47 protein-coding genes and 2 tRNA genes (1 of these 49 running past the window's edge) are annotated in these 57,671 nt (G+C 64.6%); 34 read left to right on the top strand and 15 right to left on the bottom strand.

Annotated features, from left to right (window positions below):
- The 8 genes from H156_RS0101485 to H156_RS0101520 form a co-directional block, all read left to right on the top strand.
- On the top strand, window positions 1-498 hold a 498-nt coding region (locus H156_RS0101485), incomplete at its 5' end, for an ATP-dependent Clp protease proteolytic subunit (RefSeq protein WP_026597559.1).
- 95 nt (window positions 499-593) lie between these two features.
- Complete coding sequence (gene clpX / locus H156_RS0101490) at window positions 594-1,880, top strand: ATP-dependent Clp protease ATP-binding subunit ClpX (protein ID WP_026597560.1); 1,287 nt, start codon at window positions 594-596, stop codon at window positions 1,878-1,880.
- Between the two features lie 129 nt (window positions 1,881-2,009).
- The gene (gene lon / locus H156_RS0101495) at window positions 2,010-4,439 is read left to right on the top strand and encodes an endopeptidase La (protein ID WP_017364101.1); all 2,430 of its coding nucleotides are present in this window, start codon (window positions 2,010-2,012) and stop codon (window positions 4,437-4,439) included.
- Between the two features lie 154 nt (window positions 4,440-4,593).
- Window positions 4,594-4,866 carry an HU family DNA-binding protein gene (locus tag H156_RS0101500; protein ID WP_010959880.1) on the top strand — a complete coding sequence of 91 codons (273 nt, stop codon included), beginning with the start codon at window positions 4,594-4,596 and terminating at the stop codon, window positions 4,864-4,866.
- A 14-nt stretch (window positions 4,867-4,880) separates the two neighbouring features.
- Window positions 4,881-4,956, top strand: a tRNA-Val gene (locus H156_RS0101505).
- Between the two features lie 16 nt (window positions 4,957-4,972).
- Window positions 4,973-5,049, top strand: a tRNA-Asp gene (locus H156_RS0101510).
- A gap of 86 nt (window positions 5,050-5,135) precedes the next feature.
- Window positions 5,136-7,001 carry a SurA N-terminal domain-containing protein gene (locus tag H156_RS0101515; RefSeq protein ID WP_017364232.1) on the top strand — a complete coding sequence of 622 codons (1,866 nt, stop codon included), beginning with the start codon at window positions 5,136-5,138 and terminating at the stop codon, window positions 6,999-7,001.
- Between the two features lie 53 nt (window positions 7,002-7,054).
- The gene (locus H156_RS0101520; RefSeq protein ID WP_017364233.1) at window positions 7,055-8,197 is read left to right on the top strand and encodes an ATP-grasp domain-containing protein; all 1,143 of its coding nucleotides are present in this window, start codon (window positions 7,055-7,057) and stop codon (window positions 8,195-8,197) included.
- An 8-nt stretch (window positions 8,198-8,205) separates the two neighbouring features.
- Here H156_RS0101520 and H156_RS0101525 read toward each other — a convergent pair whose 3' ends face one another.
- The gene (locus H156_RS0101525; RefSeq protein ID WP_017364234.1) at window positions 8,206-8,616 is read right to left on the bottom strand and encodes a hypothetical protein; all 411 of its coding nucleotides are present in this window, start codon (window positions 8,614-8,616) and stop codon (window positions 8,206-8,208) included.
- Between the two features lie 270 nt (window positions 8,617-8,886).
- On the opposite strand from H156_RS0101525, the gene H156_RS17420 reads away from it, so the two are divergent.
- Entirely contained in the window at window positions 8,887-9,048 is a 162-nt protein-coding gene (locus H156_RS17420) for a hypothetical protein (protein ID WP_238536783.1), read from the top strand.
- Window positions 9,049-9,051: 3 nt separating this feature from the next.
- Here H156_RS17420 and rsgA read toward each other — a convergent pair whose 3' ends face one another.
- Both rsgA and H156_RS0101540 read right to left on the bottom strand, forming a co-directional pair.
- Entirely contained in the window at window positions 9,052-9,951 is a 900-nt protein-coding gene (gene rsgA, locus H156_RS0101535; RefSeq protein ID WP_017364236.1) for a ribosome small subunit-dependent GTPase A, read from the bottom strand.
- A 17-nt stretch (window positions 9,952-9,968) separates the two neighbouring features.
- Entirely contained in the window at window positions 9,969-11,210 is a 1,242-nt protein-coding gene (locus H156_RS0101540; RefSeq protein WP_026045795.1) for a M48 family metallopeptidase, read from the bottom strand.
- A gap of 102 nt (window positions 11,211-11,312) precedes the next feature.
- On the opposite strand from H156_RS0101540, the gene orn reads away from it, so the two are divergent.
- On the top strand, window positions 11,313-11,858 hold the full coding sequence (gene orn / locus H156_RS0101545; RefSeq protein ID WP_017364246.1) for an oligoribonuclease: 546 nt from the start codon (window positions 11,313-11,315) through the stop codon (window positions 11,856-11,858).
- A gap of 5 nt (window positions 11,859-11,863) precedes the next feature.
- Entirely contained in the window at window positions 11,864-12,805 is a 942-nt protein-coding gene (locus tag H156_RS0101550; protein ID WP_017364238.1) for an SDR family oxidoreductase, read from the top strand.
- Here the strand turns inward: H156_RS0101550 and H156_RS0101555 are convergent.
- The 5 genes from H156_RS0101555 to H156_RS0101575 form a co-directional block, all read right to left on the bottom strand.
- Entirely contained in the window at window positions 12,728-13,849 is a 1,122-nt protein-coding gene (locus H156_RS0101555; RefSeq protein WP_017364239.1) for a glycosyltransferase, read from the bottom strand. The two genes, H156_RS0101550 and H156_RS0101555, sit on opposite strands and share 78 nt — an antisense overlap.
- A 4-nt stretch (window positions 13,850-13,853) precedes the next feature.
- Window positions 13,854-15,674 (bottom strand): asparagine synthase (glutamine-hydrolyzing), encoded by a 1,821-nt coding sequence (gene asnB, locus H156_RS0101560; protein ID WP_010959890.1) that lies wholly within the window; start codon window positions 15,672-15,674, stop codon window positions 13,854-13,856.
- 88 nt (window positions 15,675-15,762) lie between these two features.
- A complete protein-coding gene (locus H156_RS15640; RefSeq protein WP_143708446.1) occupies window positions 15,763-16,125 on the bottom strand; it encodes a hypothetical protein in 363 nt (120 codons plus the stop codon).
- Between the two features lie 179 nt (window positions 16,126-16,304).
- On the bottom strand, window positions 16,305-18,389 hold the full coding sequence (gene fusA, locus H156_RS0101570) for an elongation factor G (protein ID WP_010959892.1): 2,085 nt from the start codon (window positions 18,387-18,389) through the stop codon (window positions 16,305-16,307).
- Between the two features lie 155 nt (window positions 18,390-18,544).
- Window positions 18,545-19,681 (bottom strand): calcium:cation antiporter, encoded by a 1,137-nt coding sequence (locus tag H156_RS0101575; protein WP_017364241.1) that lies wholly within the window; start codon window positions 19,679-19,681, stop codon window positions 18,545-18,547.
- Window positions 19,682-19,798: 117 nt separating this feature from the next.
- On the opposite strand from H156_RS0101575, the gene H156_RS0101580 reads away from it, so the two are divergent.
- Together H156_RS0101580 and H156_RS0101585 are read left to right on the top strand one after the other, a co-directional pair.
- Window positions 19,799-20,809, top strand: a complete 1,011-nt coding sequence (locus H156_RS0101580) for a hypothetical protein (protein WP_238536784.1) — start codon at window positions 19,799-19,801, stop codon at window positions 20,807-20,809.
- A 38-nt stretch (window positions 20,810-20,847) separates the two neighbouring features.
- A complete protein-coding gene (locus H156_RS0101585) occupies window positions 20,848-24,621 on the top strand; it encodes a sensor domain-containing protein (RefSeq protein WP_238536785.1) in 3,774 nt (1,257 codons plus the stop codon).
- Here the strand turns inward: H156_RS0101585 and H156_RS0101590 are convergent.
- Window positions 24,584-25,180, bottom strand: coding sequence for an rRNA large subunit pseudouridine synthase E (locus H156_RS0101590; RefSeq protein WP_017364244.1), 597 nt, complete (start codon window positions 25,178-25,180; stop codon window positions 24,584-24,586). The genes H156_RS0101585 and H156_RS0101590 overlap by 38 nt on opposite strands.
- Before the next feature lie 6 nt (window positions 25,181-25,186).
- Here H156_RS0101590 and H156_RS0101595 point away from each other — a divergent pair, with 6 nt between their 5' ends.
- The 3 genes from H156_RS0101595 (at window position 25,187) to H156_RS0101605 (ending at window position 33,478) form a co-directional block, all read left to right on the top strand.
- The gene (locus H156_RS0101595) at window positions 25,187-26,035 is read left to right on the top strand and encodes a TrmH family RNA methyltransferase (RefSeq protein WP_017364245.1); all 849 of its coding nucleotides are present in this window, start codon (window positions 25,187-25,189) and stop codon (window positions 26,033-26,035) included.
- 94 nt (window positions 26,036-26,129) lie between these two features.
- The gene (locus H156_RS17290) at window positions 26,130-30,692 is read left to right on the top strand and encodes a DUF559 domain-containing protein (protein ID WP_211221985.1); all 4,563 of its coding nucleotides are present in this window, start codon (window positions 26,130-26,132) and stop codon (window positions 30,690-30,692) included.
- On the top strand, window positions 30,692-33,478 hold the full coding sequence (locus tag H156_RS0101605) for a BPTD_3080 family restriction endonuclease (RefSeq protein WP_017364532.1): 2,787 nt from the start codon (window positions 30,692-30,694) through the stop codon (window positions 33,476-33,478). Before H156_RS17290 ends, H156_RS0101605 begins: the two co-directional genes overlap by 1 nt.
- A gap of 52 nt (window positions 33,479-33,530) precedes the next feature.
- On the opposite strand, the gene H156_RS0101610 is transcribed toward H156_RS0101605, so the two are convergent.
- On the bottom strand, window positions 33,531-35,144 hold the full coding sequence (locus H156_RS0101610) for a hypothetical protein (RefSeq protein WP_017364531.1): 1,614 nt from the start codon (window positions 35,142-35,144) through the stop codon (window positions 33,531-33,533).
- Window positions 35,145-35,153: 9 nt separating this feature from the next.
- Between H156_RS0101610 and H156_RS16910 the strand changes: the two genes are divergently transcribed.
- The gene (locus tag H156_RS16910) at window positions 35,154-35,318 is read left to right on the top strand and encodes a hypothetical protein (protein WP_017364530.1); all 165 of its coding nucleotides are present in this window, start codon (window positions 35,154-35,156) and stop codon (window positions 35,316-35,318) included.
- On the opposite strand, the gene H156_RS0101620 is transcribed toward H156_RS16910, so the two are convergent.
- Complete coding sequence (locus H156_RS0101620) at window positions 35,309-35,749, bottom strand: putative lipoprotein (protein WP_026597561.1); 441 nt, start codon at window positions 35,747-35,749, stop codon at window positions 35,309-35,311. The genes H156_RS16910 and H156_RS0101620 overlap by 10 nt on opposite strands.
- Before the next feature lie 159 nt (window positions 35,750-35,908).
- Here H156_RS0101620 and H156_RS0101625 point away from each other — a divergent pair, with 159 nt between their 5' ends.
- Genes H156_RS0101625 through rbbA form a run of 3 tightly spaced genes read left to right on the top strand, consistent with a single transcriptional unit; the run spans window position 35,909 to window position 42,825 of the window.
- Complete coding sequence (locus H156_RS0101625; RefSeq protein ID WP_017364527.1) at window positions 35,909-39,094, top strand: discoidin domain-containing protein; 3,186 nt, start codon at window positions 35,909-35,911, stop codon at window positions 39,092-39,094.
- A gap of 45 nt (window positions 39,095-39,139) precedes the next feature.
- Window positions 39,140-40,105: an HlyD family secretion protein gene (locus H156_RS0101630; protein WP_017364526.1), complete on the top strand. Its 966-nt coding sequence runs from the start codon at window positions 39,140-39,142 to the stop codon at window positions 40,103-40,105.
- Window positions 40,102-42,825, top strand: a complete 2,724-nt coding sequence (gene rbbA / locus H156_RS0101635) for a ribosome-associated ATPase/putative transporter RbbA (protein ID WP_017364525.1) — start codon at window positions 40,102-40,104, stop codon at window positions 42,823-42,825. Before H156_RS0101630 ends, rbbA begins: the two co-directional genes overlap by 4 nt.
- A gap of 45 nt (window positions 42,826-42,870) precedes the next feature.
- On the opposite strand, the gene H156_RS0101640 is transcribed toward rbbA, so the two are convergent.
- Window positions 42,871-43,131, bottom strand: a complete 261-nt coding sequence (locus H156_RS0101640; RefSeq protein WP_017364524.1) for a hypothetical protein — start codon at window positions 43,129-43,131, stop codon at window positions 42,871-42,873.
- 171 nt (window positions 43,132-43,302) lie between these two features.
- On the opposite strand from H156_RS0101640, the gene H156_RS0101645 reads away from it, so the two are divergent.
- The 8 genes from H156_RS0101645 to ald all read left to right on the top strand — a co-directional run bounded on the left by H156_RS0101645 (window position 43,303) and on the right by ald (window position 49,286).
- Window positions 43,303-44,442, top strand: coding sequence for an ABC transporter permease (locus tag H156_RS0101645; RefSeq protein WP_017364523.1), 1,140 nt, complete (start codon window positions 43,303-43,305; stop codon window positions 44,440-44,442).
- A gap of 37 nt (window positions 44,443-44,479) precedes the next feature.
- Complete coding sequence (locus H156_RS0101650; RefSeq protein ID WP_017364522.1) at window positions 44,480-44,896, top strand: YbaY family lipoprotein; 417 nt, start codon at window positions 44,480-44,482, stop codon at window positions 44,894-44,896.
- A 136-nt stretch (window positions 44,897-45,032) separates the two neighbouring features.
- Complete coding sequence (locus H156_RS0101655) at window positions 45,033-45,659, top strand: DUF1826 domain-containing protein (protein ID WP_017364521.1); 627 nt, start codon at window positions 45,033-45,035, stop codon at window positions 45,657-45,659.
- Window positions 45,660-45,718: 59 nt separating this feature from the next.
- Window positions 45,719-46,138, top strand: a complete 420-nt coding sequence (locus tag H156_RS0101660; protein ID WP_017364520.1) for a secondary thiamine-phosphate synthase enzyme YjbQ — start codon at window positions 45,719-45,721, stop codon at window positions 46,136-46,138.
- Window positions 46,139-46,164: 26 nt separating this feature from the next.
- Complete coding sequence (locus tag H156_RS0101665) at window positions 46,165-46,617, top strand: DUF411 domain-containing protein (RefSeq protein WP_010959908.1); 453 nt, start codon at window positions 46,165-46,167, stop codon at window positions 46,615-46,617.
- A 4-nt stretch (window positions 46,618-46,621) separates the two neighbouring features.
- Window positions 46,622-47,632 (top strand): glucokinase, encoded by a 1,011-nt coding sequence (gene glk, locus H156_RS0101670; RefSeq protein WP_017364519.1) that lies wholly within the window; start codon window positions 46,622-46,624, stop codon window positions 47,630-47,632.
- A 125-nt stretch (window positions 47,633-47,757) separates the two neighbouring features.
- Window positions 47,758-48,189, top strand: coding sequence for a host attachment protein (locus tag H156_RS0101675; RefSeq protein WP_010959910.1), 432 nt, complete (start codon window positions 47,758-47,760; stop codon window positions 48,187-48,189).
- Entirely contained in the window at window positions 48,186-49,286 is a 1,101-nt protein-coding gene (ald, locus tag H156_RS0101680) for an alanine dehydrogenase (RefSeq protein WP_017364518.1), read from the top strand. Before H156_RS0101675 ends, ald begins: the two co-directional genes overlap by 4 nt.
- Before the next feature lie 8 nt (window positions 49,287-49,294).
- Here ald and H156_RS0101685 read toward each other — a convergent pair whose 3' ends face one another.
- The 3 genes from H156_RS0101685 to map are packed head-to-tail and all read right to left on the bottom strand — an operon-like array spanning window position 49,295 to window position 53,050.
- Window positions 49,295-49,612, bottom strand: coding sequence for a DUF6763 family protein (locus tag H156_RS0101685; protein ID WP_017364517.1), 318 nt, complete (start codon window positions 49,610-49,612; stop codon window positions 49,295-49,297).
- 41 nt (window positions 49,613-49,653) lie between these two features.
- Window positions 49,654-52,287, bottom strand: coding sequence for a [protein-PII] uridylyltransferase (gene glnD, locus H156_RS0101690; protein ID WP_017364516.1), 2,634 nt, complete (start codon window positions 52,285-52,287; stop codon window positions 49,654-49,656).
- The gene (gene map, locus H156_RS0101695) at window positions 52,265-53,050 is read right to left on the bottom strand and encodes a type I methionyl aminopeptidase (RefSeq protein ID WP_010959914.1); all 786 of its coding nucleotides are present in this window, start codon (window positions 53,048-53,050) and stop codon (window positions 52,265-52,267) included. Before map ends, glnD begins: the two co-directional genes overlap by 23 nt.
- 233 nt (window positions 53,051-53,283) lie before the next feature.
- On the opposite strand from map, the gene rpsB reads away from it, so the two are divergent.
- The 6 genes from rpsB to H156_RS0101725 form a co-directional block, all read left to right on the top strand.
- Window positions 53,284-54,054 carry a 30S ribosomal protein S2 gene (gene rpsB, locus H156_RS0101700; protein ID WP_010959915.1) on the top strand — a complete coding sequence of 257 codons (771 nt, stop codon included), beginning with the start codon at window positions 53,284-53,286 and terminating at the stop codon, window positions 54,052-54,054.
- A gap of 92 nt (window positions 54,055-54,146) precedes the next feature.
- Window positions 54,147-55,028 carry a translation elongation factor Ts gene (gene tsf, locus H156_RS0101705; protein ID WP_017364515.1) on the top strand — a complete coding sequence of 294 codons (882 nt, stop codon included), beginning with the start codon at window positions 54,147-54,149 and terminating at the stop codon, window positions 55,026-55,028.
- Window positions 55,029-55,117: 89 nt separating this feature from the next.
- On the top strand, window positions 55,118-55,837 hold the full coding sequence (gene pyrH, locus H156_RS0101710; protein WP_010959917.1) for a UMP kinase: 720 nt from the start codon (window positions 55,118-55,120) through the stop codon (window positions 55,835-55,837).
- A 7-nt stretch (window positions 55,838-55,844) separates the two neighbouring features.
- On the top strand, window positions 55,845-56,402 hold the full coding sequence (gene frr, locus H156_RS0101715) for a ribosome recycling factor (protein WP_017364514.1): 558 nt from the start codon (window positions 55,845-55,847) through the stop codon (window positions 56,400-56,402).
- A gap of 13 nt (window positions 56,403-56,415) precedes the next feature.
- Entirely contained in the window at window positions 56,416-57,204 is a 789-nt protein-coding gene (uppS, locus tag H156_RS0101720; protein WP_017364513.1) for an undecaprenyl pyrophosphate synthase, read from the top strand.
- 45 nt (window positions 57,205-57,249) lie between these two features.
- Window positions 57,250-57,671: the 5' portion of a phosphatidate cytidylyltransferase gene (locus H156_RS0101725; RefSeq protein ID WP_010959920.1), read on the top strand. 565 nt of this gene lie beyond the right edge of the window; 422 of the gene's 987 nt are visible here — the first part of the coding sequence; the start codon lies at window positions 57,250-57,252; the stop codon falls past the right edge of the window.

Below are 57,671 nucleotides of genomic sequence, written 5' to 3' on the forward strand. Positions count from 1 at the left end.
GGCCAGGTCGAGGACTACATGGCCAATCTGGTGATCGCGCAGTTGCTGTTCCTGGAATCGGAGAATCCCGACAAGGACATACATCTCTACATCAACTCCCCCGGCGGGCTGGTGACGGCGGGACTGGCGATTTACGACACCATGCAGTTCATCAAGCCGGACGTCAGCACCCTCTGTGTCGGCCAGGCCGCCAGCATGGGGGCGCTGCTGCTGGCCGGGGGCGCGGCCGGCAAGCGCTACTGCCTGCCGCATTCGCGGATCATGATTCACCAGCCGCTGGGGGGATTCCAGGGGCAGGCCTCGGACATCGACATTCATGCCCGGGAGATTCTGGCGGTGCGCGACCGCCTCAACAAGATTCTCGCCCATCACACCGGCCAGCCCATCGAGAAGATCCAGATCGACACCGATCGCGACAACTTCATGGGGGGGGATGACGCGGTGAGTTATGGTCTGATCGACAAGGTGTTGACCCACAGGACCGTGACAGCGGCGTGAATGTCGGATAGATTGGGGCCCTGAGAGGGTACCGGCTGCAGGCACGGGTCCGCCCGGTGGGCGGATTCCGCTGCGGGAAACGAAGAGGTAAAGCGATGAGCGAGGATAAACACGGCAAAGACAGCGGCGGCAAGCTCCTGTATTGCTCATTCTGCGGGAAAAGCCAGCACGAGGTCCGCAAGTTGATTGCGGGGCCGGCAGTGTTTGTCTGCGACGAATGTGTCGAGCTGTGCAACGACATCATCCGCGAGGAATTGCAGGAGAGCGCCTCCACGGGCGCCGACAAGCTGCCCAAACCGAAAGAGATCAAGAAAGTTCTGGATGAATACGTGATCGGCCAGGAGAAGGCCAAGCGGATTCTTTCGGTCGCCGTCTACAACCATTACAAGCGGCTGCGCGCCCAGCAGACCCACAGTAAGAAGAACGAGGTCGAACTGGCCAAGAGCAACATCCTGCTGATTGGTCCGACCGGTTCGGGCAAGACCTTGCTGGCGGAGACGCTCGCGCGCCTGCTCGACGTGCCTTTCACCATCGCCGATGCCACCACGCTGACCGAGGCGGGCTATGTGGGTGAGGATGTCGAGAACATCATCCAGAAAATCCTGCAGAAGTGCGATTACGACGTGGAAAAGGCCGAGCAGGGGATCGTCTACATCGACGAGATCGACAAGATTTCCCGCAAGGCCGACAACCCCTCGATCACCCGGGACGTCTCCGGCGAAGGCGTGCAGCAGGCCTTGCTCAAGCTGATCGAAGGGACCGTGGCCTCCGTGCCGCCGCAGGGCGGGCGCAAGCATCCGCAGCAGGAGTTCCTGCAGGTCAATACCGCCAACATCCTGTTCATCTGCGGCGGAGCCTTCGCGGGCCTGGAGAAGATCATCCGTTCGCGCTCCGAGCAGGGCGGAATCGGGTTCGCAGCAGACGTCAAGAGTAAGGACGACAGCCGCAATGTCGGCGAGGTGCTCGCCGACGTCGAGGCCGAGGACCTGATCCGCTACGGTCTGATACCGGAATTCGTCGGGCGCCTGCCGGTGGTGGCGACGCTGGAAGAGCTGGACGAGGCGGCTCTGGTGCGCATCCTGACCGAGCCCAAGAACGCCTTGGTCAAACAGTACCGGCGGCTGTTCGAAATGGAGTCCTGCGAACTGGAGATCCGTGACGACGCGCTGGGCGCCATCGCCCGCAAGGCCATGGCGCGCAAGACCGGCGCACGGGGCCTTAGGACCATACTCGAGCATACGCTGCTGGACACGATGTACGAGCTGCCTTCCTCGGATCGGATCTCCAAGGTGGTGGTCGACGAAAAAGTCATCAACGGGGAAAGCGAGCCTCTGATGATTTACGACAACAGCCTGGAAAAGCAGGCGGCGGCAGCGGATTGATAGGCTGCGTGACACTTGTCCGCTTTCCCTTTCCGGCGTGTGCGCATTTTGTTGTGAGCGATGCTTGTAATTGCGCGCCGCGCCCTCAACTCACCGATGTGACTTAAAGACAATCGAGAGGGTGCTACGATGGAAAATTCAGGCGTCGAACACGAGATAACAAGTGGCGAACGGTGGGTTCCGGTTCTGCCTTTGCGCGACGTGGTGGTCTATCCCCACATGGTCATACCCTTGTTCGTCGGGCGGGAAAAATCGATTTTCGCGCTGGACAGCGCAATGCGCGACAGTAAACAGGTCTTGCTGCTGGCGCAGAAAGACGCGGAAGTCGATGACCCTGGTTTCGACGACCTCTACCGGGTGGGTACGCTCTCCAACATCCTGCAATTGCTGAAGCTGCCGGACGGTACCGTGAAGGTGCTGGTGGAAGGAGCCCAGCGCTGCCGAGTGGAGGACATTCGCCTCGCGGACAGACACTACAGTGCCAGTGTTTCCGAGATTCGGGAGGTTCCCGGTGTCGACGAGCGGGAGCTGGACGTCCTGATGCGCACCGCAACCAATACCTTCGACCAGTATGTCAAGCTGAACAAGCGCATCCCTCCCGAAGTGCTCAACTCGCTCTCGGGGATCGATGATCCGGCGCGACTGGCCGATACCATCGCCGCCCACATGACGGTCAAGATCGAGGACAAGCAGGCGATCCTGGAGAACAGCGCAATCTCGGCCCGGCTGGAAAAGCTGATCACGTTGATGGAAGCCGAGGTCGACATGCTGGAGATGGAACGGCGTGTGCGCGGCCGCGTCAAGCAGCAGATGGAGAAGAACCAGCGCGAGTACTACCTGAATGAGCAGATGAAGGCCATTCAGAAAGAGTTGGGCGAGATGGAGGAAGTGCCCAACGAATTCGAGGAGTTGGCCCGGAGGATCGAAAAGGCCGGTATGCCTCAGGCGGCCCGGACCAAGGCGGAAACCGAACTCAACAAGTTGAAGCTGATGTCCCCGATGTCGGCCGAAGCCACGGTGGTCCGCAACTACATCGACTGGATCGTGAATCTGCCATGGAAGAAGCGCACCAAGGTGAGTCACGATCTGCAGCAAGCCGAGGAAATCCTCGAAGCCGAGCACTATGGGCTCGAGAAGGTCAAGGAGCGTATCCTGGAATATCTGGCGGTGCAGCAGCGCGTCAAGAAGATCAAAGGACCGATTCTCTGCCTGGTGGGGCCGCCCGGTGTAGGCAAGACCTCCTTGGGGCAGTCCATTGCCCGCGCGACCAACCGCAAATACGTCCGTATGGCCTTGGGTGGCGTCCGTGACGAGGCGGAGATCCGCGGTCACCGGCGGACCTACATCGGCTCCATGCCGGGCAAGATCCTGCAGAATCTGTCCAAGGTGAAGACGCGGAATCCGATGTTCATGCTGGACGAAATCGACAAGATGGCCATGGATTTCCGCGGTGATCCGGCGTCCGCTCTGCTCGAGGTGCTGGATCCGGAACAGAACCATACCTTCGCCGACCATTACCTGGAAGTCGACTTCGATCTCTCCGAAGTCATGTTCGTGGCCACGGCGAATACGCTCAACATCCCGCCAGCGCTGCTGGACCGCATGGAAATCATCCGCCTTGCCGGTTACACCGAGGATGAGAAGGTCAACATTGCGATGCGCTACCTGGTGCCCAAGCAGATGAAGAACTGCGGGTTGAAGGATACCGAGCTGCACATCAGCGAAGCGGCCGTCCGCGACATCATCCGCTACTATACCCGGGAGGCCGGGGTCCGCAGTCTGGAGCGGGAAATAGCCAAGATCTGCCGGAAAGTGGTCAAGAATCTGCTGCTCAAGCCCACCCACAAGAAAGTATCGGTCACTCCGCGCAATCTGGACGACTACCTCGGCGTGCCGCGTTTCCGCTTCGGCCGCGCCGAGGAAAGCGATCAGGTCGGCCAGGTCACGGGGTTGGCCTGGACGGAAGTGGGGGGAGAGTTGCTGACGATCGAAGCCGTGGTCATGCCGGGTACCGGTAAACAGACCTACACCGGCAAGCTCGGCGAGGTCATGCAGGAATCGATTCAGACGGCGGTGACCGTGGTCCGGAGCCGCGCCGAAGCGCTGGGTATCGATCCCGCGTTTTACCAGAAGCACGACGTCCACATCCACGTGCCCGAAGGTGCGACGCCCAAGGATGGACCGAGTGCGGGCATCGGTATGTGCACCGCTCTCGTTTCTTCCCTGACGGGCATCCCGGTGCGTTCGGACGTGGCCATGACCGGCGAAATCACCTTGCGTGGCGAGGTGCTGCCCATCGGCGGACTGAAGGAAAAGCTGCTGGCGGCGCACCGCGGCGGTATCACCACGGTCCTGATTCCCAAGGAAAACGAAAAGGATTTGGCCGAAATACCCCGAAACATCAAGCAGGACCTGGATATTCGGACCGTCCGGTGGATCGACGAGGTGTTGGCCGTCGCCTTGCAGCGGTTGCCGGAACCAGCCTCACGGGTACTGCCGCCTACCGAGGAGTGCGCTCCGAAAACGGTGGGTGCGAGCGGGGGTCTGACCGCGCATTGAAGGGCCGGAAGGCAAGGATTCCGGGGCTTGTGCGCCTTGACACGGCTTTTTTTGCGCTGCTAAAGTGCGGCAGCTAGGGGGGACGCCAGTTCCACTGGATTTACGGCCCGGCATTCCGATGCAGCGGTACAGTCAACTCAAATAGGGGAAAGAAATGAATAAAGCGGAACTGATTGAAGCCATCGCCGATGCGGCCAATCTCACGAAGGCCGATGCGGGGCGTGCTCTGGATGCAGTGATCGACGCCATTACCGATGCGTTGAAGAAAGGCGATACGGTCTCGCTGGTCGGGTTCGGCTCGTTCGCGGTCAAGGAGCGTGCAGAGCGTCAGGGGCGAAATCCGCAGACGGGCGACAGCATCACCATCAAGGCTGCGAAAATTCCGTCATTCAAGTGTGGCAAAGCGCTGAAAGATGCTGTAAACTAGTTATTCTTCAGTTGGGGTGCTTAGCTCAGCTGGGAGAGCATCGCCCTTACAAGGCGAGGGTCGTAGGTTCGATCCCTACAGCACCCACCAAGAGAATCGGATCATTGGAGCGGTAGTTCAGTTGGTCAGAATACCGGCCTGTCACGCCGGGGGTCGCGGGTTCGAGCCCCGTCCGCTCCGCCATATCGAAACCCCAGGCATTCGCCTGGGTTTTTTTTTGGGCTCTAGTTTGTCGTATCCATCAACGATAGTCATTCCGGTACCGATATATGCTGCAGGCCATTCGTGATAAAGCGCAGGGGATCTTTGCCTGGGCGATGTTGATTCTCGTGGGTATTCCTTTTGCTTTTTGGGGGATCAACAATTATTTCGATTCGGGCAAGGAAGCACCTGTCGCGGTCGTCGGTGACCGGGATTTCTTCGAACGCGATGTGGTCCAGGCCTATCAGCAGGACTTGGCCAACCTGGTCGGTCTGGGAGATGTCGATGAAAAGCACCTGAAACGGCAAGCGCTCGAACGTTTGGTGCGCGATGAACTGATTTCGCAGGCCGCGGCAGGCGAAGGGCTGGCTGTCCCCGATTCGGTGGTGCGCGCTTTCATCCAGACGTTGCCGTATTTCCAGACCGACGGCAAATTCGACAAGGACAAGTACAACGTCATGCTTTCGGCCCAAGGGATGAGTTCGCCCGTTTTCGTCGAGCAGGTCAAGCGTGCGCTCCTGATGGAGCAGTTTCAGCGGGGCATAACCGATACCGCTTTCGTCACGCGGCAAGAGGTGGAGGCTTTTTTCCGTCTGAAGAACCAGGAGCGTGAAATCGAGTTCGTGACGGTGCCGCTGGCGAAGGCCGATGAAGAGGTGTCCGAGTCATCGATCGACGAGTATTACCGGTCGCACCCGGACGAGTTCCAGTCCCCGGAGACCGTCAGCGTGAATTATCTGTTGCTGAGCCTCGACGATGTGGCGAAAGAGGTGAAGCCCACTGAGGAGGAGCTGAGGAATTTCTACGAGGAACAAAAGGCCGGTTTCACCACGGAAGAACGGCGGAAGGTGAGTCATATCCTCGTTACCGTGGATCCGGCCAAGCCTGAAGACGAGGCCGCCGCACTGGCGAAGATCCGACAGATCCGGGAGCGTCTGCTCAAAGGAGAGGATTTCGCCAAACTGGCGAAGGAAACCTCCGACGATCGGGTTTCCGCCGAGAAGGGCGGTGACCTCGGCGTGGTCACCAAGGGGGGCATGGAACCGAACTTCGAGAAAGCGGCATTGGCGCTGTCCCAGGGCGAGGTGTCCGAACCGGTCCGGACCTCTTTCGGCTATCACTTGATCAAGGTGACGGAGCTGACACCCGCCACCACCAAGCCGTACGAACAGGTGAAGGACGAAGTCGCTGCCGGTTTTCGCAGGAATGCGGCGGAGAACAGGTTCTATGATCTGGGACAGAAACTCACCGAATTCGCCTTCGAGCACCCCGACACGCTGGAACCCGCGGCTCGGGCGCTGGGTTTGAAGGTCGAGGAGACGGGCCCATTCACCCGCGAGAGCGGAGAGGGAATTTCTGCGGACGAGGGGGTGCGCAAGGCGGCTTTCAGCGAGGAGGTGCTGGGCGGGAAGAACAGTGACGTCGTCGAGATCGGGGCGGACAAGGTCGTCGTGCTCAGGCTGAAGGAGCATCGCCCCGCAGAAACCATGTCGCTTGCTGAAGTGCGCGAGCGGATCGTCAGCTTGCTGCGCGACCGGGCGACTAGGCAGAAGACCGAAGCTCTCGCGGAGGCGGCGCTCAAAGAGATGGGGGAGGGCAAGACCTTGGGGGATGTGGCAAAGGCCCACAACTGGAAAGTCACCGGCCCCCTCACGGTTCGCCGCGATGCCTCGGGGGTGGCGGCTGCCGTCGTGAATGCCGCGTTCGGAACCCGGGAGTTGAACCGGCCGATCCGGGTGGCGCTCGAAAACGGCGACCAGGCGATCCTCCGCATCGCGGCGATCAAGGAAGGCGAGGCGGCGCCGGAGGCCGAAAAGGACATGGAAACAGTACGCCAGTCTTTGGCGCGGGTGGCCGGCCAGCGGGAGTTCGCCGCCTTCATGGCGGAAATGCGCAGAAGTGCGGACGTTTATATCAAACCCGACCAGGACTGAGCCGTTCCTCTGTCATCGCCGCAGGATGATTTGACGGGCAGCAGGAGGGTCGGATGGAGTTCGACATTCTGCTGGTCGTCGGCATCGATGCGGTCGGCATTGCCCGGTTCCCCCGAATTCTGCACGATGCCGGCTGCCGGGTGACGCTGCTGGCACCACCGGGGCTAGCAGTGGCGCGCTCGCGTTATGTCAGCCGTCACGTTGCCACGGCCGCCGGACCGGAAGCGCTGCCGAGGCAGCTCCAAACCTTGTTGGCCGAACGGCATTTTCACCATGTCATCGTCGGCGACGAACCGACCCTCACGGTCATCGCCCGGCATCGTGGCGAGGCATGGCTGGACGGCTGGTTTCCGGTCGACCACCGCAGCGATGCCGTCGAGGTGATCCTGTCGAAATCGGCCTTTCAGCGGGCGGCGGGCGCAGCGGGTTTGAGCACTCCGAAATCCGAAGTCCGCACCGGCCTGGCCGGACTCGAGGCGGCGGCGCGCGCCATGGGGTATCCCGTCATGCTCAAGAAGTCGCACGGTTGCAGCGGTTCGGGCGTCCGCAGGGTGGCGGGAGAGGCCGAACTGGGAGCGGCCTTCGAGCTGCTGAACGAAGGCAATGGCACGCTGCTGATCCAACAGTTCCTCGATGGCCGGGTCGGTTCTTCCGACGTGCTGTTCGACCGCGGCGTGCCGGTGTGCTGGCAGTCCTGGTATTCCCGTCAGTGCTGGCCGACGCCGCTGGCATCCTCCTGTGTCCGCGAGGCGATGGCCCACCGTGAGATCGGGCCGATGCTCGCCGGCGTAGGCGCGCTGAGCGGATTCCATGGTTTCGCCGGCGTGGACTGGGTGCACGATACGGAACGGGACCGTATCTATCTGATCGAATTCAATCCGAGACCCACGCCGACCTACCACCTCGACGTGCTTTCCGGGGTCCGCTTCGCGGACAGCTTCCACGCCATACTCGCAGGGACGCGCAGTGCCGGATGCCGGGAGCCGTCCGCAGCGGCATGCGGCATGGTGGTCTACCTGTTTCCGCAGAGCCTTTATCGCGCCATTGCTGAATGTGACCTCGACAGTCTGTGGCGGTGCTGGAGCGATGCGCCATGGAGCGATCCCGTCCTGATGGCCGCTCATCTGCGCCGGGTTTTGACCCATTTCCTGCCCGTGCGTTGGCGGCAGGCGGTGAAGCGCCTCCTGGGCCGATGAGCCCACTTTTAGCGGGTGGCGACAAAGGCGAGAATGAGACCGGCCACCACGTTGCCGACGATGCTCACGACCAGTTCCCGGGTGAAGAAGGCGCCGGGTCTCATCTTGCCGATGCGGGGATTCTTGTGTTTGGCCGTGATCTCGATGCTTCCCGTCGAGAGGTTTGCTACGGTCGACCGCACCAGTTCCACCACCTGGGTTTCGCTGTGAATGGCTGGATGAAACTTGACCAGCAGGGTACCGGTCGTGATGTTGGGCTCGGCGTGGTAAATGCCCTTGGCCGCTGAATCCTTGAGAATCGACTGTTTGAGAATTTCGGCATAGGTCTGCCGGTAGCGGATGAGCGGCACCCGGAAGCGGATCCGGTTGGGAACCTTGTCGTGGACGATGGAAACGAGTTCTGCCGTCGGCTGCGTCATGGAAAGGGTCCGGTATTGAAATCTAAGGGCGGTCGGGATACTCGGGGGTCACCCGCGACGTTCCCGTCCGGATCGGAATGTTATCATCGTTGCCCATCATCCATGATGACGGAACGTCTGCCCGTGTTGTCCCGAATCCGGCTCACGCTTTCCTTGCTGCTGCTGGGTCCTGCCTCGGCTGGGGCCGGGCTCACAGGGCCCGCGAATTATTGGGAATGCATCCTCCACGGTATGGAGGACGTGAAAAATGACCCGGTGGCACGGGAAGTCATGAAAATCTGTCTTTCGGACTTTCCCGACGGCTTTTCGGTAGAGGAGCCGCTGGAAGGAACGCCGACGGAATGCATCCTGAAGCATGGCGAAGACGTGTCCAGCGCCTTGGCCGCCCAGCAGATCCACATCGCCTGCAACGTCCTTTATTCCCGGCCGTGAGCTTCAGCCGCCGCTGAATTCCGCCGTTCCTGCCCGTACCAGCAGTTTGAGGTAGCGCTCGTAACGGGCCGGCGAAAGTCTCCCTGCTTCGACGGCTTCGCGCACGGCGCACCCCTTGTCCCTCACGTGGCGGCAATCGTTGAAGCGGCATTTGCCCAGGTAAGGGTGGAAGTCGCGGTAGGTCTGTGCCAGTTCGGTCGGATCGACCTCTGCCAGTCCGAAAATGGCCACGCCGGGGCTGTCGATCAGTTCGCCGCCCCCGGGCAGGGAGTACAGGGTGGCCGAAGTGGTGGTGTGCCGGCCCAGGCCGCTATGGGCCGAGAGCTCGCCGATCCGCAGGTTGCGGTCCGGGAGCAGGGCATTGGTCAGCGAGGATTTACCCACGCCGGACTGCCCGCTCAGCATGCTGCAGCCTGTATGGAGCATGGACCGCAGGGCGTCCAGTCCCGCCCCGGTCCGGGTGCTGATACGGAACACCTCGTAGCCGGCGGCTTCATAGTCGCGCAAAGCCTTCTGCAGGGCGGACGCACCCACCAGGTCGATCTTGTTGAGGATGAGAGCGGCTGTGATGTGCCGGTATTCACAGACCGCCAGGATCTGGTCCGCGAGCAGCCAGTCCGGCTCGGGCTCCGGCGCCAGGACCACGAAGACCCGGTCCAGATTGGCCGCGACCACGCGAACCCGGCCGCCGTGGGCGGGTCTGACCAGACTGGATCGGCGCGGCAACACCTCCAGCACCCTGCCTTGATCACCCTCACAGGGCTCCCATCTCACATGGTCGCCGACGGCGGCATCGCCCAGCCGGCGCCGGGTGTGGCAGAGGACGATACGGCCGGTCTCGTCCTCGACCGCCAGCCCCTTGCCGAGGTGGCAGACCACCCGGCCTTGCCTGATTGCCTGCATGACGGCGGGGGCCGTCGCTAGATCTTCGCGCTCAGATGATCGATGCGTATCGCGGCGGGCGGATGGCTGTAGTGAAAAGCGGCGTACAGCGGGTCCGGAGTGAGCGTGCTGGCGTTTTCCCGGTACAATTTGACCAGGGCATGGACCAGGTAGCGGGCACGGGTCTGGCTGGCGGCGAAATCGTCGGCCTCGAATTCATAGCGTCGCTGCACATAGGCCACGATCGGTTGCAGGAAGACGGAGAACACCGGCGACACCAACATGAACAACAGGAGAGCGGTGGCATGGGACTGCTCCCTGACGCCGAGGCCCTGATAGAACCAGTCCTCCCCCGTCAGCCAGCCGAGCAGGGCGAAACCGGCCAGCGTCACCAGCGCGGTGCCGGCCAGCATCTTCAGTACGTGGCGGCGTTTGAAGTGACCGAGTTCATGGGCCAGCACGGCTTCGATCTCGTCGTGGTCGAGCGAATCGACCAGGGTGTCGAAGAACACGATGCGCTTGTTGCTGCCAAACCCCGTGAAGTAGGCGTTGCCGTGGCCGGAGCGTCTGGAGCCGTCCATGACGAAGATGCCTTCCGAGCGGAAGCCGCAGCGTTCGAGGAGGGCCTCGATACGCGCCTTGAGCGTCGCGTCCGCGAGCGGGGTAAATTTGTTGAACAAGGGGGCGATGAGGGTCGGGAAGGCCCAGCTCATCAGGATCGAGAAGGCCATCAGGATGGCCCAGGCGATGATCCACCACTGGGCGCCGGCGCTGTCCATCACCCAGAGGATCAAGGCCAGCAGCGGGGCGCCGATGACGAGGGAGAGCCCGGTCTGCAGCGCCAGGTCGATGGCGAACTGGCGCGGAGTGGTGCGGTTGAAGCCGAAGCGTTCCTCGATCCGGAAGGTTTGGTAGAGGTTGAGCGGCAGTTCCAGCAGTTGGGAAGCCAGCAGCGTGGTCAGGACGATGCCCACGCCGGTGGTGATCGGCGGAAGCCCCCAACCGTTCCAGACTGCGGCAATCGCATCGATCCCGCCGCCCAGGGTGAATCCCAGCAGGATCGCGATGCCGACGATGCGCCCGACATCGTCGAGACTCCCCTTGGCCAGGGTATAGTCCGCTGCTTTCTGGTGGTCCTCCAGCGACACTCTGTCCCGGAATGCGTCCGGCACATGGTCGCGGTGCAGGCGCACATGGCGGGCCTGGCGCCGGGCCAGCCAGTATTCAAGCCCGGAGGAGACGGCCAGAGCCGTCAGGAACAGGGTGGTGACGGTATTCATGCGGTATGGTCGGAAATCGGTTTCGTCAATCGGCGCTAGAGGGTAGCCTTTGATAAAATCCGTGACAAGTTTGGAACCCTCCCAGGCACTTGGAAGGACGGCATGGCTCAGGACGCACAAAACCTCATCTGGATCGATCTGGAGATGACCGGGCTGGACCCCCAGAACGACGCCATCATCGAAATCGCCACCATCGTCACCGACGGCCAGCTCAACGTGCTCGCCGAAGGCCCGGTGCTGGCCATCCATCAGCCGGAGTCGGTGCTGGACCGCATGGACGACTGGAACCGCAAGCAGCATGGCGAATCCGGGTTGATCGAGCGGGTGCGGCGCAGCACGATCGACGAAGCCGAGGCCGAGCATCTGACGCTGGGGTTCGTCAGTGAATGGGTGCCGCCGAACGAATCCCCCATCTGTGGCAACAGCATCTGCCAGGACCGCCGTTTCCTCGCCCGCTGCATGCCCCGCCTGGAGGCCTATTTCCACTACCGCAACCTCGACGTGTCGACGCTGAAGATCCTGGTCGAGCGCTGGGCGCCCGCGCTCAAGGAAGGTCTGCAGAAGCAGAGCACCCATCGGGCGCTGGACGACATCCGCGAATCCATCGCGGAACTGCGGTATTACCGCGACACCGTGCTCAAGATCTGAAGACCTTGGCGCGAACGGTCCTCATCGTCGGCTGCGGCGACATCGGCCGCCGCGTGGCCCGGTTGGAATCGGCCGAGGGGCGCGGAGTTTACGGCTTGGCCCGCTCGCCGGAAACGGCGGCGCGGCTGGTGCGACAGGGTATCGCCGCCGTCCACGGCGATCTGGACAAGCCCGATTCCCTGGCTGGTCTGAGCGGAGGTTGGACCACGCTATATTATTTCGCCCCCCCGCCTGCCGCCGGCGACGGCGATCCGCGGCTGGCGGTCTTCTTCGAGGCCTTGCCGGTGAGACGCCTGCCCGGCAAGGTGGTTTACGTGAGCACCAGCGGCGTCTACGGCGACTGCGGGGGAGACTGGGTGGACGAGGGGCGACCTCCCCGCCCGCAAAACGCTCGCTCTCGCCGTCGCCTGGCGGCAGAGGAAACCCTCATGGCCTGGAGCCGCCGATACGGAGTCACGGTGGTGATCCTGCGGGTGCCCGGTATCTACGGCCCGGGGCGGTTGCCGTTGGAGCGCTTGCGCGCAGGGGTGCCGGTGGTGCGGCAGGAGGAGAGTCCCTATTCCAACCGCATTCATGCCGACGATCTGGCCGAAGTCTGTGTCGCCGCGGGCAGGCGGACTGCGGCCGAGGGCGTATACAACGTCAGCGACGGTCATCCCACCACCCTGACCGATTATTTCCATGCCGTCGCCGACCGCTTCGGCCTGCCGCGGCCGCCCGCGATTTCCTTGGCGGAAGCCAGGCGGGTGCTGAGCCCGGAGATGCTGTCGTTCATGGAGGAGTCCAAGCGCCTCGACAACGGCCGGATGTTGCGCGAACTTCGTCCGCGGCTGCACTATCCCGACCTGGAACGGGGCCTTGCAGCCCGCTCAGGGGGCCATCCCCAAGGTTTCCAGGTAGCGCCGTGCGCTGATGGTCTGCGTGTATTCGGCCACCGCCCGACGTAGGCATTCCGCCGGCAGCGGGTGATCGAGCGCATGCGCCATGGCCGCGGCCAGCGCTTCGACATCGCCGACCGGAACCAGCGGGCCGTATTCGCCGCCGTTCAGCAGTTCCGCCGGCCCGCTGGGGCAGTCGGTCGAGACCACCGGCCTGCCCAGCGCCATCGCTTCGGTCAGGGCGTTCGGCGAGCCTTCCCACAGCGAGGACAGTACGAACAGGCTGCAGCGCGCGATCAGACCGTGTGGGTTCGCCAGGAAGCCGGTGAAGCATACGTCCTCGCTCACGCCGAGTCCATCGGCCAGCCGCTCCAGTTTTTCCCGGTCTCCGCCCTCGCCGACGATGACGAGCCGGCAGATGCGGTCCCGGCGGAGCCGGGCGAAGGCGGCGATGAGATCGGGGAACCCCTTCTGCCGGGTCAGCCGGCCCATGCCGACGATGAGAGGGATTGCCGGATCGTTCGGCCATGGATGGTCGCAGGGCAGGGCGGCCTGCCGTTCCAGTGCCGGAGTGATGACGGGATTGCGGATCACCCGGACCCGCTCGGAGGGCAGGGCGGTTATCGAGAGAATGTCGTCTTTCACGCCCTGGGAGACGGCGACGATCGCGTCCAGGTGCGGATAGAATAGCCGCATGCCGGTGAACCAGGCCAGTTCCCTCAACCGGCCCTTGCCTTTGAGTGCGGCCGATACCGTCGTGCCCAGCCGTCCCACCAGCCGGGCCTTCGATCCGGCCAAGCGACGGGCCAGCAGGGCGACCCGGATGGCGCGATCCTTGGCGGCGAGGACGGCGTCCGGTTTTTCCTCGCGGAGGTAGCGGGCCAGACCCGGCAGGGCCGTGAAAGTGTGGCGGACGTTCAGCTTGACGATGCGCACGCCGGCCGGGATCGCATCCAGGTGCTCTCCCTGGGCGCGCGCCAGCACCAGATCCACGGCGACGCCGGCGTCGAGAAACCCGGCGGCCAGATTGGCGATCATCTTCTCCACGCCGCCCTGGCCGGAGAACGAGGCGAAGATGGCCAAGCGTGGCGAGTAGGTCCGGGGTGCGGTCACGGCTTCAGCGCTGCAGGATTTCCAGGGGATCGGTCAGCGCCTCCGGCCGCTCGCCATTCCCGGAAATGAACAGCCGGTGCCAGATTGCAAACTGGATGATGGCCCAGAGCATGGCGCTGCCCTGGCGCTCGTCACGGCAGCGGGCGATCAGCGCCCGGATGCCGGCGGGTTTGAACCAGGGGGTGAGTGCCGGGTGTTCCGGCAGGATCCGGTTCAGCCGTTCGAGAAAAGGCTCGTCCAGCCATTCGCCCAAGGGGACGTGGAAGCCGCGCTTCCTGGCATAGAGCTGCTCCGCCGGCACCAGCCGCTCGCCCCAGCGCTTGAGGAACAGCTTGCCCTGGCGTCCCTCGATCTTAAGGCGGTCGGGCAGGCTCAGGCCGAATTCGACGACGCGGTGGTCCAAGAACGGCACCCGCCCTTCCACTCCCCAGGCCATCAGCATGCGGTCGGCCTTGACCAGCAGGTTGTCGGGCAGTGCGTGGCAGAGGTCGACGTACTGCATCCGCTGCAGATCGCTCCATTCCCGCGGCGTCTCCCGCCAGGATTCCTGCACCGGTCGCCGGGCCGATTGCGCGGCAGCCAGCAGGGCGGGGCCGAACAGCGTCTTCGGCCAGCGTCCGCGGAAGCTGCCGCGGGTGCGGAAACCGCCCGAGCCGGGCGCGAGCAGGCTCTTGAACAGACGTTCGAGCGGCGATGTCCGGTAGCGTCCGTAGCCGGCGAACACTTCGTCCCCGCCCTCGCCGGAGAACACCACCTTCAGTTCTTCGCCGGCTGCCCGGGCCAGCAGGGACGTCGGCAGGCTGGCATTGTCGCGCATCAGATCGTCCGCCGCCCATACGGTCAGCGGCAGGCTGTGGAGGATGTCTTGCGGACCGGGCCGGATCTCGCGGTGGCGGCTGCGGAAACGCCGGGCCAGGCCTTCGGCCAGCGGCAGTTCGTCGGTCAGCGAGGTGCCGGGAAAACCGACCGAGAAGGTGCGGATGGGCTCGCCGGAATACCGGGTCAGCAGGGCAAGCAGCAGGGAGGAGTCGACGCCGCCGGAGAGAAACAGCCCGAAAGGCACGTCCGAGCGCATGTGTTCGACCATCACTCGCTCCATCAGCGCATCGAAGCGCGCTGCCGCTTCGTCGAAATCCAGCTCTTCCGTGCGCACGGCGAGCGGTGACCAGTAGCGGAAGCGGCGGGTCGTTTTTCCGGCTTCGACGACCACGGCTTCGCCCGGCAGTACCCGCTCCACGCCTCGCAGGACCGTCGTGGCGCCGGTGGAAAACTGGTTTTGGAAATACTGGGCCAGCCCTTGCGGATCGATTTCCCGGGGCTGGTCGAGCAGGGGCAGCAGGGCCTTGATTTCGGAAGCGAAGGCGATGCCGTCCGGACGCCGAGCCAGAAACAGCGGTTTTATCCCTAAGCGATCACGGGCCAGGATCAGGCGTCCTTCGAGGGCATCGTACAGTGCGAAGGCGAACATGCCCTGGATACGCTCCAAAAAGCCCTCCCCGAAGGCGAGGTAGGCATGGAGGATGACCTCCGAATCCGACTGGGTCTGGAAACGGAATCCCGCCGCCGTCAGCTCGGAGCGCAGTTCGATGAAATTGTAGATTTCGCCATTGGCTATCAGCGCCAGCCTCCGGTCTTCGGAAAACAGGGGCTGGTGGCCGCCCGCCAGGTCGATGATGGAGAGGCGGGTATGCCCCATGCCGAAGCGGCCGTCGAGGAAGATGCCCCGGTCGTCGGGGCCCCGATGGGTCAGCTTGGCCACGGCCTGGTCGAGCCGGAGCTCGTCAGCAGGGAGATTGCAGTTGAACAGGCCGGCAATGCCGCACATGGTGCCCGGTTCTCGAAGAGTCGGTATGGGAGAGAGTGTCGCCGCCCCGTTGGCCCGGTGGGAGTGGGATTTGCGGCCGATCGTGCCTTCAGTCGGAATTGCCGAACGGCAGTCCCAGCCATTCCGGACCGGTGTCGGATTTCACGCCCATGGCTTTTTCCAGGGCGCCCAGCCGGTTCTTCACGACGTTGGATTCATGGGTCTTGCGCAGCATGTCGAGCACATAGGCCAGACGGGTGCCATCGTTGCAGTCGATCCGGCCGGCGCGCATGTCGCGGTAGACCGCGGCCATTTCCTTGCGAATCGCCTCGAGCGAGGCATCCACCGCCGGTTCCCGGCCGAGCCGGTCATACAGGGCCTCGACGTCCTCGAAGTCGCTCTGGCCGGTCTTTTTCCTTTCCTCGTTCGCCCGCCTCTCCTTCCACCAGTCGGCCATGCTCTTTCTGCTCATGAAATCCCCCTCATTGGTTGTTGGCAAGCCCGTGTCGCCATTAAGTTACAACGGCCGTGAGCCGAAGGATAGGGAGGACCCGGGCCCTCGATCCGCCGGGGAATCCGGAAAGGGACGGACCGCGGAAGGCAGGCCCGGGGGGCGCCTTCCGCGGTGCGACGAGCATGCGTGGAAGGCCGTTATTTCCTGGCCGCACGCTCCTGGGCTTCCTTGATGACTTCGTCCGCGACGTTCTTCGGGCAAGGCATGTAGTGCGAGAACTCCATGGAGAATTGGCCGCGGCCGGAAGTCATGGTGCGCAGATCGCCGATGTAGCCGAACATTTCGGACAGCGGAACCTCGGCCTTGATGCGCACGCCGGTCACGCCGGCTTCCTGCGACTTGATCATGCCGCGGCGGCGGTTCAGGTCGCCGATCACGTCACCGACGTGGGCATCCGGGGTGAACACGTCCACCTTCATGATGGGTTCCAGCAGCTGCGGCGCCGCCTTCGGCACGGATTGGCGGAACGCCGCCTGGGCCGCGATTTCGAAGGCGATCGCCGAAGAGTCCACGGCGTGGAAGCCGCCATCGGTCAGGTTGACCTTGAAATCGACGCATGGGTAGCCCGCCAAGACACCCTTGCCGAGCATGCTCCTGAAGCCTTTTTCGACCGCCGGCCAGAATTCACGCGGCACGTTGCCACCGGTCACGGTCGATTCGAACACGAACCCCGACCCCGGCTCGCCGGGTTCGATGACGTAGTTGATCTTGGCGTACTGGCCGGAACCGCCGGTCTGCTTCTTGTGGACGTACTCGTCCTCGACGCGCCTGGTGATGGTTTCCCGGTAGGCCACCTGCGGCTTGCCGACGTTCACTTCCACCCCGTGGGTACGCTTCAGGATGTCCACTTTGATGTCGAGGTGGAGCTCGCCCATCCCTTTGAGGATGGTTTCGCCGGATTCCTGGTCGGTCTCGACGTGGAAAGACGGGTCCTCCTGCACCATCTTGCCGAGGGCGATGCCCATTTTCTCGTTGGCAGCCTTGTCCTTGGGCGTAACCGCGATGGAGATGACGGGGTCGGGGAATACCATCGGCTCCAGGGTGGCCGGCTTGTCCGGGTCACACAGGGTGTGGCCGGTCTGGACGTTCTTCATGCCCAGCACCGCCACGATGTCGCCGGCCTGGGCCGAGTCCAGCTCGTTGCGCTGATTGGCGTGCATTTCGACGATGCGGCCGATGCGCTCGGTCTTGCCGGTCGCGGTGTTGAGGACGGTGGTGCCTTTTTCCAGCCGGCCCGAGTAAAGGCGCAGGAAGGTCAGGGCGCCGTAACGGTCGTCCATGATCTTGAAGGCCAGGGCGCGCAGCGGACGATCCGGGTCGACGATGGCGAACTCGCCGGTCTCATGGCCTTCCAGGTCCACTTCGGGCTGAGGCTTGACTTCGGTCGGGTCGGGCAGATAGTCCACCACGGCGTCCAGCACCAGCTGCACGCCCTTGTTCTTGAACGAGGAGCCGCAGTAGGTCGGGAAGAAGTCCAGCTTGATGGTGCCTTTGCGGATCAGGCGCTTGAGGGTGTCGACGTCCGGCTCTTCGCCCTCGAGGTACTTTTCCATGACCTCGTCGTCCTGCTCGACGGCTTTTTCCACCAGCTCGGCGCGCCATTTTTCGACTTCGTCGGCCATCTCCGCGGGAACGTCCTTGACCTCGTATTTCATCGGGTCGCCGGAGTCATCCCAGATCCAGGCCTTGCGGGTCAGCAGCTCGACCACACCGATGAAACTCTCTTCGCGGCCGATCGGCAGGGTCATGACCAGCGGGTAGGCCCCCAGGACGTCCCTGATCTGCTTGACCACGCGATAGAAGTCGGCGCCGACCCGGTCCAGCTTGTTGACGTAGATGATCCGTGCGACTTCGGAGTCGTTGGCATAGCGCCAGTTGGTCTCCGATTGCGGTTCCACGCCGCCGGAACCGCAGAATACGCCGATGCCGCCGTCGAGAACCTTGAGCGAGCGGTAGACCTCGATGGTGAAGTCGACGTGTCCCGGGGTGTCGATGATGTTGAAGCGGTGATCCTTCCAGAAACAGGTGGTGGCCGCGGACTGAATGGTGATACCACGTTCCTGCTCCTGCTCCATGAAGTCGGTCGTCGCGGCACCGTCGTGCACTTCGCCGATCTTGTGGATCTTGCCGGTGAGCTTCAAAATCCGCTCGGTGGTGGTGGTCTTGCCCGCGTCGACGTGAGCGAAGATGCCTATGTTTCGGTAACGCGATAAATCAGTCATGTCGATACTTCTGGGGGTTGGAAAAAAATTCGCCAATTATAGACCGCCGGTGCGGCATTTGTCTCCCCTTTTCGGGCTCCGCAGCCGTCCGCCCCGGCCGGCGTCGAGAGTACCACGGCCTGGTTGACGGCTTTTGACGGCCGGGCGGCGTCCGTTCATGGAACGAACACGAAAAACAGGTAGGCGACGAACAGCATCAGGTGGACCATCCCCTGCAGCACGTTGGCAAACCCGCTGATGAAAGTCATCATCGAGACCAGCAGGGTGGCGTACAGCAGGGTTTCCTCGGCGCCGTTGAGGCCGAGGGTCAGGGAATGCCGCTGCAGGCTGGCGGCGAGCAGGATGGTCGGCACGGTCAGGCCGATGGTGGCGAGCGCGGATCCCAGGCAGATGTTGACCGCCCGTTGCATCAGATTCAGCGCCGCCGCCCGCTGCGCACCGACGCCTTCCGGGAGTAGCACCAGGGCGGCGACCACCAGGCCGCCGAGCGCGGCAGGCGTGTGGGACTCTTCGATCGCGAAATCGATGACCGAACCGAGGTGTTCCGCGAGGAGAACGACGGGCAGGAGTGCCGCCAGCAGGCCCGACGAGGTCCGGAGGATGGCGCTGCGGCGGCTGCGAAGCGTGGGGGCGGTGCCGTCGTTTTCGGGCTCTTCGTCGAGGACGGCGCTCATGTTGGCGAAATAGGACCGGTGCCGGCCGGTCTGGATGATCAGGAACACCCCGTACACGAGCAGACACAGTATCCCCAGGAACGCTTCCTGGACGGGGGCCAGGGTCGGTCCGCCGGTGCTGCTGGTATAGTTCGGCAGCACCAGGAGCAGCAGCGAGAGCGGGGCGATGAGGTGCAGGAACGACAGGGCACCGCGGAGGTTGAACGACTGTTCGACGTTGATCCAGCCGCCGCTGACCAGGGAGACGCCGACCATGCCGTTGAGTACGACCATCAGGGTGGCGAAGATGGTGTCACGCAGCATCGAGGGATTTTGACCGCCGCCGGCCATGACCATCAGCATCAGGCTGACCTCGATGGCGGTGGCCGACAGGGTCAGGACCAGCGTGCCATAGGGCTCTTCCAGCAGTTCGGCCAGTTCGTCGGCCTGCCGGACTACCGAGAAGACGCAGCCCAGCATGGTGCAGAATGTCAGTGCGGAGCCTGCGGCCAGCACCGCGAGGCTGTCACCCCGCCCGAACTTGTGGCCGCTGAGCAGCAGGATGATCCAGATGAGCCAGCCCAGAACGACGGAAACGTGGTCGCGGAGGATTTTCCGGGACTTTGAGGGGGAGAACATGGTTGTGACGCACTTTCGTTTTGTTCTTCTGTCTTAAGGATACCATTCGCGGGCGCGGCTTCCGGTGCTGCGGCCGGGTGTCGGGGGCGGAGGAAACGAGGATCGGACGGTATGGTGATGTTTCGGAAATTCAGAGGTCTCCCGCGGTTGCCGACGTGGGTGCTGTTCGTCCTGCCGGTGCTCGCCGCTGCCGCGGCGGATCGGCCGGTGACGGAGGTGCTGGGAATCGCCGACCTTGGCGGTCTCGATCAGGGCGAAATCGTTTCCTACGACGTCCGCGAGCCGACCGACAAGACCCTTGCCGCCGGCTTGGCCATGTACGTCGAGGCGCCGCCCGAGCGGCTGATCGCCGCGGTCCGCAATGGAGCGCTGCTGATGGGGGATTCCGACGTGATCGCCGCGGGCATTTTTCTTCCGGCCGGCGGTCCGGAGGCGCTGAACGGCTTCGAATTCGGCCCTTCCGATGCCGATGAGGCCGAAGCCTTGAGCGAAGTCGAGCCCGGCTCGGAATTCAATTTCTCGGCGGCCGAAATCCAGGGATTCAGAGCGCTGGCCCGGACCTTGGCGCATGTCTCCGAAACGGAGAAGCTGGGCCTCCTGTCGCGCCGATATCGGGAGGTTTTGTGGCAACGGCTGGATGGCTACCGCAGATACGGCGCGGACGCCATCGAGCCTTACGCCCGTTCCGGGGGCGCCACCGTGGACGTGGCCGCGGAGTTGAGGACATTCACCGAGCAAAGCGCGGTGCTGCGCCACTACGCGCCTGAATTGCAGGCGGCTTTGCTGCGGTTTCCGGCGCCTTCGGAGGCGGCCAGCACTCTGCAATGGGTCGAGCGTAAGGTGGAGGGGCGCCCCACCGTGATCCTGGTTCATCAGATGGTCCAGCCCAAGGCCGGTGGCGCCCTCGTTGCGGTGCGCGATTTCTATGTCGGCCATTCTTTCAATTCCAGTCAGATGGTGCTCGGCATTCTGCCGTATCGGCAAGGGAGCCTGGTGTTTTACAGCCACTGCACTTCGACGGATCAGGTCGCCGGCGTCGGCGCCGGCCTCAAGCACGCGATAGGGCGGGAGCGCTTGAGGGCGGTCATGTTCGGGCGAATGGAGCGGCTCAAGGCGTCGGTGCGTTGATGCCGGCATTTTTCGGGTAGCAACGGGATTTGATGGCCATGGTCCTGCCATACGGACAGCCGGATCTGATCTACTTCTTCGACGGCCTGTCGTTCATTCTGCTCGCTGCCGTCTGCGGGGCGATCCACGACCGAAGCCGCCAGCGCCTACCCTGGCTGTGGCTGGGGATGTTCGGTATCGCTCATGGCGCCGACGAATGGCTGGACCTGTTCGCCGCCTCGCTGGGGGATCATCCGGTCTTCGCCTGGGCGCGGTTGGCGGTTTTGACGATTTCCTTCCTCTGCCTGTTCCATTTCGGCGTCCAGGGGCTGGTCAGCCAGGGTGACCGGCTGCCCGTGCGGCGGGTTTATCTGGTCCAGGCGCTCGTGTTCGTAGGGGTGGGGCTGCTGTCCCCGAGTGCAGGCGGCGGCTCGAGCGGCGTGTTGTATGACGCCCTGGGGCTCCCCGGCGCGCTGGCGGCGGTCGGGGCGTTCGTTCGGGCGGCGCGGACCGCGCGAGGACGGTACGACGTCGCCCTCGTCGCGGCGGCCCTGGCGATGGCCGTCTTCGCCGTGAGCCTGGGGGTCGCCGGGTCGGGCACGTCCCGTTTTCCTCCGGCCACCCTGACCGCGCCGCTGCTGCGCGCTCTCTGTGCGTTGGCCATGGGGGCGGGAATCTGGCTTCATTACCGGCGCTCGGGCGAGCTTCCGGTCCCCGCGGAGGAACTCAGTTCCGGTCTGGGATTCGGTGTCAGGCTGGTCCTGGTCGCGTCGGTCGTGCTGGGGGCTGCATTCGTATTGACCGAGCTTTTCGGGCATGCGGCCGACCGGAGCGTCCGCCGCGAGTTGTCGATCCAGGCCGAAACCGTGGCGGCGTCGATCAACCCGGAGTGGATTCGTCAGGTCCGTACGGGGGCCACGGAGGTTCGGGAACGGGAGGAGCATTGGCTCATCAGCCAGCTCCTGCGCATCGATGCCGCGGACCCCAAACTCAAGGGCCTTTACCTCCTGATTCCGGCGGAAGGGGGGGCGATGCGCGCCATCGGCTCCAGCGCGGGCGACATCGAGCCACCTCGGAATGGCGTCGAAGGGCGGGGGTGGCCGAACACGGAGCATGCGGAAGCCGTGGCCGGCGTGTTTACCAGCGGCCGGTCACGGGTGCTCGGTCTGGCCCATGGGGATGGCAAGGACACGGTTTCCGCTTTCGCGCCGGTGCGGGACACGGAGACCGGGGAGATTTTCGCCGCTCTGGGCCTGGAGATCGACGCGGCGGTGAGGCGGGACCGGGTCGCGGCTTACCGCGTGGTCGCCATCGCCATCGCCCTGCTGATCGCCATGGGCACGCTCGGCTTCGAGGTGAGCCGTCAGCGCCTGTGGCTGTCTTCACGGATCGCCAAGGCCGAGCGGCGCCGGCTGGCGGAGGCTCAGCGTCTCGCCCGCGTGGGGAGCTGGGTCTATGACCCGGCGACGGACCGCATGACTTGGTCAGAGGAAACCTACCGGATTTTCGGGCTTCCCTTCGACGGTGAGGTTCCCCATCGGTATCAGGAGTTCGCCGCCCTGTTTGCCCCGGAAGACCGTGAGCTCATCGAGGCCGCGCTGCGGGGCGGACGCGACGATCTGCTCGGGGTGGAACGGCCGCTGTGTGTGAGGCGGGCGGATGGCGCGGTGCGGCAGGTGAACTTCAAGGTCGAACTCCAGGGACGGCGGGGAGATTCGGGGCCGGTGCTGCAGGGTACCCTGCAGGACGTCACCGAACGCTGGGAAGCCGAACGGGCGCTGCGGCAATCCGAGGAGAGGCTGCGCCTGCACGTCGAACACCTGCCGCTGGCGGTGATCGAGTGGGACCTGGATTTCATCGTCAGCCGCTGGAATCCGGCGGCGGAAAGAATCTTCGGCTATGGTGCGGACCGGATGATCGGCCGTTCCGCCGGCATACTGTTTCCGGAGGACGTACTGGAGCAGGCGGAAGCGATCTGGCGGGAGGTATCGGGAGGGTCCGGAAACCGTGTCGTCACCGCCAATGTGACGGCGGACGGCCGCACGATACGTTGCGAATGGTACAACACCCCGCTGACGACGCCGGACGGCACGGTGATCGGCGTGGCCTCGCTGGTGGACGACATCACCCGGCGCGAGGCGGTCGAGGCCGAGCTGCGGCTGGCGGCGACGACCTTCGAGACCGACGAAGCCATTCTGATCGCCGGTGCCGACGGCAGGATTCTGAGGGTCAACGCGGCGTTCAGCCGGATCACGGGCTACCGGCAGGAGGACGTGGTCGGCCGGAATCCCCGGCTGTTCAAGTCGGGCCTGCATGGCGCGGAGTTCTACCGGGAGGTCTGGCGCAGCCTCGAACAGACGGGGCGCTGGCAGGGCGAGATCTGGAACCGGCGGAAGAACGGCGAGGTCTATCCCGAGCGCAAGACCATCACCGCGGTTCGGTCGGCCAACGGGGACATCACGCACTACGTCGCGATCTCCTCGGACATTTCCGAACTCAAGCGCACGGAAGAAAAGATCCGCCAGCTCGCCTATTACGATTCCCTGACCGGCCTGCCGAACCGGAGTCTGATCTTCGAGCGGCTCACGCAGCAGATGAAAGCGGCGCGGCGCGAGGGAACCTACGGCGCGCTGCTGTTCATGGACCTGGATTATTTCAAGACCCTGAACGACTCCCTGGGCCACCACATGGGCGACCGCCTGCTGGTCCAGGTGGCCGAGCGCCTGAAAAACTGCCTGGAGGACGAGGAAGCGGCGGCCCGCCTCGGGGGGGACGAATTCGTCGTCCTGCTCGCGCCGGCCAAGCCCAGCGCCTCGGTTGCGGCGGGCCAGGCGATCGTCCATGCGCGGCGGGTGCGCGAGCTGCTCTCGGCGCCGTTTCAGCTCGACGATTACGTGCACTACATCTCCGTGAGCATCGGCATCGCGCTGTTTCCCGACGGCGCGAACACCGCCGAGGATGTGCTCAAACAGGCGGACACGGCCATGTACGTGGCCAAGAACGAGGGGCGCGACGGCGTCCGTTTCTACGAGAGCGCGATGGAGGCCGTCGTCCGCGGCCGGCTGGAGCTGGAAAAGGCCTTGCGGAAGGCGCTGGCCAACGACGAGTTCGAGGTCTACTACCAGCCGCAGATGCTCGGTGACGGGCGGGTGGTGGGTGCCGAAGCCCTGATCCGCTGGTTCCATCCCGAACGCGGTGCGATCTCCCCCGATCAGTTCATACCGGTCTGCGAGCAGAACGGCATGATACTGCGGGTGGGGGCTATCGTGCTGAGGCGGGCCTGCGCCTGTCTGGCCGAGATCCGGGCGCGGGGCCTGGCCCTGCCGAAGCTTTCCGTGAACGTCAGTCCGCGCCAGTTCATGCGCAGCGACCTGATGACCCAGTTGGAGCAGTTCTGCCTGGAGAACGGCGTTTCGCCGACGGACCTTTGCCTCGAACTGACGGAAGGTGTGCTGCTGAACCATACCGAGCTCGCCGTCGCGCAGATCGGGCGCCTGAAGAACCTCGGCGTGAGTTTTTCCATCGACGATTTCGGAACGGGCTATTCCTCCCTGGCCTATCTGAAACATCTGCCGCTGGACGACCTCAAGATCGCCTCGGCGTTCGTCCGCGATCTGGAGCAGGACAGCAGTGACGCGGCCATCGTCGAGACCATCGTCAGCATGGCGCGCCATCTGGGACTCGACGTCATTGCCGAAGGCGTGGAAACCCGGACCCAGGTCGAGATCCTGGAGCGTTACGGCTGCCACCGGTTCCAGGGCAACTACTTCGCCCGGCCGCTGCCCAAGGACGACTTCATCCGCTTCGTCGCCGAACGTCAGCGCCCCGCCTGAGTCCCTTCCCGGCGGGGGGCGGCAGCTCCCGCCATTCCCCCGGCGCCAGGTCTTCCAGCGTCCAGGCGCCGATGGCCCAGCGGATCAGGCGCAGCGTCGGGAAGCCCACCGCCGCCGTCATGCGCCGCACCTGCCGGTTGCGGCCCTCGCGGATGACCAGTTCCAGCCAGGTGGTGGGAATGGTGGCGCGGAAACGGACCGGCGGATCGCGCGGCCACAGCCAGGCCGGTTCGGGGATGATGTTCGCCTCGGCCGGAAGGGTGAGGCCGTCGTTCAGCCGCACCCCCCGTCGCAGCCGGTTCAGCGCCGCTTCGTCGGGCAGCCCTTCGACCTGGACCCGATAGGTCTTCGCCATCTTGTGGCGGGGATCGGCGATCCCGGCCTGCAGGCGGCCGTCGTCGGTGAGGACGATGAGCCCCTCGGAATCGCGGTCCAGGCGGCCGGCGGGACGGACCCCGGGGATGGGAATGAAGTCGGCCAGCGTCGCCCGGCCGTGTTCACGGTCGGTGAACTGGGTCAGAACGCCGTAAGGCTTGTTGAAGACAATGATGCGGGACATGACCAGATGATACGGAAAACCAGGCCGCCCCGGGCGGGCGGCGCCCCCGGGAAACGCGGAGCCGGGCCCGCGGTACGGGCGACGCGGCCGGCCCACTCCGGCGCGGCGGAAGAAAAGCTCGGCAAGATCGCCGGACTGTCCGCCGTGGCCGCGGTGTTCCGGCGTGAGCCCGAACGGGTGGTGCGGCTCTACTACGACGACTCGATGAAAACGGCGGCCGGCCCCTTCTGCGCCGTGCTGGCGCGGCTGCGCCGGCCGTACCGCCTGCTGCCGCCGGAGGAAATGGCGCGGGTCGCTGGCACCGTCCTGCACGGCGGCATCGTCGCCGCGGTCAGGCCGCGCGAGGTGCCGGACCTCACCCTCGAGACCGCGCAGCACTGGGCGAAAGCAGGCGCCGCCACGGTCCTGCTCGATGGCGTGGGCAATCCCCACAACCTCGGCGCCATCGCCCGGACCTTGGCCTTCTTCGGCCTGGGTCATCTGGTCCTGTCGGACCATCCGGCCCAAGCCGGCCTGTCCGACGCGGCCTACCGGGTGGCCGAAGGCGGGCTGGAGTTCCTGGACGTCCGCCGCCTCACCAGCGCGGCGCAAGCGCTGCGAAGCTTGCGCCCCCATTTCCATGTCGTCGGTACCGCCCTGCATGCCAGAGGCATTCCCCCGGAAGCCGTGCCGCGGGACCGCCGTCCCATTCTGCTGGTGCTGGGCAACGAGGAAAACGGCTTGCCGCCGCCGACCCTCGCCGCCTGCGAAACCGTCGTCACCATTCCGGGCGGCGGGCAGATCCAGTCTCTGAACGTCTCGGCCACCGCGGCGATCCTGACGTATTCGCTGCTCCTCCGGCAAGCGGAACGCTAGGGGCACGGGTTGCCGAGATTCCGTTACCCTATGTCGAGATCGAGGTTTCAGGAACCGCTTCGCTTCCATCGGCCGGATGACAAGGACCCGCTCCATGACAGAAATCGACCCCACTCTGCGCGAACTGATTCTTCGCCACGTCCCCGCGAACGGCGCCAGCATCGGCGACAAGGCCCTGCTGGAGCGGCTGGCGCAATCGCTGGACGGCGAGGTATCCGAGGAGGACTTCCGCCGGGTGCGCGATGCCCTGATCGCGGAAGGCTTGTTGGCGAGCGGACGCGGCCGGGGCGGCTCGGTCATGCGTGCCGTGCCGGCGGATCACGAGGGCGACGAGCCGTTGCTGAACGTTCAAGTGCAGGTCGCGCCGCCGAAGGCCGCGCCCCGCGGCGCGCCGCAAGCCGGCCCGGTTCCGCGCGCCAGACCCGGCGACGCGATCCAGGTTCTCAGTTACCGCCATGGCGACAAGCGCAGGAACAACCCCCACGTCGGCATGGTGGACGCCGCCAGCGACGGCGTGGAGGAGGAGACCCGCTGGGCCTATGACCCGCACATCGACCCCGCGCTCCAGTTCGACAGCGCCCGCGCCCGGGTGGAAAACCTCATCGACGACGCCCTCGCCTCCGGCGACCCGGACCACATGCGCCAAGCCTTGCAGCAGCTCAAGCGCATGCAGGCGCCCTATCTCAACTGGACCGGCAAGGCCGAGCGCACCAGTTTCGAGGTGGACACCGTGTCCCTGCACGTGCACGAACGCATCGACCCGGCGACCATAATTGCCGCCGTGCAAAAGCAGCCAAAGAACGCCTCCCGCGGCGGCAGGGCGCCCTCATCCCAAACCCTTCTCCCGCCTGCGGGAGAAGGGCTTCACACCCCCTCTCCCGCGGCGACAGGGATCATGTCCCACCCCTCTCCCGCGGCGACAGGGACCATATCCCACCCCTCTCCCGCGGCGACAGGGACCATATCCCACCCCTCTCCCGCGGGCGGGAGAGGGGCAGGGGTGAGGGCCGCCTTCCAACCCGACCTCTTCTCCGCCCCCTTCGAAAACCTGCCGCTGCGCGAAGCCATCGCCTTCTACAAGCACGAGCGCGACTGGGCCAACCGCCTGATCGCCGGCGACTCCCTGCTGGTGATGAACTCGCTCATCCAGAAGGAGAGCATGGCCGGCCAGGTGCAGATGATCTACATCGACCCGCCCTACGGCATCAAATACGGCTCCAACTTCCAGCCCTTCGTCAACAAGCGCGACGTGAAGGACCGCAGGGACGAGGATCTGACCCAGGAACCGGAAATGATCAAGGCCTTCCGCGACACCTGGGAGCTGGGCATCCATTCCTATCTGACCTATCTGCGCGACCGGCTGCTGCTGGCGAGGGAATTGTTGAGCGAATCGGGCAGCGTGTTCGTGCAGATTTCGGATGAGAATCTGCACCATGTGCGGGAGGTGATGGATGAGATATTTGGATCAGAAAACTTCATCGCTCAAATTACATTCTCCAAAACCAGCGGTGCGACCAATCTGTTTCTTCCGGGGACTGCGGATTATCTTTTGTGGTATGGCAAAAGCAAGGAACAAACTAAATACCGTTCACTATACAAAGACAAGACAGCCGGTGCTGAAGGGGGGCTTGCTTATGGTAAGGTGGAATTTGAAGATGGTCGCCGTCGCGCAATGACTGCCAGCGAAAAAAACGACCCATCAATAGTTGGTATTTATGGAAAGGTTTATCGAATAGACAATCTGACCAGTCAAAGTGAAGGCAGACAAAAGGGCGAAGGCGCGGCCTGTTGGTTTCCTGTAAAATTTGCCGGCAAAGACTATCTCCCGAGTATAAAGGGGCGGTGGAAAACAAATGAATTTGGCATGACAAGGCTATTGTTAGCCAATCGGTTAGAGGCAACAGATGCAGGCGGATTGTATTACGTACGCTATCTTGATGATTTCCCCGCTTTTCCGATAACCAATAACTGGACGGATACAGGCCTAGCAGGGTTTGCTTCTGACAAGCGCTACGTAGTCGAAACAAGCGCAAAAGTCATCGAACGCTGCCTCCTGATGACCACCGACCCCGGCGACCTCGTGCTGGACCCCACCTGCGGTTCCGGCACCACCGCCTTCGTCGCCGAGAAATGGGGCCGGCGCTGGATCACCTGCGACACTTCCCGCGTCGCCGTCACCCTGGCCAAGCAGCGCCTGCTGACCGCCAGCTACGACTACTACGAGCTGAAATACCCCCACGAGGGCCTGAAGGGCGGCTTCATCTACAAGACCGTGCCCCATGTGACGCTGAAGTCCATCGCCAACAACCCGGAGATCGACGAAATCTACGAGCGCATGCACCCGGCCATCGAACGGGCGCTGGCGGAGCTGAATGCGGCGCTCCAGTCACCCTCACCCCCGGCCCCTCTCCCGCCCGCGGGAGAGGGGAAAACAGCGGAGGCCTCTCTCCCGTCCGCGGCAGAGAGGGGAACAGCGCCCCCGTCTGCGGGAGAGGGGGAGACAGCACTCCCGCCTACGGGAGAGTGGAGAACAACACCCCCGCCTGTGGGGGAGGGGAGAACGGCGAAGGCATCGCTCGCGCCTCGGGGAGAGGGGAGTGAGAGCTCTTCTCCCGCGGGTGGGCGAGCCGTAGCGAGCGCCGTAACCGAGACGGCAGGAAGGAAGGTCTGGAATGAGAGCACCTCGCTCCCCTCTCCCGCGGGCGGGAGAGGGGCCGGGGGTGAGGGCGCCGAATGGGACTACATCCCCCACCCGCCCGCCAGGCTGCCCGAAGACCTGAAGCGCCACGCCCGCGACCTGCGCAAGACCGCCACGGACGCGGAAAACCTCATGTGGCGGTTGCTGCGCAACCGCCGGCTGGCCAACGCCAAATTCCGGCGGCAACACCCCATCGGCGAGTACATCGCGGACTTTTTTTGCGACGAGCATGGGTTGGTCATCGAACTCGACGGTGGCCAGCACGCGGAGCAGAAAACGTACGACGAACGGCGCACCGCGTTTTTGCAAAGCCAAGGGCTGACGGTTCTGCGGTTCTGGAACCATCAGGTGTTGGGCGAGACGGAAGCGGTGTTGCAGGTGATTTGGGAGCATGTCGCCAGGAACGATACCCTCACCCCTAGCCCCTCTCCCGCCAGCGGGAGAGGGGAAAACGAAAACCCTTCTCCCGCGGGCAGCGGAGGGGAAAACGAAAGCCCCTCTCCCGCGGGCAGCGGAGGGGAAAACGAAAGCCCCTCTCCCGCGGGCAGCGGAGGGGAAAACGAAAGCCCCTCTCCCGCGGGCGGCGGAGGGGAAAACGAAAGCCCCTCTCCCGCGGGCAGCGGAGGGGAAAACGAAAGCCCCTCTCCCGCGGGCGGCGGAGGGGAAAACGAAAGCCCTTCTCCCGCGGGCGGGAGAAGGGTCTGGGATGAGGGTGTTTCCAATCCACCCGCCACAGGCGATTCCCTCGCCCCAACCCCTCTCCCGCCTACGGGAGAGGGGCTCAAGGAGTGGGAGGTTCCTTTCGACTTTCCCCCCGGTTGGCCGGCATCCGCCCGCGCGCCTTTCGACGCTTTCCACGCCGCGCGCCAGGCCATGCAGCGGCAGATGGACGCGTCCATCGCCGCTCACGCCGACCAGGAAACCCTCTACGACCAGCCGCTGGTGTCCAAAACCAAGCTGCGGATCACCGGCCCCTTCACCGTGGAGGCGGTGCCCTTTCCCACGGTGCTGGCACTGGAGCCCTCACCCCAACCCCTCTTCCAGGGGGAGAGGGACGTCGGATTTGTGGCCGACACGGCGGTGGCCCGCTCCGGCGAAACCTCCCGGCAGGCCCGCTGGCGCGACGAGCTGCTGAAAACCGGCATCCGCGGCAAGGGCGGGCAAATCCTCAAGCTGGCCGATCTGGAACCGCTGCCGGGGGCGCGCTACATCCATGCGGTGGGCACGGTGGCGGAGGAATCCTTTCCCTCGCCCCAACCCCTCTCCCGCTTGCGGGAGAGGGGCTTTGATCGCGTCGCCGTGAGCTTCGGCCCGGAACACGCAGCGCTGGAGCAGCGCCAGGTGGAAATCGCCATGCGCGAGGCGGGCGAACTGTTCCCCCTGCCCAAGATGCTGGTGTTCTGCGCCTTCACCTTCGATCCGGAAGCGGCCAAGGACATCGACAACATCAAGGGCATCACTGCCCTCAAGGTGCAGATGAACACCGACCTGCTCACGGAGGATTTGAAGAAGGCCCGCGCCAGCAACGAATCCTTCTGGCTGATGGGCCAGCCGGACGTTGAATTGCGCCGCGTCCCTCCCCCCTCTCCCGTAAGCGGGAGAGGGGCCGGGGGTGAGGGTGTCTGGTATCAGGTCGAAGTCCACGGCTTCGACTACTTCGACACGGTCACCGGTGAGCTGAAATCCGGCGGCAAGAACCAGATCGCCCTATGGCTGTTGGACACCGACTATGACAACCGCTCCCTGTTTCCCAGGCAGGTGTTCTTCCCCATGGCCGGCGCCAAGGATGGCTGGTACAAGCTGAAAAAGGACATCCGCGCCGAACTGGACGAAGACCTGCTGGAGCAGTTCCATGGCACGGTGTCGCTGCCGTTCGAGGCGGGCGAGAACCGTTGCATAGCGGTCAAGATCGTGGATGACCGGGGGATCGAGTCATTGAAAGTCATGGCCCTGGATTGATGCCCAAGTCACTCATCATCAATTCCCCCTACGCCCGACCCACCCGGCACTGGGAGCAAGACGCCCACGGCCGCGTGCTCCAGATCGTCGAAGGCCGCCGCAAGGCCGGGTACGAGATGTTCGACACGCGCACCCACACCCGCCGGGTGGAGGAGCTGGAGCTGGTCAACCGCATCCGCGAGCGCGTGGACGAGTGGCGGGATGCGGGCTTTCCCGGCATCACCAGCGTCACCCGTCGCTTGCTGGAGCATTGGCATGACCGCGAGGCGCGGCCATTGCCGTTCTATTTCTGCCAACTGGAAGCCATCGAAACGCTGATCTGGTGGGTGGAGGGGCCGCAGGAATTCAAGCAGGGCATCCACTTGCCCGGCGACGGCGGGCCGTGGGAGCGCGTCTGCAACAAGATGGCGACGGGTACCGGCAAGACCACGCTGATGGGGTTGATCATCACCTGGCAGGTGTCGAATGCGCTCACCTACCCCAAGCGGAAGGAGTTTTCGGCGGCGATCTTCGTGGTGGCCCCGGGCCTGACGGTGAAGGAGCGCCTGCAGGTGCTCCATCCGGGGCACGGGAAGAACGTGTACGACGAATTCCGCCTGTGCCCCAACGAGGCCATGCGCCAGAAGATCAACCAGGCCGCGCTGCGGGTGGAGAACTGGCACACGCTGATGCCGCTCAAGGAGCCGGACCGCTCGGTGGTGAAAAAGGGCGCGGAGAGCGACGAAGCCTTCACCCGGCGGGTGCTAGGCAAACTGGCCGGTTACAGGGACATCGTGGTCATCAACGACGAAGCCCACCATGCCTATCGGCAGCGCGCCGAGCTCAAGGTGAGCAAGAAGGAGGCGGAGGAGCTGGGCATCGATCTGGACGAGGCCACCCGCTGGATCGAGGGGCTGGACCGCATCCACAGGACCCGGCGCATCCGCCGCTGCTTCGACCTTTCCGCCACGCCCTTCGCGCCCACCGGCAAGAAATCCACGGAAAAAGGCCTGTTCGGCTGGATCGTTTCCGACTTCGGCCTGAACGACGCCATCGAAGCCGGGCTGGTGAAGACGCCGCGCGTGGTGGTGCGCGACGACGCGCTGGCCAATGCCCAGAGCTATAAGTCCAAGCTCTATCACCTTTATGACGAAGCCGAGGTGAAGGAAGACCTGAACCGCAAGGCCGGGCCGCACGAGCCGCTGCCGGACCTGGTGCAGAAGGCCTATGCCCTGCTGGCCCACGACTGGCGGGAAACGGCCCGGCGATGGCGGGAGGCCGGGCATGACACGCCGCCGGTGCTGCTGACGGTATGCAATCGCACCGAGACCGCCGCGCGCATCGAACGCTTTTTCAACGGGGGCGACTGTCCGATCGGCGAAACCCGGGCGCCGGACCGGACCTTGCGGGTGGATTCCAAAGTGCTGGAGAAAGCCGAACGGGGCGAATCCGTCACCCGCGACAAGGACTATGCCGAGCGGCTGGAGGCGATCATTCGGGCGGCGGGCCTGCCGGACGACGAACGCGACGATTTGCTCAACGCCAAACAGGAAGAGCAGTTGCGCGCCCTCGTCGATACCGTCGGTAAACGCGGCAAGCCCGGGCAGCGGCTGCAGAATGTCATTTCCGTGGCGATGCTTTCCGAGGGCTGGGATGCCGCCAACGTCACCCACATCATGGGGCTCCGTGCCTTCACCAGCCAGTTGCTGTGCGAGCAGGTGATCGGCCGGGGTCTGCGGCGCGTCGCCTACGAGCGGGACGAGGACGGGCTGTTCCTGCCGGAATATGTGAACGTGTTCGGCGTGCCGCTTTCCATCTTCCAGGACGTGGGCGAAGGCGGCGAACCGCCGCCACCGCCCAAGCCCAGCATACAGGTGGAAGTGGTGCCCGGCCGTCAGCCGCTGGAAATCCGCTGGCCCAACGTGCTGCGGGTGGATACGGTGCTGCGGCCCACACTGGTCATGGACTGGGAGGCCGTGACACCCCTCACGCTGGACCCGATGCAGACGCCCATCCACGCGGAAATCGCCCCGGCGCTGGCGGGGCAGGCCGATCTTTCCAAGGTGAGCGAGATCGATTTGGAAAAGGCCGCGGCGGAGTTCCGCCTGCAGAATCTCGTCTTCCGGGCCGCCCGAAAGCTCTATCTGCAAAGCGCGGACGTCTTCGCGGCGGACAAGCAATACCTGGCCGTGCAGTTGATCCGGCTGGTCGAGCAATTCCTGGCCGGCGACAGGCTGCGTATTCCCAGTCTGTGGCATCGAGACCCCTTGCGGCGCCGCCTGTTGCTGGCCATGAACATGGACACCGTCGTCGGCCACGTGAGCCGGTTCGTGCAGGTACAGAACACGGAAAAATTGGCGGCCTGCTTCGACCAGGAAAATCCGATCGGCTCCACCGCCTTCATGCGTACCTGGTACACCACCAGGCCTTGCGCTCCCACCAGGAAATCGCAGATCAGCCACGTGGCGTATGACAGCGTGTGGGAAAAAGCCGTGGCGGATTTGTGCGAGACGGAGCCGGTCGTGCTGGCCTGGGCCAAGAACGACCACCTGGATTTCAAGGTGCGCTATCTCTACCGCGGCTCTTCACGCAATTTCGTGCCGGACTACCTGATACGCCTGAGCAACGGCAAGACGCTGGTGCTGGAAGTGAAAGGCCGGGACAGCGAACGGAACCGCGCCAAACGGGCCGCGATGGAGATCTGGGTGAAAGCGGTGAACGAACAGGGCGGTTTCGGCCGGTGGTGCTTCTCCGTCGTATTCGAGCCGGCGCGGATGCGGGACACGCTCCTCTTGCATGCGGGATGAGGGCGGCGCGTCGAACGAAACGGCAGTCGGCGGGCCGGGTTCGGCCCCGGACTCAGCGGAAGGTGCCCTTACGGATATTGAAGAACGCCAGCTCCGGCAGGCTGACCAGCATGCCGCGGAGGCCGCGGTGGAGGGTGCGGCCGGCGTCGAAGGGGAGGGTCAGGATACCGGCCAGGGCTTCGGCGGTGCCGACGGCCAGATTGGCGGCGCCGAACAGGGGACGCGGCCACGTTGCGTCGTCGGTGAAGAACAGGAACAGCGAGTCCTCGTCGTTGTGACGGTAGATCGCGGAGCTCAGGGGGCTGAGTTCGGCGAGGTAGGCTTCGGCATCGAGGCTTTCGAGGAAAAGCTTGCGGCGCGAGGCGAGTTCGAGGGATTCCGTGATGCGGTAGCGGCGTTCGACGCTTTGTGCCGAGACGAAGGGAATGGCGTCGGCCGCCGTCGGCTCGATGTGTCCGCCCAGTGCCCGGGTGTCGCTCTCGTTCAGTCCGGCCAGGCCGTCGTTCAGGGTTCGGAACAGCTCGGTGACACAGTTCCGCTCCACCAGGTGATAGCGGTAGATCTGGGCCAGCCGTTCCCGCTGGGCGCTCTCGGCCGCCAGGAAGGCCGCCGCGGCATCCTGCATGGCCTCCGCGGCCAAGGCGGGGCGGACGATTTCCGTGGGGGTTCCGGGACGCGCGGGCATGAGTCCGGGAGGGATGCGCAGGCGGAACGGCGCCTTGCCCGCCAGCGCCCGGCGGGCCTCGAGCCGGCGGTTCGCCGCGTTTTCCAGCAGACTGTAGCCGACTTCGTCGAGCTCTCGGCCACCGGTCAGCTCCCGCCTGGCCAGGCGGAAGTCGGCATCCGCCGTGGTAAAGACCGGCGGGGCGCCGCTCCAGGGGAGCACGGCCGGTTCCGGTTCGCTCAGCGTGTCCAGGAACACCAGCCGGCCATAGCGCAGGGTCTTGCCCAGGGCCTCCAGGCGGGCGAAGGCGACGAGGAGGCCGGGGCCCTGGTCGGGACGGGGTCGGTCCAGCGCCGCCAGCACCCAATCTTCCAGTTTGCCGGCGAAGTTCCGCAGCGTCTCTGTCTCGTCCGCTCTGAGCGCGAATTCGCGGCCGGCCGGCGCGTGGCAGGCGTCGCGCCGGAGCGGGGCGGCGCGTTCCAGCAGCCGATAGGCTTCCAGCAACGCATGGAAGTCGTGGTAGCGGTCGGCGAAACGGTAGCGCCAGGGCGGGGAGTGGTTGGCGTCGCTAGGCAGCGGGTCGTCCGGCGGGCCCGGGCGTAGCGCCGAGATGGCCTGACGGACCGACGCCATGCGCGTCCGAAGGCCGTCGGCCCCGTATCGGGCGAGGGCGCGGGTGCGCAGACCGGCCAGCGCCGGGTCTTCGGGACGGTCCGTCCCGGCCGGCTCGAACAGGCCGAGTCCTTTCACCGGCAGACCCGGCTGTGGGGCGGGGCGTGCCAGCAGCGCCAGGAGTTCGGCGTCACGGTGGAACGCCGCTGGCACTTCGAACTGGGCGTTCTGCCGGCGCAGAAGGCTCTCGAAGCGCTCACGCAGGGCCGTGTAGACGACCGGCGTCACCGCGATCCGGCTGATGTGGAGAGTGCGGTTCTCGGTTTCGGTGTAAAGCCGGCGGAACGGTTCGAACGCCTGGCGGGCGGCCCGGATCAGGCCGCCCTCCACGTATTCGAAATGGTAGACGTCGTCGCCGAACCGCAGCGCCGCATGGCCTCCCGCCGCCTGGCCCTCGTTGGCGTCGAGATAAAGATAGTCGATCCGGGCGGAATGGGCCTCCGCGGCGCGCAGCGTCGCCGGCAGGACCAGCAGCGCGAAAACGGCGAGCCGGATCAGTGGTAACCCTCGTCGATGTACTGCATACGGGTCGGATCGGCATTCGCGAGTAGCCGGCGCAGCGCCTCGTACTGTGGCTGGCCCAGTCTGGCGCCGGCCAGTCCCTTGCCGATGGCGACATAGGTGCCCTTGTCGCCGTCCCAGCCGGTGATGCCATATTCCTGTGCCAGCTGGCTGATCCGGGCATAGAACGCCACGGTGTCGTTGCTGCCGGATCGGGCGAATTCGGTGGTGTATTCGGTGACGCTTTTCTCGTAATGCGCCTTCCTGTTCTGCGACGACTTCGAACTCGACGAGCTGGATTCGGACATCGAAGCCGACGAGGTGAAGGGACTGGCGGAAGTCTTGACCGAGCTTTCCGAGCTGTACGAGAACGAGCAGCCTTGCAGGGCCAGGCCGACTGCGGGTAAGAGCAATGCTTTGGTTTTGAGAGACATGGACTGACCGGGTTGGGTGAGTTGGTCGATTGGGGGAGACGAGGAGCTTTGTGCTCGCGTGATGTGATTCAATCATATTCCATGGCCTCGCTCATGCCCAATCGACCGCATGGAGCGTGGGGTCGCACTCGAGGAATTCATTGCAGTCTTGGAGATCGGATGATTGAAGCATTTCGCAGTCCCGCCTGGTCCTGGGGACTGGTGTTGTGGTGGGGGTTGGCCGCGGGTGGCGGGACCGAGGTGCTGGACGATTTCGAGACCCTGTCCGGCTGGACGGCGGAAGGTTCGCCCGGCACGCGCTTCGAACTGAAGCAGGACGGTGGGTTCGAGGGCAGGGGCCTCAGGCTGGACTTCGAGTTCGCCGGCGGTGCGGGTTACGTCATCCTGCGCAAGCATTTCGAGCTTCCCTTGCCGGAAAACTACGCGTTCAGTTTCCGCGCCAAGGGCGCGGGGCCGGCCAACACCCTGGAGTTCAAGCTGCTGGATCCCGGCGCGCAGAACGTCTGGTGGCACCGGCGCGAGGCCAAGGGGTTGCCCGCAGGCTGGCAGCTCCAGGCGATCCGCAAGTCCGCCATCGACTTCGCCTGGGGGCCTTCGGGCGGTGCACCGTTGCTGGCTCTGGGCGGCATCGAGTTCGCGCTGACCGCGGCGGCCGGCGGCAAGGGTACGCTGTGGCTGGACGATCTCCGCTTCGAGCGGCGCGATGCGGTGGTGGACTACCGGGGGCAGCCCAAGGTGTCGGCATCCTCCGCCAGCGGCGAGGACGGCGCGGAGAATGCGCTGGATGGGCAGACGCAGACCGTCTGGCGTAGCGCATCCATGCCTGCACGCCAGTGGCTCCGGCTCGATTTCGGCCAGCGCCGCGAATACGGTGGGCTTGTCCTCGCCTGGGAGGGGGAGTGCCACGCGCGGGACTATGCCGTGGAGGTTTCGGATGACGGCCGGCGTTGGCGCGGCGTCTACCGGGTGGCGGATGGCAACGGCCGGCGCGACTACCTGCCGCTGCCGGAGATCGAATCGCGCTACCTCCGGTTGGAACTGCGCAAGAGCGCCTGCGGCAAGGGCTACGCGCTCCGCGAGCTGACGGTGAAGCCGCCCGATTTCGCCGCTTCCCCCAACCGCTTGTTCGAGCACATCGCCCGCAATGAGGCGCGCGGCGCTTATCCGCGCTATTTCCGAGGCGAGCAGACGTACTGGACGCTGGTTGGCGCCAACGGCGGCCACCGCAAGGGGCTCTTGGGGATGGATGGGGCGCTGGAGACGGAACGCGGCGGCTTCACGGTGGAGCCGTTCCTGTATGCGGACGGCCGCTTGCTGGGCTGGAACGAGGGGCGGCTCTCGCAATCGCTGGAACAGGGGGATCTGCCTCTGCCGACCGTGGAACGCGACTACGGGGACCTGAGCCTGGAGGTGACGGGGTTCGCCGGTAAGCTCGGCGACGCTCCGCTGTCGCTCGCCCGCTACCGGGTGGCAAACCGCGCCGTGACGGCGCGCCGGCTCAGGTTGTTCCTGGCCGTACGTCCGTTCCAGGTCAACCCGCCCTGGCAGTCGCTCAACATGAAGGGCGGGGTGAGTCCGATCCATCGGATCGAGGCTTCCGGCCGCGTACTCGAAGTGGACGGCGCCGACGCGCTGGTAGCGATGAATCCGCCCGACGGCTTCGGCGCCGCCGGTTTCGACCAGGGCGACATCACCGATTTTCTGGGTGAATCCCGGCTGCCGCCGCGCACCGTGGCTTCCGATTCCGCCGGGTATGCATCGGGAGCCTGGAGGTTCGATCTGGAGCTGGGGCCGGCAGCGGCACGGGAGATCTTCATCGCCGTTCCCGAGCGCAAGAAGGGTTCGTCCTTGGCCGTCGAAACGGCGCTGAAGGCCGAAGGCGAGACCCTGGGAGCCCGATTGTGGCAGGAGGCGGTCGGCTACTGGCGGCAGGCGCTGGCCGGGCCCGATTTTCTGCTGCCGGAATCCGAACGGGACCTGGTGCGGAGCCTCCGGGCCAATCTGGCCTACATCCTGGTGAACCGCGACGGTCCGGCCTTGCAGCCGGGTTCCCGTACCTATGCCCGCAGCTGGATCCGCGATGGCGCATTGATGTCCTCGGCCCTGCTCATGCTGGGACGCGGCGAGGAAGTGAAGCGCTTCCTCGAATGGTACGCGCGGTTCCAGAGCGCGGACGGCGCCATTCCCTGCTGTATCGACAGCCGCGGCCCGGACAGTGTGCCGGAGAACGACAGCCACGGCGAGTTCGTCTACACCGTGGCCGAGTACTACCGTCATACCCGCGACCTCGAGTTCGTGCAGGCGCTGTGGCCCCACATCGTCGCAGCCATGGGCCACGTCGACGCGCTGCGGCACCAGCGGATGACCGAGGTCTACCGGAGCGGCGAGGGCCGGGCCTTCTACGGTCTGATGCCGGCCTCGATCAGCCACGAAGGCTATGCCTCGCAGCCGGTACATGCGTTCTGGGACGACTTTTGGACTCTGCGCGGCATCCGCGATGCGGTGATGCTCGCGAAGGTCCTGGGCGATCACGCCCACGCGGGAAGCTGGAGCCACATGGCGGCGGAGTTCGGCGGCCACCTTCATGCCGCGCTGCAAGCCACCATGGCGCGTAAGCACATCGACTACATCCCGGCCTCGGCCGACCTGGGTGACATCGACCCCAACGCCGTCGCCATCATGGTGTCGATCGCGGGCGAGGCCGGAAGGTTGCCGCAGGCCGCGCTGGCCAAGACCTTAGACGATTATCTCGCGCACTTCCGCAAGCGCCGCGACGGCAACGGCGACGACGGCTACACGCCGTACGAGGTGCGCCTCGTCGAGGCTCTGGTGCGGCTGGGGCGGCGTGACGACGCCTGGGAGGTCCTGCGTTCCCTGCTGCGCGACCAGCGGCCCCAGGCCTGGCGCCAGTGGGCCGAAGTGGTGTGGCGCAACCCCGAGGCGCCGCGGTTCATCGGCGACATGCCGCATTCCTGGATCGGCGCGGAATTCATCCGCTCGCTGCGGAGCTGTTTCGCCTATGAGGACGATGCCGAAGATTCGCTGGTGCTCGCCGCGGGAATTCCCGCGGAATGGCTATACAATGCGGCCAGCGCCGAAGTCGGGGTCCGCCGCCTGCCTACCGTCCATGGCCTGCTCGATTACGGTCTGCGGACTGAAGGCGCCGAGACTTTGAAGCTGCACATCGACGGACGCCTGGCCGTGCCGCCCGGCGGCATCCGGATACGGCCGCCGGTGGCCAGGCCGATCCAGGCGGCGAAGGTGAACGGCACCGCGGTTTCCGGTTTCACGGGCGCCGAGCTGAGGATCGAAGGCGTGCCGGCGGAGGTCGAGATCCGGTATTGAACCAGCGTCGGTCGGTCACTGATCATTGACATCGGACAGTTCCGCGTGAGCAAAGCCGTAATCGCCCTGGCTGCAGTGTTCGTGGTCGTTGGCGCCGTGGGTCTTGGCGTTTGGCGCGACCGCCACGCCCGTGAATTGCCGCCCGGCATCGCCCGTGGCAATGGCCGACTGGAGGCTACGGAGATCGACTTGGGCGCCAAATACGGCGGCCGTATCACCGAGGTGCTGGTGTACGAGGGCGACGACGTCGTTCCGGGGCAGCCGCTGCTCCGCATCGATACCAGCGAGGAACAAGCGCAACTGCAGAACATCGAGGCGGAGCTCAAGCGGGCGCGGGAATCGCTCGATTATGCCGGGCAGATGCTGCGGGTAGCCCGGCACGATCTGGAACTGGCGCGGAACATCTTCAGGCGCTCGTCCCGACTGGTCGAGCAGGCGGCGGTTTCGGCCGAGAAGCTGGATCGCGACCGCACCGAGCTGAGCAACGCCGTGGCCCGGCTCGATGCGGCCCAGTCGCGGATCGGCGAGGCGGAAGCCGGGATCGACGCCGTCGCCGCCGAAAAGCGACGGATCGAATCGGTGATGAAGGAGAGCGTGCTCCTGGCCCCCAAGGAGGCCAGGGTCCTGTACAAACTGTCGGAGCCGGGCGAGGTGCTCCCCCGGGGTGGCAAGGCGCTGACCCTCATCGATCTGAACGATGTCTATATGATTCTCTACCTCGGCGAAGCCGAAGCCGGGCAAGCGGCGATCGGCGGCGAGGCGCGCATCGTGCTGGACGCCCTGCCGGATCTGCCGCTGCCGGCGCGCCTGGTGTTCGTCTCGCCCAAGGCCCAGTTCACGCCCAAGCAGGTGGAGACTTCGAGTGAGCGGCAGAAGCTGATGTTCCGCCTGAAGGCCCAGGTCGATCCGGAATTCCTGCGCGCCCACCGCGGCCTCGTCAAGCCCGGCATGCCCGGCGTGGCGTACGTCAAGCTTTCGCCGGAGGCGTCCTGGCCGCCCTTGCATCGATGAGCGCCATCATCCGGGTCGAGGAGTGCCGCCACCGTTATGGCAAGGTCGAAGCGCTCGCGGGTATCTCGCTGGAATTGTCCGCCGGCGGACTGACCGGCTTCGTCGGTCCGGACGGGGTGGGGAAATCGACCCTGCTGGGTTTGATCGCCGGCGTCCGGGCGCTGCAGGCCGGGCGTATCGAAGTGTTCGGAGCGGACATCGCCGATCCCAAGGCGCATCGGCGCTTGCGCCACCGTATCGCCTACATGCCGCAGGGTCTGGGGCACAACCTGTATGCGACGCTCTCGGTGTGGGAGAACGCCGAGTTTTTCGGCCGGCTGTTCGGGTTTGACGGAAAGGAGCGGCGCCGGCGGATCGAGCGCCTGCTGGCGGCGGTTGGACTGGCGCCGTTCCGGGATCGCCCGGCAGGCAAGCTTTCCGGCGGGATGAGGCAGAAGCTCGGCCTCTGCTGCGCCTTGCTGCATGAGCCGGAGCTGTTGATCCTCGATGAGCCGACCACCGGTGTCGATCCGCTGTCGCGTCGGCAGTTCTGGGAGCTGATCGATACGCTGAGGCAGGAGCGGCCCGGCATGACCGTCCTGGTCGCCACCGCCTACATGGAGGAGGCCGCGCGCTTCGACCGTCTGGTTGCCATGGACGCCGGCCGCGTTCTGGCGAGCGGGACCGCGGCGGAACTGCTGGATCGCACCGGCACTACCGATATCGAGTCGGCTTACGTGACCCTGCTGCCGCCGGAGAAAAGGCGGGGGCATGAGGCGCTCGTGATCCCGCCGCGCCGGAACGGCCGGGGCGAGGCGGCGATCGAGGCCGTCGGGCTCACCCGCCGCTTTGGCGATTTCCTGGCCGTAGACGGCGTGAGCTTCCGGATCGAGCGCGGCGAAATCTTCGGTTTCCTCGGCTCCAACGGCTGCGGCAAGACCACGACCATGAAGATGCTCGCCGGACTCCTGCCGGCCAGCGCCGGCTCGGCCTCGCTGTTCGGCCAGCCGGTGGCGTCGGGGAATGCGGCGATGCGCCGCCGCATCGGCTTCATGTCGCAGGGATTTTCGCTCTACACCGAGTTGACGGTCAGGCAGAACCTGGAACTGCATGCCCATATCTTCGGACTGGCGCCTTCCGCGCTCGAAGCCCGGATCGCAGAGCTGGTGGCCCGCATGCATCTGGCCGGGCACCTCGATGCTCTGGCCGAATCGCTGCCGCTGGGTATCCGCCAGCGTCTGTCACTGGCAGTGGCGCTGGTCCACGATCCCGAGCTGCTGATCCTGGACGAGCCGACTTCGGGCGTCGATCCGGTCGCCCGCGATCGTTTCTGGGAGCTACTGGTGGAGCTGTCGCGCGAGAAAGGCGTGACGATCTTCATCTCGACCCATTTCATGAACGAGGCGGCGCGCTGCGACCGCATCTCGCTGATGCACGCGGGACGGGTGCTCGCCCAGGGCGCGCCCGCCGAGCTGGTGCGGGAGGCGGGGGTGCCCTCGCTGGAGGACGCCTTCATCGCTTGCCTGGAGCGGGAGAGCGCTCCCACGGCCGGTGTCGCCCCGGTGGTTCCTTCCCTCGTTCCGGAAGGCGCCGGACCGGCACCCGCCGCCAGCCCCTGGTTCAGTCCCCGCCGCTTCAAGGCATACGTCTGGCGTGAAACCATGGAACTGGCGCGCGATCCGATCCGCCTCGCCTTCGCGCTGCTCGGGCCGATGCTGCTGATGGTGGTCATGGGCTACGGGATTTCGCTGGACGTCGAGCATCTGCCCTACGCGGTCCTCGACTACGACCGGACGCCGGAAAGCCGCCGATATCTGGAGCACTTCGCCCATTCGCGCTATTTCGAGGAGCGGGAGCCGCTGCAAGACGACGACGATATCTCGAGACGGATGGCGAGGGGCCAGCTCAACTTCGCCGTGGAGATTCCGCCGGGTTTCGGGCGCGACCTCAAGGCCGGGCGTCCTGTCGAGGTGGGCGTCCGCATCGACGGCAGCATCCCGTTCCGCGCCAACACGGTGCAAGGCTATGTGGAGGCCGTGCACGCCCGTTTCAGCAGCGACATGATGGATGAAAGCCCGGCTCGCGCAGAGGCTCCGCCGCTGCGGGTGGAAACCCGTTTCCGCTACAATCCGGATCTGAAGAGCGTCTACGCCCTGGTGCCGGGCGTGATCGCGGTGATGCTGGCGGTGATTCCGCCGATTCTCACGGCGGTCAGCGTGGTGCGGGAAAAAGAGATCGGTTCGATCACGAATCTGTATGCCACGCCCTCGACCCGTCTGGAGTTCCTGCTGGGCAAGCAGCTTCCCTACGTCGTGGTGGGTCTGGTCAACGCCTTGTCCCTGATTGCGCTGGCGCTGTGGTTGTTCGGCGTACCGGTGAAGGGGGACCTGTCGGCTCTGTTGCTGGGGGCCATGCTGGCCGTCGCCGGAACCACCGGCTGGGGACTGCTGATTTCGGCGTTCACGCGCTCGCAGATCGCCGCCCTGTTCGCCGCGTTCCTGCTGTCCATCGTGCCCGCCATCAATTTTTCCGGATTCCTGGCGCCGGTGGCCTCCCAGACCGGCGCGGCGGCCGTGATGGGCTACGGGTTTCCGACTTCCTGGTTCTTGTCCATCAGCGTCGGAGTGTTCACCAAGGCCCTGGGCTTCCCCGAACTCTACCCCGACCACGTCGTGCTGCTGGCCTTCGTGCTGGGCTATCTGGGGCTCAGCCTCGCGCTGCTCCCCAGCCGGGGACGTTGAGCCCGCCGGGCGGACGGCGGTTCCGCCCGGCGGCGGTATGCCCGGTCAGCCCGCGGGGGTCTCCGCGGCCGTTTCCGTCTCCAGCGGCAGTATGGCGTCGCCGGCATCGGCGGCGGCCGGTTCTGGTTCCTCGGCGGTGGTTTCCGCCGGTTGTTCGACGGTTTGGGCCAGGATCGGCGGTTCGTCCGGCGTGACGGTTTCCGCCGCGCCTGCCGGTGCCTTTCTCCCGGCGGCGGGCGATGAATAGACGGCATAGAGCACATAGGCCAGCAGACCTACGGCGATCGCGATGACTGAAAGGTCCATCGGTCCTCCTGATATAGTTGTGTATCGACGTGTGAACGATGCGCCGTATCGTGTCTTGTTGGGGAAACACGGCATCAATCGTGCGGCAATTATGGACCAGACGGAAAAACCACACCATCTTTATGTGATTGAGTCCTCCCTGCGCCCAGCCAGGTTTCCGGCTGGAATGCCGTGACAAGAAACGGGGGGCGTCTGCGCACGATTTTCAGGTTGGGGCTGAAGGAGCTGGCCAGCCTCCGCCGCGACCTGGCCATGCTGGCTCTGATCGTCTATGGATTCACCGTGATGATCTACATCCCCGCCAGCCGCGGCATGCTGGAGCTCCGGAACGGCGCGGTGGCGGTGGTGGACGAGGACCGCTCCGCGCTGTCCCGGCAGATCGTCACCGCTCTGCCGCAGCCCTATTTCCTGCGGCCCGATCCGCTGCCGATGGACCAGGTGGACGGCATGCTCGATGCCGGGCGCTACGCCTTCGTGATCGACATTCCGCCCCGCTTTCAGGCCGACTTCCTGGCAGGAAGACAGCCGGAAATCCAGGTCGACGTCGATGCGACGGCCATGAGCCAGGCCGGTATCGGCGCCGGCTACATCGAGCGGATCATCCGCGAGGAAGCCGCCGGTTTCGGCCGGAACGGGGTGGCTCCCCCGGCTGCCGGCGTCAATCTGGCGATACGCACCCTGTACAATCCCAATGCCCAGGAAAGCTGGTTCGTCTCGGTGATGGTGCTCATCAACGTGGTCAACCTGCTATCCATCATCACCTCCGGTGCCGCGCTGATGCGGGAACGGGAGCGCGGCACGGTCGAGCATCTGCTGACGCTGCCGCTCGGTCCGTTCGAAATCGTGTGCGCGAAGATATGGGCCAACGGTCTGGTCGTGGTCGTGGCGGTCGGTGTTTCATTGACCCTGGTCGTGGGCGGCGTGCTCGGCGTGCCGCTGGCGGGATCGCTGCCCTTGTTCCTGGCCGCGACGGCGCTGTATCTGTTCACCTGTACGGCGATCGGCATCTTCCTCGCCACGGTGGCCCGTTCGATGCCCCAGCTCGGTCTCTTGTGCATCCTGGTGGTGTTTCCGATCACCACGCTGTCCGGCAATACCGTTCCGCTGGACAGCATGCCGGAACCGATTCAGCGGGTGATGGCGTTTTTCGCCTCGACGCATTACGTCAAGATCGCGCAGGCCGTGCTTTACCGCGGCGCGGGTTTCTCTGCCGTATGGCCGCAGTTCCTGATCATGATCGGCATCGGCGCGCTGTTTTTTCTGCTGGCTCTGGCCCGCTTCAGGCATACCGTCGCACGGCAGGTGGGCTGAACCGTGTTTCTTTTCTCACATTTCCCAAGGAGTCCCGATGAAATTCCCGGCTTTCGCTCTGGCCGCCTCGCTGTTCCTGCCTGCATGCAGCCTGTTCCATAGCGATGAAACCAATCCTCATTTCGGCAAAGTCACCGGCACGGTGAGCTGGCGCGACCGCGTGGAACTGAATCCGAACGCGGAACTGATCGTCAGTCTGGAAGACGTGACACGCCAAGATGTCCGGCCGGTGCTGGTCGGCATGGCCGAGGACACCTGGCCCGGTTCGTCGCCGGTGTCCTTCGAAGTGTCGTTCGACCGGCGGGTGGTGGCGGAGGACCGCCATTACCGGGTGAGAGCCGTGGTCAAACAGGATGGCGAGACGGTCCTCGCGTCCCGGCACGGGGTGCCGGTGCTGACGTTCGGCCACTCCGACCGCGCCGATCTGGAGCTGCACCGGGTCGGCGGTCCTTAGGGAGAGAAACAGGCCGTTTCGCCGTGCCGAGATATGAGTTGTCATATTCCTCGACTATGCTTGTTTTCATGTTGGAGTGAACCTTGCTTGGAAATCGGTGCACGCTCGATCGGTTCCAGTTCGAAGGAGGCAAGACATGGCGGCATTGGCGAAAGTCATCGCACAGGGTGATGCGGAGCTGGTGGCTGCGATAGCCGAGGATACGGACGATTTGTTCCGCGAGATCAAGCCCGGTGTGGACCTGCGGGTCTGTCACCGTGAGCCCGATGCGGTCATGGGCGGTTTCATCGATACCGTGCTGCGGCAGATGGTACGGCTCGACGTGCGGCGCAGCATCGACTTCGAAAACTTCGACTTCCGTTCGCTGCTCGCCTGGGCCCAGGACATTCCTGGCTACCGGGCATGGGTGTGGGATGTCACCCAGTTGACCTGCCGCTGGTGCGACTGGCACCGGACCGAGTACGCGGTGTTGCGGCTCCGCATCCTGGACGCCGGTACCCTCGACGAGGAAACCGGCGGGTTGCAGCTGGCCTGTCTCTATGGAGGCGCTCCCAAACCGCGGCGCTTCGAGCCGGTGCGGGCGGATGGGGAGGCGGAGGTGGTCGATGGCATGTACCCCGTCGCCGCCTCCCCCGACCTGGTGCCGCCCTATGGCATTGCCATCACCACGCCGAAAGCGAGACAGGTGCTGGATTTCCCCCGCGGACTGGGTCAAATGCCCCGACGTCTGTTGCTGACCGTCGACGTGCCGCACGGCGCCTGACCCGCTCCGGCCTGCACTGTGGTAGATTATTCCGGGTGTAGGGCGGCAGCGGCGCATCCATGTGGTTTCAGAAGACGATCGTTCTCAAGCCCCGCTCGCGGGGCTTCCATCTGGTCACCGCGGAAATCACGGCGAACCTGCCCGAACTCGCGCGGTTCCGTCAGGGTATCGCCCATTTCTTCATCCAACACACTTCCGCTTCCCTGACCATCAACGAAAACGCCGACGCCGACGTGCGTAGCGATCTCGAGGCGTATCTCCTGGCCCAGGTGCCGGAGCGCGCGCCCTATTACCGCCATACCCTGGAAGGGGACGACGATATGTCGGCCCACATCAAAGCCGTTCTGGTCGGCAACAGCGTGACCGTTCCCCTACGGCAGGGCCGGCTGGCCCTGGGAACCTGGCAGGGAATCTATCTGGGCGAGCACCGGAACCACGGCGGCAGCCGTTCCCTGGTGGCCACCCTGCACGGCGACTGACTCATGAATCTGACACCGAGGCCGATATGCGCAGAATGATATTTTGGGGTCTGGCACTGTGCGCCGCCCTTCCTTTGTCCGCCAATGAACGGCCCGCTCCCGTCGAGGCGATGGTCTACCGCAGTCCGGCCTGCGGCTGCTGCAAGAAATGGGTGGAACACCTCCAGGCCAACGGTTTTGCGGTCAAGGACATCGTCAAGGATGACATGGCCGCGGTGAAGCGCGAACTGGGCGTGCCGGAGAACCTGGCCTCCTGCCATACCGCGGTGATCGGCGGCTATCGCATCGAGGGACATGTGCCGGCGGCGGATGTCCGCAAGCTGCTGGAAGCCAAGGCGCCCCTCCTGGGGCTGAGCGTGCCCGGCATGCCGGCCGGTACACCGGGGATGGAAGCCGGTGGCCGCAGGGATGCCTACCGAGTCGTCGGTTTCGGGCCGGACGGCAGCGTCCACGCCGTGCACGACTACACGGGAGAGTGATCCTTTGGGCCGGCCGACGAACGTGCTGCTGGCGGGGGACGTCGGCGCTACCAAGACGGTCCTCGGGCTGTTCGACTGCTGGGGCGACAGGCTGGTCAGTCTGAGCGAGGCGATTTTCGCCAGCACGGACTATGCCTCGCTGGAGACGGTGGTGGCGGCGTTCCTGGATGGGCAGGAGGAACGGAGGCCCGAAGTCGCCTGTTTCGGGGTGCCGGGACCGGTGAGCGAAGGCCGCTGCGAAATCACCAACCTGCCGTGGGTTCTGTCCGAGCGGGAACTTGCGGCGGCGACGGGGGTGAGTGCAGTGCGCCTGCTGAACGACGTCCAGGCCATGGCCCTGGGTATGGCTTACCGGTTGGGCGAGGACGATTGGGTGGAGCTGAACCCCGGCGCCGGCCGTCCGCGATCCGGAAACGTCGCGGTGATCGCCGCGGGGACGGGATTGGGCGAGGCCATCCTGTATTGGGATGGCGAGCGCTACCATGCGCTGCCGACCGAAGGCGGACACAGCGATTTCGCCCCCAACGGACCGCTGGAAGAGGGGTTGCTCGCCTTCCTGCGGGATCGCTTCTGCGGGCATGTCAGCTACGAGCGGATACTGTCTGGTTCGGGGCTGGCCAATCTCTACGACTATCTGCGTCACGCCGGCGTGGCGCCGGAAAGCGAGGCACTGCACGCCGCCCTGGCCAGCGCTCCCGACCGTGCCCCGATCATCGCCGAGTGGGCACTGGAACGGCGTGACGCCCTTTGCACCGCGGTGCTCGATCTCTTCGCGGCAATCTACGGGGCGGAAGCCGGGAATCTGGCCCTCAAGTCGCTCGCGCTCGGTGGCGTGATCCTGGGCGGGGGTATCGCGCCGAAAATCCTTCCGGTCCTGCAGGCGGGGAGGTTCATGGCCGCTTTCACGGCAAAGGGGAGGCTGTCCCCCCTCCTGGGGCGACTTCCCGTGCGGGTCGCCATCCATCCCCAGCCGGCCCTGCTGGGGGCGGCGCATGCCGCCTCGGCCATGCTTTGACGGGGCGCAGGGCGCTCCAAGCCGGATCGATTGTGGCAGAATGCAGGCGGACGGACCCGGCAGAAGCCGGAAATAATCCGTTTGCGATTGCACCCTTTATTCACCATTGGAACATGGAGGAAACTATGTTCAAGACATGGGTGGTTGCCGCAGAGAGCAGCCGTGCGCGAATCTTTGCCATCGACAATCGACTGAATCCGCTCAAGGAAATCGATGATCTGGTACATGCGGAGGGGCGAGCCAAAGAGCAGGATCTGACCTCCGACCGGCCGGGGCGGATGCTGAACAGTTCGACCGAAGGGCGCCACGACTACGAAAAGCCGCAGGATGCCAAGCAGCATGAGGCGCAGGTGTTCGCCAAACGGGTGGCCGACCGCCTCGAACAGGCGCGGGTCAATGGCGATTGCCTCTCGCTCATCCTGATCGCGGCCCCCGAGTTTCTCGGACTATTGCGGCAAGCTTTGAGCGGTCCGACCGCCAAGCTGGTCAGCAAGACCCTGGACAAGAATCTGGTGCAGAAAACCGAACAGGAAATCCGCAGTTACATTTTCTCATGAAAATCGGCGTACCCAAGGAAATCAAGGACCTGGAAAACCGTGTGGCCGTCACCCCGCAAGGGGTCGCGGCCCTGGTCAACGCCGGGCACGAAGTGCTGGTGGAGGTCGCGGCCGGCCTCGGCTCGGGGTTTGCCGACGAGGAATATATGGCGGCGGGAGCGCGGCTGGTGAACGCGGCCGACGCCTGGGCGGCCGACCTCGTGGTCAAGGTGAAAGAGCCGGTGCCCTCGGAATATCCTTACCTCAAGCGGCAGACGGTGTTCACCTTCTTCCATCTGGCCGGTGTCGACCCCGGTCTGACCCGGGCGCTGCTGGATGGCGGCACCACGGCGGTGGCTTACGAGACACTGGAAGATGCGCAAGGGCGTCTGCCGCTGCTCGCGCCGATGAGTGCGGTGGCGGGCAACATGGCCGCCCAGGTCGGCGCTTATTATCTGGCGCGCTTCAACGGCGGCCGGGGAGTCCAGCTCGGCGAGGTCATGGGTATGCGCCATGGCAAGGTCGTGGTGATCGGCGACGGCGTGGTCGGCTCGCATGCCGCCCTCACTGCCTGGGGCATGGGCGCCAACGTCCAGGTCATGGGGCTGGTGCCTGCGAAGGGCGAGGCCCTGTGCCGGCGGGCGCCGGGACTGGAGTTCTTCCTCTCGGACGGCGCTCGCCTGGCCGAGACTCTGCGCGATGCCGATCTGGTGGTGGGGGCGGTGCTGCAGCCGGGGGCCCGTGCCGATTACATCGTGACCGATGCCATGGTGAGGTCGATGCCGATGGGGTCGGTGATCGTCGACGTCAGTATCGATCAGGGCGGCTGCGTGGAGACTTCCAGACCGACCACGCATTCCCACCCGGTCTACGTGGAGCACGGCGTGATCCACTACTGTGTGACCAACATGCCGGGAGCCTACCCGCGGACTTCGACCCTGGCGCTGACCGAGGCGACACTGCCTTACCTGCTGCGTCTGGCCGATGAAGGCGAGGCATGTCTGCGGGCCGACCCAGGTCTGGCCAAGGCCGTGAACACCTACGACGGCCATATCACCTGCCGGGCGGCGGCAGAAGACCTCGGCCTGCTGGATCGCTACCGTCCCTTTCCCGGCTAGCCGTTTCCTCAGTACGGTTCCTTGTCTTCGTCCTCCAGCACGTCGTCCAGCGTCAGGTCGTCCGTGTCGGGGAGGTGGAGGTCGGGGTCACTGTAGCCCAGATCGTCGGTTTCCACATCGTCGAAAGGCGCACTCCAGTCTTCCGGGGCTTCGATCTCGATGATCGCGGCCTGGTCCCAGGAAGCCCGGTCCAACTCGCTCAGATCTCCCTCCAGATACTGGATTTCGATGGTGTCACCGGTGTCGTCCACGGCCACGATCCTGAATTGCCGGCCGGTGTCCCGCTCTTCGTACCAGTTGTCTACCACCGGTATTGCGATTGCCATAGATTCCTCCTGGTTGTCGCGCCAGCAGCGAGCTGCCGCTGTCACTGATCGCCGACGAATTCTATCAGCACCCGTCGCAATGCCGCGCGGTCCGCTTCCCCGTCCAGCGGCCGGTCCTCCCGGTCGGTGATGAAGAAGATGTCTTCGGCGCGGCTGCCGACGGTGGAGATTTTAGCATTGTGCAGGCGTATGCCCGTCCGCATGAATGCCTGTCCCACCTTGGACAGCAGGCCGGGACGGTCGGTGGCGATCAGCTCGAGGATGCTGAAACGGTTCTGCGGGTCGTCGTGAAAGAACACTTTGGTGGGCACGGTGAAGTGTCGGATCTGGCGGGTGGCCAGACGGCTGACTGCAGGCGGCGGAGCGCCGCCGCCACTCAGCGCTTCTTTCAGCCGGTCGCAGATCTGGACCAGGCGGAACAATCCTTCCGGTGCCGTGCCGGACCGTTCCAGCACATTGAAACTGAGCAGCGCGAATCCCTGGCGCGAGGCGATGATCTTGGCGTCCAGCACGGTGAGACCGAGCTGGTCGAGCACGGCGGTGGTCTGGGCGAACAGGAAGTCGCGGTTGCGTTCGTAGATGAACACCTCGGCACTGCCGCGCAGGCTTTCCGGCCGCAGCAGGACCAGCGGCAGATGTTCCGGCCGGCAGGCGGCGATGGCAGTGGTGTGCCAGGCGATTTCCTCGGGGAGGAAGCGGAGGAAATAATCGTCACCGATGTTCTCCCACACGGCGGTGATGGCATCTTCGGCCAGGCCGAAGCGCTGCAGGAGCGTCCGTGCCTCGTCCTTGGCCGCGGAGATCTGTTCGGCGTAGTCCGGCGGGGTGTCCAGTCCGCGCCGCAGGGTCCAGCTGGTGCTGGTATAGAGCTCCTGCAACAGCGCGCCCTTCCAGGAGTTCCACAGGGAGGGATTGGTGGCGCGTATGTCGGCGACGGTGAGCAGATAAAGATGGTTCAGTGTGTTCTGGTTGCGCACGATTTGGGCGAATTCGTGGATGACTTCCGGATCGCTCAGATCCTTGCGCTGTGCTGTCATCGACATGACCAGATGATGCCGCACCAGCCACTTCACCAACAGAGTTTCCCTCGGCCCGATCCGATGGCGCCGGCAGAATTCCTCTGCGATCCTTTCGCCTACTTCCGAATGGTCGCCGCCCGAGCCTTTGGCGATGTCGTGCATCAATGCGGCGATATAGAGCAGCTCGGGTTTTTCGATGAGCTGGAACAGTTCGTAGCACAGCGGGTTTTCCTGCTGGAATTCCTCCAGGGCGAAACGCCGCAGATTCCGGACCACGAACAGCGTGTGTTCGTCCACCGTGTACACATGGAACAGGTCGTATTGCATGCGGCCGACGACCCGGCCGAATTCGGGCAGGTAGGCGGCGAGTACGCCATAGCGGTTCATCCGCCGTAGCTGATGGGTCACGCCGCCCGGCTGGCGCAGAATGTCCATGAACAGCCGGCAGGCTTCGGGGTCGTTGCGGAAAGCGTCGTCGATCAGATGGATATGCTGGCGGATGAGACGGATGGTGGCGGCACGGACGCCTTCCAGCGCGCTGTTTTTCTGCAGGATCAGGAACACTTCCAGCAGGGCCAGGGGGTGCTCGCGGAACACCGCGGGGTGGATGGCCTCGAGGTAATCGTTGACCGCCTGGAAATGATCGTTGACGGGCGTGGGCGAGAACGCGTCATCGCGGTGCAGCACGGCTTCGTTGAACAGCTGCAGCAGCAGCTCGTTCAGGCGTTCCACCCCCGTGACGGTGCGGAAATAATCCTGCATGAAGCCTTCGACGACCTCGTTGCTGGTCTCGCCCCGGTAACCGAAGAGCCCCGCGAGTTCGCGTTGGTAATCGAACAGCAGCCGGTCTTCGCAGCGGCCGGTGAGGGCGTGCAGGGCGAAGCGGATTCGCCAGAGGAATGCCTGTGCCTCCTTGAGTTCCCGGTATTCGGCATCCGTCAGCCAGCCGTGGGCGACGAGGTCCTGCAGTCCCCGCGCATCGCTGTGGCGGCGGATGATCCAGCCGATGAGCTGGATGTCGCGCAGGCCCCCGGGGCCTTCCTTGACGTTGGGTTCGAGGTTGTAGGCGGTGTTGTGGTACTTGGAGTAGCGAATCCTTTGCTCGGCCATCTTTGCCTCGAAGAAGGCCGCCGACGACCACATGCGTTCCGGGGCGGTTTCGCTCCTCACCGCTTCCCACAGCGCGGCCGAACCGACCAGCAGCCGGCCTTCCAGCAAGTTGGTGATGACGGTCTGGTCGGTCCGGGCTGCTTCCGCGCATTCGGCAGGCGATCTCACGCTGTGGCCCGGCTTGAGGCCGATGTCCCAGAGAAGGCGCAGGAAATCGGACAGGTCCTGCTTGCGTGACGACGGTGCGGCCTCGTCGAGGAGTATGAGCAGGTCGACATCGGAATGCAGCAGCAGCTCACCGCGGCCGTAGCCGCCGACGGCCACCAGCGCCACGTCGGTGGCACCCTGGCCGATGCGCCGGTCCCAGGCTTCGCCGAGCAGGTGGTCGATGAAAGCGGTACGCTCCCGGATCAGGTCGGCGACGGGCGTGCCGGCCCGGAACCGCTCGGCCAGCTCGGCGGTGTTGTGCTGGATCCGGGCCTTGCAGGCCGCGATCCGGTCGAAGGTATGCCGGTCGTGTGCTCTATCCGAGTTCGGTCCGTCCAAAATCTTCCTCTTGCCGCAGTGTCAGCACCTCATAGCCCGTCGGCGTCACCAACACGGTATGTTCCCATTGCGCCGACAGTTTGTGGTCCTTGGTGACGGCAGTCCAGCCATCGGAGAGCATCTGTATGTGACGCTTGCCCTGGTTGATCATCGGCTCGATGGTGAAGATCATTCCCGCTTCGAGGCGGATGTCCAGTTTCGGTTCGAAATAGTGGAGCACCTGCGGTTCTTCGTGGAACTCGCGGCCGATGCCGTGGCCGCAGAACTCCCGTACCACGGAATAATTGTATTTGCTGGCATGCCGCTCGATGGCGGCGCCGATCCGGTTCAACGCGGCACCCGGCCGCACTTCACGTATGCCCAGGTACATGGCTTCACGGGTGACGTCGACCAGTTGCCGGGCATAGGGTTTGACCTGGCCGACCAAGAACATCTTGCTGGTGTCGCCGTGGAAGCCATCCTTGATGACCGTGATGTCGACGTTGATGATGTCGCCGTTCTTCAGCTTCTTGGGGCCCGGAATGCCGTGGCAGATGACGTGGTTGACCGAGGTGCATATCGACTTTGGGAAGCCTTTGTAATTCAGCGGAGCAGGGATGGCGTGCTGCTCGTTTACGATGAAGTCGTGGCAGATCCGGTCGATTTCCTCGGTGGTGATGCCCGCTTTGATGTAGGGCGCGATCATGTCGAGGACTTCAGCGGCGAGGCGGCAGGCCACGCGCATGCCCTCGATGTCCTCGGCGCTCTTGATGCTGATGCTCATGAAATTACGGCGGAAACGGGAGGGCTCCCGATCCGTGGAAGGAGGGAGGGTTGATTGTCCAAAAGGCGCTGCTATGGTATAAAGCACGGCTTTATTTGGCAACACACCACACATGCATCGTCACGGCCGGTGGGGTGCCGTTCCGTCGGGAACGGTCGCCGGCCGGGATGCGTGGAGGCGCAACCCTACCGCTGGGCGCTGCCGGCCCGGCCAGACATTATACGGAGAAACCGATGACCTCAGTTACCATGCGTCAGATGCTCGAAGCGGGCGTTCACTTCGGGCACCAGACGCGTTACTGGAATCCGAAGATGGCTCCTTTCATCTTCGGCGCGCGCAGCAATATCCATATCATCAATCTGGAAAAGACGCTGCCCCTGTTCAACGATGCCATGAAATACCTGGAGCAGGTCGCCGCCAACCGCGGTAAGATTCTGTTCGTAGGCACCAAGAAGACCATGCGCAAGGTCATCGAAGAAGAAGCCCGGCGCTGTGGCATGCCTTACGTCAATCACCGCTGGCTGGGCGGCATGCTGACCAATTTCAAGACCATCAAGGCGTCCATCGCCCGGATGAAGGACTTGCAGGCCATGCGCGACGATGGCCGTCTCAACCGCTTCAGCAAAAAGGAAGCCCTCGGCATGATGCGCGAGCTGGAGAAGCTGGTTTGCAACGTCGGCGGCATCGGCGACATGGATCGTCTCCCCGACGTGATGTTCATCATCGATACGGGTTACGAGAAGAACGCCGTCAGTGAGGCACGTAAGCTGGGCATCCCCGTCGTCGGCGTGGTGGATACCAACAACAGCCCCGTCGGCATCGACTATGTGATTCCGGGCAACGACGATTCCATTCGGGCGGTCCAGTTGTATGCCCAGAGCGCCGCGACGGCGATTCTGCGCGGCAAGGCGTCCGGTGTGGATTTTGGCGCGGTGGCGGACGAATTTGTGGAAATGGAGCCGGAAACGGAGCAGGGGGCCACGGGCGAGACCTTGGGCGGCTGACGGCCCACACCCGGCAGTGTCGTGAAAAACGCCTCCGCCCGGAGGCGTTTTTTTGGATTGATCAACGGTTTTCATACGAGAGGTTGGCTGTAATGAGCATTACTGCGGGAATGGTGAAGGAACTGCGCGAACGGACCGGTTCCGGCATGATGGAGTGCAAGAAGGCGCTGACGGAAACCGGCGGCGATCTGGAAGCCGCGGTCGAGCTGATGAGGAAGCAGGGGCTGGCCAAAGCCGACAAGAAGTCCGGCCGTACCGCCGCCGAAGGGCGCATCTGCGCCAAGGTGAGCGAGGACGGCAAGGCCGCGGCCATCGTCGAGGTCAACTGCGAAACCGACTTCGTGGCCAAGGGCGATGACTTCGTCAAGTTCGCCGACGACGTCGCCGCCGTGGCTCTGGCTTCTTCCGCGATGACCGTCGAAGAACTCCTGGCTGGCGAGATGAGGGCGGGCGCGACGGTGGACCAGGTGCGCAGGGAGATGATCGCCAAGATCGGCGAGAACATCAATGTACGCCGCTTCGAGCGCTTGAGCAGCCAGGACGGCCGGATCGCGAGTTATCTGCACGGCACCCGGATCGGCGTGCTGGTCGAACTGGTCGGCGGCGACGCCGAACTGGGCAAGGACATCGCCATGCACATCGCGGCGAGCAAGCCCTTGTGCTGTGACGAGAAGGGCGTGCCGGCCGAAGTGATCGCCAAGGAGAAGGAAATCTTCAGTGCCCAGGCACAGGCCAGCGGCAAGCCAGCGAACATCGTCGAAAAGATGGTCGAAGGCCGGATCGGCAAGTTCCTCGGCGAGATCACCCTGGTGGGTCAGCCCTTCGTCAAGGATCCCGATCAGACGGTGGGCAAACTCCTACAGTCCAAAGGCGCTTCAGTGGTGCGCTTCGTCCGTTTTGAAGTCGGCGAGGGCATCGAGAAGGAAGAAACCAATTTCGCCGAAGAAGTGATGGCGCAGGTGCGCGCTTCCTGAGGCATCCTCGCCCGGCGCCCTGGCGCGCCGGGCAGCCTCCCGGGCCGGACGGCCCGAGCAGAATGGATCAACCAGCTTCCGACGGGTTTATGACAGAACCGGTATACAAACGTATCTTGCTCAAGCTCAGCGGCGAAGCCTTGATGGGAGACCAGGGAGCGGGCATCGATGCCGAGATCCTGAAGCGGCTGGCGACGGAGATCGATGAGCTGTGCCAGGCCGGCGTCGAGGTCGGCCTGGTCATCGGGGGCGGCAACATCGTCCGCGGCGCCGAGAAGGCATCGGAAGGGCTGGATCGTGTGACCGGCGATCACATGGGCATGCTCGCCACGGTCATCAACGCCCTGGCCATGCAGGACGCCCTCGAGAATCTGGGGCGGCCGGTGCGTGTCATGTCGGCCCTCAAGATCAACCAGGTGTGTGAGGACTATATCCGCCGACGTGCGGTCCGGCATCTGGAAAAAGGGCGGGTCGTGGTCTTCGCCGCGGGCACCGGCAATCCGTTCTTCACCACCGACTCCGCCGCCAGCCTCCGAGCCATCGAGATCGGCGCCGACCTGCTGATCAAGGCGACCAAGGTCGACGGCGTCTACTCGGCCGATCCCGTGAAAAACCCGGAAGCGAAATTCTATACGCGTCTGACCTACGACGAGGCGCTGGATCAGCGCCTGAATGTCATGGACACGACGGCGCTGGTGCTGTGCCGCGATTACAAGATGCCGCTGCGGGTCATGAACGTTTTTCGTCAGGGCGCGGTGATGCGTCTGATTCGGGGCGATGACATCGGATCTTTGCTGGTAACGGGGTAATGAACCTATGATCAACGACATACAGAAACGTACCGCGGAACGGATGCAAAAGAGCATCCAGGCTCTGAAACACGAATTCGCGAAGATTCGAACCGGACGCGCCCACCCGAGCCTGCTGGAGCATATCCGGGTGTCTTATTACGGCAATGAGGTGCCGCTGACCCAGGTCGCCAACGTCGCCGTGGAGGACGCCCGCAGCCTGGCGGTCACCCCCTGGGAGCGGAACATGGTCCAGGCCATAGAAAAGGCGATCATGACCTCGGACCTGGGGCTCAACCCCTCCACTGCCGGTACCGTCATCCGGGTGCCGCTGCCGCCGCTGACCGAGGAGCGCCGCCGCGATCTGATCAAGGTGGTGCGTCAGGAGGCCGAGAACGGACGGGTAGCGATCCGCAACATCCGCCGGGATGCCAACAACGAACTCAAGGCGGCGCTCAAGGAAAAGCTGATTTCCGAGGACGAGGACCGTCGCAGCCAGGAACAGATTCAGAAGACCACGGATCAGTTCATCAAAGAAATCGACAAGCTTCTGGAGCAGAAGGAAGCCGACCTGCTTGCCGTTTGACACGCTGCGATCCATGGTCTTTTCGCCGGACAATGTCAAGCCGGTGGCGTCTGCCCCGGAAGATGGCGCCAGGATGCGACGCATCCCCCGCCATGTCGCCATCGTTATGGACGGCAACGGCCGCTGGGCGCAAGAGCGCTATCTGCCTCGCACCGCCGGCCACCGCGCCGGCGTCGGGGCGGTCCGCAAAGTGGTGGAGCACTGCGCGAAGCGCGGCGTGGAAGCGCTGACGCTGTTCGCGTTCAGCAGCGAGAACTGGCGGCGGCCCGAGCAGGAAGTCTCCGTGCTGATGGAATTGTTCCTGTCGACGCTGGAACGGGAAACGGAAAAACTGCACCAGAACGGCGTGCGCCTGCGTATCATCGGCGACCGCGCGGCCTTTGGCGAGGCGCTGCGTGAGCGGATGGACGCCGCCGAGTCACTGACCCGCAGCAATACCGGCTTGCAACTGGCCATCGCGGCGAATTACGGCGGGCGCTGGGACATCGTCCAGGCGGCCCAGACCCTGGCGGAGAAGGTCCGACGAGGCGAGCTGTCGCCCGAGCAGATCACGGCGGACAGACTGCAGCAACAGCTTGCACTGGCCGACCTCCCCGAGCCCGACCTCTTTATCCGCACCGGCGGCGAACGCCGGATCAGCAACTTCCTGCTCTGGCAGCTGGCCTACACGGAGCTGTATTTCACGCCGGTGCTGTGGCCGGAATTCGACGAGGGGGCGCTGGATCTCGCGTTCGAGGACTATGCCGGCAGGCAGCGCCGGTTCGGTTTTACCGGCGATCAGGTCGCGGGCCGCATGCCCTGACTTCATTCCGCCAAGATTTTTCCACTCATCCAATCCGATTCCGCCATGTTCAAAAATCGCTTGATTACGGCACTTGTCCTGGCGCCCCTGGTCATCGCAGCCGTCCTCCTGCTCAAGCCCACCGCGTTTTCGGCGGTTTGGGGAGGCGTCATCCTGCTTGCCGCTTGGGAATGGGCGGACGTTTCCGGTGTGGAGAGTCGCACGGGACGGATCGCATTCCTGGTCGCCCTCGGCGTGCCCATGGCCTCCGCCAGTTTCTGGGCACCGTATACGGTCGATTGGCTGATGTGGCCGGTGGTGGCGTGGTGGTTCGCCGTTGGCATGCTGCTCCGGGCCAGGCCGGACAAGGCACTCGCCATCCGGTTGCCGGTCGGGCTGAAGTTGGGACTGGGCTGGTTCATTCTGCTCACCTCCTGGATCCTCTTCATCTGGCTGCGCTTCAATTTCGGCGCCGCGCAGGCGCTGTA

Origin of the sequence: Methylococcus capsulatus str. Texas = ATCC 19069, from assembly GCF_000424685.1 — a bacterium.
Lineage (GTDB): Bacteria > Pseudomonadota > Gammaproteobacteria > Methylococcales > Methylococcaceae > Methylococcus > Methylococcus capsulatus.

What these genes read in the sequence shown, in the direction of transcription:
- clpX (WP_026597560.1), top strand. Translation starts at nt 594, where the DNA reads ATGAGCGAGGATAAACACGGCAAAGACAGCGGCGGCAAGCTCCTGTAT.
- lon (WP_017364101.1), top strand. Translation starts at nt 2,010, where the DNA reads ATGGAAAATTCAGGCGTCGAACACGAGATAACAAGTGGCGAACGGTGG.
- H156_RS0101500 (WP_010959880.1), top strand. Translation starts at nt 4,594, where the DNA reads ATGAATAAAGCGGAACTGATTGAAGCCATCGCCGATGCGGCCAATCTC.
- H156_RS0101515 (WP_017364232.1), top strand. Translation starts at nt 5,136, where the DNA reads ATGCTGCAGGCCATTCGTGATAAAGCGCAGGGGATCTTTGCCTGGGCG.
- H156_RS0101520 (WP_017364233.1), top strand. Translation starts at nt 7,055, where the DNA reads ATGGAGTTCGACATTCTGCTGGTCGTCGGCATCGATGCGGTCGGCATT.
- H156_RS0101525 (WP_017364234.1), bottom strand. Translation starts at nt 8,616, where the DNA reads ATGACGCAGCCGACGGCAGAACTCGTTTCCATCGTCCACGACAAGGTT.
- H156_RS17420 (WP_238536783.1), top strand. Translation starts at nt 8,887, where the DNA reads ATGAAAATCTGTCTTTCGGACTTTCCCGACGGCTTTTCGGTAGAGGAG.
- rsgA (WP_017364236.1), bottom strand. Translation starts at nt 9,951, where the DNA reads ATGCAGGCAATCAGGCAAGGCCGGGTGGTCTGCCACCTCGGCAAGGGG.
- H156_RS0101540 (WP_026045795.1), bottom strand. Translation starts at nt 11,210, where the DNA reads ATGAATACCGTCACCACCCTGTTCCTGACGGCTCTGGCCGTCTCCTCC.
- orn (WP_017364246.1), top strand. Translation starts at nt 11,313, where the DNA reads ATGGCTCAGGACGCACAAAACCTCATCTGGATCGATCTGGAGATGACC.
- asnB (WP_010959890.1), bottom strand. Translation starts at nt 15,674, where the DNA reads ATGTGCGGCATTGCCGGCCTGTTCAACTGCAATCTCCCTGCTGACGAG.
- H156_RS15640 (WP_143708446.1), bottom strand. Translation starts at nt 16,125, where the DNA reads ATGAGCAGAAAGAGCATGGCCGACTGGTGGAAGGAGAGGCGGGCGAAC.
- fusA (WP_010959892.1), bottom strand. Translation starts at nt 18,389, where the DNA reads ATGACTGATTTATCGCGTTACCGAAACATAGGCATCTTCGCTCACGTC.
- H156_RS0101575 (WP_017364241.1), bottom strand. Translation starts at nt 19,681, where the DNA reads ATGTTCTCCCCCTCAAAGTCCCGGAAAATCCTCCGCGACCACGTTTCC.
- H156_RS0101580 (WP_238536784.1), top strand. Translation starts at nt 19,799, where the DNA reads ATGTTTCGGAAATTCAGAGGTCTCCCGCGGTTGCCGACGTGGGTGCTG.
- H156_RS0101585 (WP_238536785.1), top strand. Translation starts at nt 20,848, where the DNA reads ATGGTCCTGCCATACGGACAGCCGGATCTGATCTACTTCTTCGACGGC.
- H156_RS0101590 (WP_017364244.1), bottom strand. Translation starts at nt 25,180, where the DNA reads ATGTCCCGCATCATTGTCTTCAACAAGCCTTACGGCGTTCTGACCCAG.
- H156_RS0101595 (WP_017364245.1), top strand. Translation starts at nt 25,187, where the DNA reads ATGATACGGAAAACCAGGCCGCCCCGGGCGGGCGGCGCCCCCGGGAAA.
- H156_RS17290 (WP_211221985.1), top strand. Translation starts at nt 26,130, where the DNA reads ATGACAGAAATCGACCCCACTCTGCGCGAACTGATTCTTCGCCACGTC.
- H156_RS0101605 (WP_017364532.1), top strand. Translation starts at nt 30,692, where the DNA reads ATGCCCAAGTCACTCATCATCAATTCCCCCTACGCCCGACCCACCCGG.
- H156_RS16910 (WP_017364530.1), top strand. Translation starts at nt 35,154, where the DNA reads ATGGTAGACGTCGTCGCCGAACCGCAGCGCCGCATGGCCTCCCGCCGC.
- H156_RS0101620 (WP_026597561.1), bottom strand. Translation starts at nt 35,749, where the DNA reads ATGTCTCTCAAAACCAAAGCATTGCTCTTACCCGCAGTCGGCCTGGCC.
- H156_RS0101625 (WP_017364527.1), top strand. Translation starts at nt 35,909, where the DNA reads ATGATTGAAGCATTTCGCAGTCCCGCCTGGTCCTGGGGACTGGTGTTG.
- rbbA (WP_017364525.1), top strand. Translation starts at nt 40,102, where the DNA reads ATGAGCGCCATCATCCGGGTCGAGGAGTGCCGCCACCGTTATGGCAAG.
- H156_RS0101640 (WP_017364524.1), bottom strand. Translation starts at nt 43,131, where the DNA reads ATGGACCTTTCAGTCATCGCGATCGCCGTAGGTCTGCTGGCCTATGTG.
- H156_RS0101650 (WP_017364522.1), top strand. Translation starts at nt 44,480, where the DNA reads ATGAAATTCCCGGCTTTCGCTCTGGCCGCCTCGCTGTTCCTGCCTGCA.
- H156_RS0101655 (WP_017364521.1), top strand. Translation starts at nt 45,033, where the DNA reads ATGGCGGCATTGGCGAAAGTCATCGCACAGGGTGATGCGGAGCTGGTG.
- H156_RS0101660 (WP_017364520.1), top strand. Translation starts at nt 45,719, where the DNA reads ATGTGGTTTCAGAAGACGATCGTTCTCAAGCCCCGCTCGCGGGGCTTC.
- H156_RS0101665 (WP_010959908.1), top strand. Translation starts at nt 46,165, where the DNA reads ATGCGCAGAATGATATTTTGGGGTCTGGCACTGTGCGCCGCCCTTCCT.
- H156_RS0101675 (WP_010959910.1), top strand. Translation starts at nt 47,758, where the DNA reads ATGTTCAAGACATGGGTGGTTGCCGCAGAGAGCAGCCGTGCGCGAATC.
- ald (WP_017364518.1), top strand. Translation starts at nt 48,186, where the DNA reads ATGAAAATCGGCGTACCCAAGGAAATCAAGGACCTGGAAAACCGTGTG.
- H156_RS0101685 (WP_017364517.1), bottom strand. Translation starts at nt 49,612, where the DNA reads ATGGCAATCGCAATACCGGTGGTAGACAACTGGTACGAAGAGCGGGAC.
- map (WP_010959914.1), bottom strand. Translation starts at nt 53,050, where the DNA reads ATGAGCATCAGCATCAAGAGCGCCGAGGACATCGAGGGCATGCGCGTG.
- rpsB (WP_010959915.1), top strand. Translation starts at nt 53,284, where the DNA reads ATGACCTCAGTTACCATGCGTCAGATGCTCGAAGCGGGCGTTCACTTC.
- tsf (WP_017364515.1), top strand. Translation starts at nt 54,147, where the DNA reads ATGAGCATTACTGCGGGAATGGTGAAGGAACTGCGCGAACGGACCGGT.
- pyrH (WP_010959917.1), top strand. Translation starts at nt 55,118, where the DNA reads ATGACAGAACCGGTATACAAACGTATCTTGCTCAAGCTCAGCGGCGAA.
- frr (WP_017364514.1), top strand. Translation starts at nt 55,845, where the DNA reads ATGATCAACGACATACAGAAACGTACCGCGGAACGGATGCAAAAGAGC.
- uppS (WP_017364513.1), top strand. Translation starts at nt 56,416, where the DNA reads ATGGTCTTTTCGCCGGACAATGTCAAGCCGGTGGCGTCTGCCCCGGAA.